The organism is Pedobacter yulinensis (assembly GCF_003029735.1).
Classification (GTDB): Bacteria; Bacteroidota; Bacteroidia; order Sphingobacteriales; family Sphingobacteriaceae; genus Pedobacter; species Pedobacter yulinensis.
The window spans coordinates 343997-401667 of sequence record NZ_KZ686270.1 but is presented as its reverse complement, the minus strand read 5'-3'; the positions used below and the strand labels follow the sequence as shown (position 1 = coordinate 401667).

The window sequence follows — 57671 nt, the reverse complement described above, 5'->3', positions numbered from 1 at the left end:
TGTGCTGAAGCAAACCGACAACGGGATACGGTTCGTTGTAGAAGACGACGGGGTGGGCATGCAGGCGTCCAAACCTGCCGCACTCGGCGATACGGTGAAGGGAAAATCAATCGGACTTTCCGCAATCCGCGAACGCGTTTCGATGTTAAACAACCTTTACCGTGATGCGCGCGCCAGCTTTAATATTGGTACGCGGGAAAAAGGGGTTCCGGGCACGATTGCCACCATAGATCTGCCTGCGCGTTACGAACTGGCCGTTCATTAGCCACAAGGCAGGTGTCAGCGCTACGCCTCGGTATGAAAGCACACGCGGCACCGGGGCTCATAACTTTCTTTTTCGCCGAGCATGACGCGCGCGCTGTTGGCTACCTTCCGGAACGAATACATAGCGGCGCTGCCACAGCAAACGCAGACAGCATGAACTTTAGTGATGTGCTCGGCAATCGCCATAAGTGCAGGAACTGGCCCGAACGGGCGTCCCTGAAAGTCCATGTCCAGGCCTGCGACGATCACGCGTACACCTTTCTGCGCAAGTTTGTTACAAACTTCGGGCAAGTCCTGATCAAAAAACTGCGCTTCATCAATACCAACAACCTGGGTGTTGGCACCTAGTAACAGAATTGCCTGAGCGTTTTGAACGGGTGTAGATTGAATGGAATTCAGATCGTGCGAAACCACTGCAATGTCATCATAACGGGTGTCTGTAACAGGCTTGAAGATCTCGACTTCGAGCCTGGCAATCTGGGCACGCTTAAGCCGCCTGAGCAACTCTTCCGTTTTTCCTGAGAACATGGATCCGCAAATCACCTCGATGCTGCCTGTAAATGCCCCTCTTCTTGATTTCTGTTCGCTGAATAACATGTGTCGTGCCTTGTTCCGGCCGGCTAATTTCGGAATTTTGTGCTATTTTTGGAGCGCAAGTTACCAACAAAAGGGCCCTTTGGGCGTTAATATAGCATGATGAACCAACAGGAAATTTTTAGAAAACTGGGAACAATTCTCGACGAACTCAACGAACAATACGCTTACCTTGCCGAAAGTCCTGAAAAACTCGGGGGTCTTGAGGTCGAATTGTTCCTGGCCAATGCAAATTTCCTGGCCGATCATGCCGCCATTATTAAAAAACTAAACGAGAAGAGCGCGCACCAGCCGGCAGCTGTTGCACCGGCTGGCGATTTCCAGCCGTCGGCAGAAACCGCCATAGGCACCGAACCGGGCGCAGCGGTCGTAGAAGCACCGGTTCAGCCGGTGGCAACGGCCGAAACAACCGAAGCGGAGACTGCCCCAGCCAGGCCCGAGTTTGACCGTGATATCTTCAAACCTGACGATTCACATCAATCGTTTGAGTTCATTATCAATGAGCGTACAGAACCGGCCAACTGGTCAGATGCCGAGATAGAGGCGCCTCTTGCAGAGAATGAAGAGCGTCTGGAGCAGATTGCAGGAGCAGAGGAAGATGAAGCCCGGGTTGATATCACGTCCGTGCGCGTACCGGAAGGATGGAATGAGGATGCCGTTGCTGCAGATGACGAAGACGAAATAGGCCCTGAACCTTTTCTCGTATCAACAAACGACGTTGCGCCGCATGCCTGGCCTGAGCAAGACGAACCTTTGAAAGGCGGGACCATTAACGAAGACCAGGCCGGGACCTGGCCGGTACAATCTGCACCTGCAAAAGGACCCGTTTCAGAGCCGGGAACGATGTCACGCCAACAGGTACCTGTAAACGAAGCACCTGACGAACCAGTTTACGCCGCGCAGAATCCGGTACATCCCGCTGCCCCCCTGCAAGTTGAACAGCTGGCGGCGGAAGAGAAGAAATTAAACATTAACGAGTTGTTCGCCAGGAATCGCGAAGCCGGCGAAAAACAACAGGAGGGTGGGCAGGCACCTATCGCAGACCTGAAACAAGCCATTAGCCTGAATGATAAACTGCTCTTTATCCGCGAACTTTTTAACGGCTACAACCTCGCTTACTCTGAAGCCATTGATTTGGTCAATAAAATGAACGGTTTTGACGCGGCCGACTCATTTCTGCAGAAAAATTATGCTGCAAAGAATAACTGGGCTGCCAAGCAGCTCACGGTAGACAAACTGTATGAATTGTTGCGCAGGCGTTTTCCGGCTTAGGCGCTTTGCCGGCGGCGGCGCCTGATCAGGGTAACAGGTGTTGCCGGCTAAACCCGATGGGCGTGGCGGCCCCTGAGGAACGAAGGCCATAACAGACAGCGGGGCTACCGGTTCTTTGCTCTTTAAGCCCTGCTTTCAGAAAAGACTGTGATCTTTCGGCACCCGGCACCTGCCGTTAAATAAAGCCCATCCGGTTTGAATCCAGTTTCAAAAAAATGAAAAGCAGGATGGTGAAACTCCACAGCGAGGAGCCGCCGTAGCTCAAAAAAGGCAGTGGAATGCCGATTACAGGCACAATGCCTATCGTCATGCCAATATTGATGAACACGTGAAAAAAGAGAATACATGCTACCGCATAACCGTATACCCTTGAAAATGCAGAACGTTGCCGTTCTGCCAGGTTTACCAGTCTGAGCAACAGTAAACAATACAGGAGAACAACGACGGTACAGCCGGCAAACCCCCATTCTTCGCCCACTGTAGAGAAAATAAAATCGGTGCTTTGTTCTGGCACATACCCGTATTTTGTCTGTGTTCCCTGCAAAAACCCACGCCCTAAAGCCTGTCCTGATCCAATCGCAATTTTAGACTGATTTACATTATACCCGGCACCTTTAGGATCCGTTTTCAGGCCGAGAATGATCTCGATACGCGAACGCTGGTGCGGTTCCAGAACCTTATCGTAAGCCAGCTTGACGAGAAAGAGGTAAGCAACAGCCACCAGCGTAACCACCAATCCGGCAAACATATTTTTAGGCCGCCGGCGGTTAAAGTAAATGAAGGCGACGCCGGCAGCGACGATGACAGGTATCAGAATTTTATAGGGAACGAGGAAGTCGGCCACGAACAGTACGATCATACCTAAAAAAACAAGCAGGAAGTACCCTGAAAGCCCCTCACGGTACAGGGGAAACATAAAGGCAAGGAACACGAGCGCAGAACCGGTATCGGGCTGTTTCAGGATCAGCAGCAGAGGAGTGGCTACGATGGCGGCTGCGATGGCGATCGATTTAAGGTCGCGAAACTTGGGGCTGAACGTGCTTACGTACCGGGAAAGCAGCAGGGCTGTGCCGAATTTTGCAAATTCTGAAGGCTGAAGCCTGAAAGAGCCGATCGGGATCCATGCCTGGTTGCCGCCTACATTCCGGCCAATAAAAAGTACGGCAATGAGCAGCAGGATGGTGATGCCATAAATAACCGGCGAAAAAATGTTGAAGAACTTCCCGTCAAAAAGCAGCAGCGAAAAGCCAAGAACCAGGCCTGAAATAATAAAAATGAGTTGGCGGCCGTAATTTGCCGAGAAGTCGAAAACATCAGCTTTTTCAGGATTGTACACTGCAGCATAGATATTGACCCAGCCAATCGCACATAATGTTATGTAGAGCATGACCGTAATCCAGTCTACATTAAAGAAGAATCTGTTTCCCTGTTGTGCTTTCATGGCTTGCGTTCGGCTTTCGTAGGCTGTGTAGTTGTCTTGCGGGAGCCTGTGTCAGGCTTTTTTCTGGCCGTATCAATCCTGTTCCTGATGGTATCAATCCGGCCCGGTTTTACTTTGGTTTTTAGCGCTGGGAGGAGGTTTTGCTGCATCATCCAGTCGGCCTGGGCGCGGCGGCCCGGCGAAATGCTGTCTGTCAGGTACTGTTCAACCATATAACTGGCTATCGGTGCAGCATAAGACCCGCCGTAGCCGGCATTTTCCACAATGACGGCAATTGCAATTTTCGGGTTAACCCGGGGTGCGAAACCAATGAATACCGCATGGTTTTTACCATGTGGATTTTGCACGGTTCCGGTTTTTCCGCAGAGCAGGATGTTGGGTACCCGCGATGCATAAGCGGTGCCGTACCCCGCGTTCACAGCATCTTCCATGCCGTCGATAACTGGTTCATAATGCCGTGCATCTACACCTGCAAAGTTTTTGCTGCGGTATTTCTCGTCAATTTCGCGGTTATCGCCAACGCTTTTGATAATGTGCGGCCGGTAGTAATAACCACGGTTGGCTATGATTGCCATGGCATTGGCCATTTGCAGCGGTGTTGCGGTGATCTCTCCCTGGCCAATGGCCAGCGAAATGACCGTTGTGTATCCCCAGCGTTTGCCCCAGCGTTTATTATATTCTTCTTCGGTGTAAAAGATTCCTTTACGTTCGTAAGGCAGGTCGATCTCCAGTTTATGGCCAAAGCCGAATTTCCTGATTTTTTCTTCCCAGTCGCCATACATGGCACGCTGGCTTTTCATGCCTTTCCGCGTCAGCAGCTTTTGAAAGATGTAACAGGCATACGTATTACAGCTGCGGGCCAGTCCCCGCCTGAGGTTGGTGTTGCCGTCGACATGTTCGCAGCGAACCCGGTGCCTGCCTGCCTGGTAAAAACCCGGGCAAAAGAATGTTGTATTCGGATCAATTACGCCCTCCTGCATGCCGATGAGTGCATCGATCGGTTTGAAAGACGACCCCGGCGGATACATGCCCTGAATGGGCCTGCTGTTAAATACCCGGTAAGGGTTTGCAAAGAGTTTCATGTAATTGTTCCCCCAGTCGCGTCCCACGGTAAGATTGGGATCGTAAGAGGGGCTGCTGACAAATGAGAGTATTTCGCCGGTGGCGGGTTCAATGGCAACGATGGCGCCCACCTTGTTCTGCATAAGTTTCTCGCCAAGCTTTTGCAGCTTGATGTCGATACCGGAAATAAGTTGGGCACCTGAAACAGCCAAGGTGTCAAATTCGCCATTCGCATAACTTCCCTGGGCTACATTGTGCACATCGTAAATCATACGAGTTATGCCGCGCTGGCCGCGGAGCACTTCTTCGTAACTCATTTCCAGACCGCTTTTGCCGATGTAATCGCCCATGCGGTAATAACCACCAGAGTTTTTAATATCCTTTTCGCTCACCTCTTTAACATAACCGAAAAGCTGTCCGCCCACGCTGTCCGGATATTGGCGCACGGTACGCTTTTGTACCCGGAAGCCGCTGTACCGGCCCAGTTTTTCCTGCAGGCGCGCATAGACCTGTACTGATAGTTGTTTTTCGAAAATACTTTCCCGGTATCCATTCTGGGAAATGGCCTTGCGCCAGTTTTTGTCAAACTTTTTTTTATCAATACCGATGGTCCGGCACAGATCGAGCGTATCAAATGGCTTGACCTCTTTGGGCGTAACCATCAGGTCGTAAACCGGCTCATTCTGTACCAGCACGTGGCCATTGCGATCAAGAATGGCGCCCCTTGCAGGGTAGGTGAAAATGTTGCGAAGCACATTGCTGTTTGCCGAGATGAAGTACTTGTCGCTGGCAATCTGGATATAAAAAAGCTTGGCAACCAGGATCAGCAGTACAACGATAAAAACACCCTGAACTACGTATTTCCTGTTGAAAAGATTATTCATTTACCGCGACTTCCTTTTATAAAAGATGAACTGGGCCAGCAGCACCAGGAACAAGGTAAATATACAACTTACAAGACATCTTCCCAGCGTATAACCGAGCTCGCTCAGCCTGAAAGCCTCTAAAAAAAACACAACCAGGTGGTGAAAAAATATGCAGAGCAGCGCGTAAAGGCCAAACCATTTGAATCCCATTGCGCTAAGCGAGGGCTCGGGCTCGTCAAATCCATCCCGGTTAACTGTAACAGAAATAAAGGAAATCCTGACAAAGGCCAGCACCGCGCAGGCGGTGGCATGAACACCGAGGGTATCATAAAACGCATCCATTGCAATGCCGGTGCCGAAAGCAAGCAGGTAAAGCAGCAGATTTGGCATGCCGAAAGGCAGCGCCAGCACAAACAAGACGTAAATGAATGGGGTCGAGAGGTTGTAAAAACCCAGGTTGCGCAGCAGGAAGATCTGCACAAAGAAAAGCAGCAACCAGCGCACAATATTTATGATCACGACCCGGCTATTCATCAGTTTTGCTATTTTGTTCAAGAAGTTTCTGTTCGCGGGCGTACTTGTTCTTGATCACATAAACATATTGCAGGTTGCTGAAATCGTTAAACAGAGTGACCTCGGCGGCCAGAAAGTTATCTCCTGTGCTGATGTTTGTCTTGCGAACGCGGCCCACTGGAATACCCACCGGGAACTCGCCCGCACCCGAAGTAATGATCGTATCGCCTACCACCATTTTTACGTGATTTGGAATGTCGGTTACAAACGCTTTCCGGATATCGAAGTTGCGGTCACCCCATACGAGAGAGCCGAGCGCATTGTTTTTCTTGATGGCCACACTGATGCGCGTATCCTTATGCAGCAGCGAACGTACGGTAGCCAGGTGATCGGATACGTCACGTATCAGGCCAATGACCCCCTGCCCGGGCGAAATTACAGCCATATCGGGCTGGAGACCATCCAACCGCCCTTTATTGATGGTGATGATGTTGTTGCGCAGGGTAAAGGAATTTTTGATCACCTTGGCCGGCAGGTATGTGTACTGTACCTGGAGCGTGGTGTCCTTAACCGTCACATCTTTTGCGCTGTCTACTGTTCGCAACGCAAGGAGTTCTGTTTTGAGCAGGGCGTTTTCCCGCGCCAGGCTGTCATTGACCATGCCCAGGTTCAGGTAACGTTTCACGATATTGAGCCGTTCGTAGGCGCCGCCGACAACAGCGTTTGTCGAGTTCAGCGTAATGCTGCGCTGATATGCGTTGTTTTTAACGGTTAGCACAATACCCGCTACAAGGAAAATGATCAGGAAGAAGAATGCGTTATATCTGCTTAAGAAAATCCAAAGGTTACGCATTGTTTCAAAGTATGATCATTAGGCAGAGGTTTGACAGTAAACGAAAAGCGGTGCCGGCTCCGTATGGTGCGGGCATGTGATGTTAAACTTGCCAGCGCAGGGTTAGCTGTCAGGGTGTTCCTCTTTACTGCATTAAGAATTTATAATTTCCGATATTTTTGAGAGCGATGCCAGTTCCGCGAACCACTGCGCGCAGCGGGTCTTCTGCTACGTGCACCGGTAATTTCGTTTTCGAAGCTACGCGTTTATCAAGACCCCTCAACAAAGCACCGCCGCCCGTCAGGTAAATGCCGGTCTGGTAAATATCTGCAGAAAGCTCGGGGGGCGTAATTTCCAGGGCCTTAAGAATGGCTTCTTCGATCTTTGAGATGGACTTGTCCAGGCAGTGGGCAATTTCGGTGTACGAAACCGTGATCTGTTTCGGTACACCTGTCATCAGGTCGCGTCCCTGAACGGCAAAATCTGCAGGCGGGTCCTGTAACTCGGGCAGTGAAGCACCGACCTCAATTTTGATCTTTTCGGCTGTACGGTCACCGATCATGATGTTGTGCTGCCTGCGGATGTAGTTAACGATATCAGAATCGAAATTGTCGCCTGCAACCCGGATAGACTGGTCGCAAACAATGCCTGAAAGTGCAATAACAGCAATTTCTGTCGTTCCGCCGCCGATATCGATGATCATATTGCCCATCGGCTCTTCTACATCAATGCCAATCCCGACAGCTGCAGCCATTGGCTCATGGATGAGGTAAACTTCTTTTGCGCCGGCAATTTCGGCAGAATCGCGAACGGCCCGTTTTTCCACCTCTGTAATGCCCGATGGGATACAGATCACCATACGCAAAGACGGGAACATCCAGCCTTTGCCGCCGTTCAGCATGCGGATCATTCCCTTGATCATGGCTTCTGCAGCATTGAAATCTGCAATAACCCCGTCTTTCAGCGGCCGTACCGTTTTGATGTTGTCGTGGGTTTTACCTTCCATCTGCATGGCCTGCCGGCCAATGGCAATGACTTTATTGGTTGCGCGGTCGAAGGCGACGATCGAAGGCTCGTCTACAACGACCTTGTCATTATGTATTATTAAGGTATTTGCCGTACCGAGGTCGATAGCGACTTCCTGTGTAAACCAATTGAATAGACCCATTTATATGAAGGTAATATGTGATGTTAACAAATTTATACTATTCCTAATGAAAAACTAATCTTTTTATTGTGCCCGTGTATAAAAAGAACGTTGTTTATAAGGGCACGTTGAACCAGATTTTTTTAATGTTTGAAATGTCGGATGCCGGTTGTTACCATTGCAATCCCCTTTTCATTTGCCTTGGCTACAGAGTCGGCGTCCTTGATAGAGCCGCCAGGCTGCAGCACTGCGGTAATTCCGGCATCGGCTGCAATTTCCACGCAATCAGGAAACGGAAAAAAAGCGTCAGAAGCCATTACGGCGCCTTTTACGCTAAAGTTAAACGAAGCAGCTTTTTCAATCGCCTGTCTGAGTGCGTCTACGCGCGAGGTCTGCCCAACACCGCTTGCCACCAGCACACCGTCTTTAACCAGCACGATGGTGTTGGATTTTGTGTGCTTTACAATCTTGTTTGCAAAATAGAGGTCTTCAAGTTCTGCGGCAGTTGGCGCTTTCTCGGTAACTGTCGTCATTTGCGCAGGTCCCTCGATGGTGAGGTCCTTATCTTGCTCGATAACCCCATTGAGTAAGGTCTTGAACTGCTTTTTGCTCAGCTCAACATTGTTCCGCTTCAGGATAACGCGGTTCTTTTTGGTGCTGAACAGGTCAATTGCTTCCTGCTGATAAGCCGGGGCAATCAGTACTTCGAAAAACAGCTTGTTGATTTCTTCTGCAGTAGCGAGGTCAACCTCGCGGTTGGTAATCAGTACGCCGCCAAAGGCAGATACGGGGTCACAGGCAAGCGCATCTTTCCAGGCCTGCAGGACGGTTTCACGGGAGGCAATCCCACAGGCGTTCGTGTGCTTCAATATCGCAAACGTAGGCGCATCGAACTCATCGATCAAGCTTACCGCGGCATCTACGTCGACCAGGTTGTTGTAAGACAACTCTTTACCGTTCAGTTTGGTAAACATGCTGTCCAGGTCGCCGTAAAAAATGCCCTGCTGGTGTGGGTTTTCGCCATACCGGAGCGCCCTGGCCTGTTTTACGCTTTGTTTGAAAACCGGAAGCGGCTCTTCGGCATTGAAATAATTGAAGATGGCCGTATCGTAGTGCGAAGATACATGAAAAGCTTTGCGGGCATATTCCCTGCGTTGTGCCAGCGTGGTGGCACCTTCTTGCGTTTCCAGCTGCGCCAGCAATGAAGAATAATCATCTTTGGAGGCAATGATGACCACATCGTTAAAGTTTTTCGCTGCCGCACGGATCAGCGATATACCACCAATGTCAATTTTTTCAATAATCTCTTCTGCAGAACCACCTGCTGCAACCGTTTCTTCGAACGGATAAAGGTCAACAATAACCAGGTCAATTTCAGGTATTTCATATTGGCTGATCTGCTCCTGGTCCTGGGCTAAACCCCGGCGGTTCAAAATGCCGCCAAAAACTTTAGGGTGGAGGGTCTTAACGCGACCGCCGAGTATAGATGGATAACCGGTCAAATCTTCAACGGCTGTAACAGGCAATTGCAGGTCTTTTATAAACTGTTCTGTGCCGCCTGTAGAAAACAACTGGACGCCGTTGGCTGCAAGAAGCTTAACCAGGGGCTCCAGGCCGTCTTTATAATAAACTGAAATTAAAGCGTTTTTGATTTTGATCGGTTGACTCATTTGTTACTGGAATTTGAGCCGCAAAATTAGGTTTTTTGAACGAGAATTCTGAATCAAAAACGCAGAAAGCATTTTCCCGGCGCACTTCTGCGCAGGCCATTGACTTTCAGTTTGTTTCGGCCTTTGAAGCGCTTACTTCCTGATCTTTTTCATCAGACTTTCGACCACCCGGGGATAGTGCTGGTGCTCCAGTTGCTGGCCTTTAAATTTCACCATTTCGATACTGTCGTCCTTATCAATCCTGTATCGTGCCTGGTAAATGTATTCGCCCTCATCATAGTGCTCATTTACATAATGAATCGTAATGCCGCCTTCAGTTTCGCCGGCAGCGAGCACCGCTTTGTGAACATGGTCTCCATACATGCCCTTGCCGCCATATTTTGGCAAAATGGCCGGATGAATGTTCACAATGCGCCCGGCATAGGCTGAAATGAGCCGCTGCGGAATAAGCCAGAGGAAACCAGCCAGGACAATAAAGTCGATGTCGAGATTTTTAAGCAGGTCTATGACCTGGTCGGTTTCATAAAATTCATGCCGGTCAAAAACATGAGAGGGAATTTCGAAATTATCGGCGCGCTGCAATACATATGCTTCTGGGTTGTTGGAAAGCACCAGGGCAATTTCAGCATCTGCGCTTCTTTTGAAATGCTCCATCAGTTTTTGAGCATTGGATCCTGACCCGGAGGCGAATATGGCAATTCGTTTTTTCACGTGCGGCTGTTTTAGGTCAAAAATAACATTTTACCACAGATTCTCGCGGCGGATGTGGTTTTTTTGGGCGGTGAAGGAGTTGGGTGAAGCGTGATTGTGACGCGCTGATCAAAATATTTCTTGCTGATGTATTGCAAGTTAAAAAGATAACTTCTATATTTGCAGTCCGAAAAAAAAGAAAAGACAAAAGGCTAAATTACAATGGCAAATCATAAATCAGCTTTAAAAAGAATAAGGGCTAACGCAGCGAAACGTTTACGCAACCGGTATCAGGCTAAGACCACCCGTACCTTCATCAAGAGGTTACGTGCGGCTGAAGATAAAAAAACAGCTTCAGAACTTTTGCCGAAAGTAATTTCGATGTTGGATCGTTTGGCCAAGAAAAACGTTATTCACAAAAATAAAGCTGCCAACAACAAGTCAAAACTGACAAGATTCGTTAACGGCCTGCAGTAGGTAGTAACTCATTATCATATAACGGGATATGCGCAAGTGTATCCCGTTTTTTTGTTTGCTGAAAAATTATTGTTTTCTTTTTCAGATAAAATATGTTTTTCAAAGAAAAATATATATATTTGGGTATGGGTTGCAGGGTAATAGATATGAGCGCGGCCGATCAACGAATCGGTATCAAACATTGGGCTGAAGCAGACCGCCCGAGAGAAAAATTAATGGGGCATGGCAGAAGGCATCTTACCGATGCCGAACTGATCGCTATTTTGATCGGTTCGGGAAGTAAGAACGAAACGGCTGTAGATCTGAGCAAACGAATGCTTGCAGCATACGGCAACAATCTCAGTCAGCTCGGAATGTTATCTGTCAGGGATCTTTGCCGGTTTAAGGGTATCGGCGAAGCGAAGGCGATGTCTGTGGTGGCAGCGCTGGAACTGGGACGCCGGCGTTCTGAACTTCCGGTTCCTGCTTGCAATAAACTGGAATGTTCTCGCGATGCATATCGCGCCCTGCACCCACATCTTTCAGATCTGGATCATGAAGAGTTCTGGATTCTGATGCTAAACAGGGCTAGTTTGATCAAGGGTCTAAAACTCATCAGCCACGGGGGCCAGTCTGCTACTGTTGCAGACCCGAAAATCATTTTCAGAACGGCGCTGGAGAACGGCGCAGCCTATATCATCCTGGCGCATAATCATCCTTCAGGCAGCATTACGCCAAGTGCAGAAGATATTGCACTTACCCGCCGCCTGCGCAGCGCCGGCCAGGTAATGGGCATACCGGTCATGGACCACATAATTATCGGCGCCGCCGGTTACTGCAGTTTCCGTGATGAGGGTCTTCTTGAGGCCTGAGGTTGTAAAGCGGGGACTAAACATGAGCATCAGGCGCGTAGAGAAAAGCTGCAGCAAGCCAATCTTAGTCGTATTCCATTTAAGACATGGGTTTTGCGGCGCGATGTCTCGTTTTTGATAACCAGAGGGTGTACAGGTTTGAGTCCGTTCAGATTTGCAGGTAACCAGGCATTGTATGATTGTGGTCGCCCGTTTTTCAAATAAAGCTGGCGGCAATTGGATTTAAGTCTATTTTGTTTGACGTACGCAGGCTCCTGGAAGAAAGGCTTCGATCGCAGCTTTCTTACGCCTGTTGGCAAATCTAAAACGCACAGTTGAGGCTTGCCGCTTGTTTTGTTCATAACTGCGATCTTCCCCGATATCAATTTCCCCGAGGCCTGCCACAGGCGCACCGGCAGCCCTGATTGCACTATCTGGCTGTTATCGGGTCCTCACCTGTTCTAATCTGTCAGCGCCTGGTGTTTATGTCTCCGGTCGCTGAACATCAGCATGCAGTGATGAGCAGTGTTTCCCACAAGGCCGTACTGCTGCCCCGTTGTGCAAGGCTTTGTGTTTCATTTGTCTGCTTATCGATACGAGGCTCCCATTGGCTGCTTCCCGCTGTCTGGCCGGCTTGCGGGCAGATTGTAATTCCTGCTTTGGCCGAAATGATAAAAAGCTTAATTTGGCGCCTCACACCATTTGATATGAATACTTACCTGCGTTATTTCCTGCTATCGACTATTTTGCTGGGCGGCAGCAAAGCGGCGTCCGCTCAAAAAGGAAACGTGCCCATTAATGTACTGTCTTACAACATCAGGCTGAATGTAGCCAGCGACGGGGAGAACGCGTGGCCAAACCGGAAAGACAACGTCAAAGCACTGATCCGGTTTCATGATACCGATATTCTGTGTGTTCAGGAAGCCCTGCCTGAGCAATACGACGCGCTTTTAGAGGGGACCGGCTTTGATGCGGTGGGAGCCGGCCGTGATGACGGCAAACGTAAGGGCGAATTTTCAGCCGTCTACTTTCGCAAAACCAGGTTTGATAAAAAAGACGGCGGAACTTTCTGGTTGTCTGAAACACCCGATGTCCCGTCGAAAGGCTGGGATGCTGCCCTTAACCGGGTTTGCAGCTGGGCCAAACTTTATGACCAGCTAAATAAAAAGACGTTTATCGTTTTCAATACACATTATGACCACATCGGTATACAGGCAAGGATCGAATCAGCGAAATTGCTGAAGCGCAAGATACAGGAGCTTGCACCCAACCTCCCGGTAATATTTACAGGCGACCTCAATGTTACACCAGACAGTGAAGCGATCAGTACAATTACCTCTTTTCTACAAGATACAAAGGCCATATCGGCCGAGCCGCCTTATGGCCCCGAGGGCACATTCAATGCGTTTAATTTCAACAGCCCACTTAACCAGCGGATCGATTACATCTTCGTTAATAAGGCCTTCAGGGTTCAGAAATTTGCCGTGCTGAGTGACAGCAAGGACCGGCATTATTTCTCAGATCACCTCCCGGTATTTGCCAGGCTGTATTTCTAGTGCCCGAGCCGATACCTGCTTTCATTCCCGTGCTGCAAAATAGCCGGTTGCCTGTGTCATTTGGCGCTTAAATACTATCTTTGCAGCTTATTTGCGGGCGTACAAGCCTGCTATGGATTAATGTATACATGAAAATATCCTACAAGTGGCTCAAGAGTTTTGTCGACACGACATTGAGTCCAGAAGAAATTTCGCTGGCACTGACGGGTATCGGCCTCGAGGTAGAAAGTCTTGAGAAGGTGCAGGCCATTGCCGGGGGGCTAGAGGGTTTGGTTGTCGGCGAAGTGCTGACCTGTGCGCAGCATCCCAATGCTGACCGCCTGCGCGTTACTACGGTAAACGTGGGCGAGGCCGCCGCTTTGCAGATCGTTTGCGGTGCACCCAATGTAGCTGCCGGTCAGAAAGTGATTGTTGCAACCGTTGGTACAACCGTTTATCCGCTTGAGGGTGAACCATTCAAAATCAGCAAATCGAAGATCCGCTCTGAAGTGTCTGAAGGAATGATTTGTGCCGAAGATGAAATTGGTCTGGGTAAATCTCATGACGGCATCATGGTGCTCCCTGCAGATACGGTGCCTGGCACGCCAGCTAAGCGTTATTTTAACCTGGAAGACGATTTTGTTTTTGAGATCGGCCTCACACCCAACCGGGCCGATGCCGCTTCTCATCTAGGGGTGGCCCGGGATCTTGCAGCGTTTCTCCGTACCGGTCATAAATTTCCTGATCTCGGCCGGTTCGAGCCGGGCACCGGGACGGCCATCCCGGTCGAGCTGGAAGACCCGGCGGCTTGTCCGCGTTATTCCTCGCTGCTTATCAGCGGTGTAATTGTCCGGGACTCGCCTGATTGGTTGAAGGATCAGCTTAAGGTGATTGGAATCAGACCTATCAATAACATTGTTGATGTTACCAACTATGTGCTGCATGGTCTGGGCCAGCCGCTGCATGCCTTTGACGCAGCCAGGATCAAGGGAAATAAAGTCATTGTCAGGAAAGCTGCCAAAGGTGAAAAGTTCATAACCCTTGATGGAGTGGAACGCAGCATGTCTGCAGAAGACCTGATGATCTGCAACGAAAGCGAACCGATGTGTATAGCCGGCGTTTTTGGTGGTTTAGATTCTGGAATCAGCGAAACGACGACCGAGGTATTCCTGGAAAGCGCTTATTTTAACCCGGTTAGCGTAAGAAAGACGGCTAAACGGCATACGCTCAAAACCGATGCCTCGTTCCGTTTTGAACGCGGTACCGATCCCGAAATGACTGTTCCGGCGCTGAAATATGCAGCTTTGCTGATCACGGAGCTTGCAGGAGGGAAGGTGTCATCACTTGTCGATGACCAGTATCCGCAGCCGGTGCCGCCGTTCGAATTTGCGGTTCGCTACGACCACATCAACCGCTTGATCGGAGCAGAAATTCCCGCGCAGGAGATCCGTGCCATTATAGAAGCGCTTGGAATACAGGTTCTGGCTGAAGTAAACGGACAGTTGCACCTCCGTGTGCCTGCGTACAAAGTCGACGTAACCCGGGAGGTTGACATCACTGAAGAAGTGCTGCGTATTTATGGTTATGACAATATTGCAATTCCGCAGAAGGTAAATGCCTCGCTTGCTTATTCTGCCAAACCCGATCCTGAAAATACGCAACAGCTCATCGCAGATCTGCTCGCCGCAAACGGGTTTACAGAAATTCTCTGCAATTCACTCACCAAGGGCGCATACTCCAGGAATTTTGAAGAAGCGGTTCAAATCCTGAACCCGCTAAGCAGCGACCTGAATGTACTGCGGCAGGAGCTGCTCTTTCCCGCGCTGGAGAGCGTAGCTTACAACCAGAACCGTAAGAATGCGGATCTTAAATTTTTTGAGTTTGGCAAAACATACCGCCTGGTGGAGGAAAAATATGTCGAATCTTCCAGGCTGCTCGTGTTGCTTTCCGGCAATGCCCGCACGGAACAATGGAACCGGAAGGCGCAGACAGCAAATTTTTATCAGTTGAAAGCCGTAGTAGACGGGGTGATGGGACGGCTTGGCCTGTCTGGTTTCCAGACAGCAGAAGCCCCTGGTGATACCTTTGCTTATGGCCTGAAATATTTCCGTGGTGAGAAAGTGCTGGTCAGTTTTGGCGAAGCGCTGCCGGCCGACCGCAAGGCAACCGGTGTTGAAAAAGCGGTGTTTTATGCCGATTTCGATTGGCAGGCCCTCATTGACAGCACCAGGAAAAACAAAATTTTTAACAAGGATATTCCGAAATTCCCATCTGTAAGGCGCGACCTTTCGCTGCTTATTGATCAATCAGTTGTATTTGACGATCTGAAATCGGTCGTTTACAAAACGGAGCGCAAACTGGTTCGCGACATCCAGGTCTTCGATGTGTACCAGGGCGAGAAACTCCCGGCAGGGAAGAAGTCTTACGCCATCAGCCTGACGCTGCAGGACGATGAACAGACGCTGACTGACCAGAAGATTGACGCATTGATGCAAAAGATCATCGGTAATCTGGAGAAACAAAGTGGTGCGGAGATTAGAAAATAAGGATAGTGTTGCATTTTATTAATGGTTGGAACGAAAGTTTCAACACTTTTAAATAACTTAGTCGCTTAATTAATCGTACATGGCAACGGTTGCAGATCAATTGGATTCGGTAATGGACAAGACCGCACGGCTCATCGAGTTGTGTCTGGCCTTACAGGAAGAAAATGATTTGCTCAAACTTGAAAACCAGTCGTTAAAAGTTGCGCTCGATACTTCCAAAGCGAAAATCTCGGATCTTGATGAGAAATTAAGGGTGTTGAAAGTTGCAAAAAGCATTGAAGGCACGAGTGAGAAGACTCTTGACATAAAGCAAAAAATTAACGAATTTGTGCGGGAAATAGATAGGTGTGTAGTGTTGCTTAAAAAATAGGCAATCAGGTAGAAACTAAGCTAAACAATATGGGAGAGATCTCCATTAAGATAACTATCTCCGACCGTATTTATCCCTTAAAGGTAAATATGGAAGAAGAGGAAATTGTGAGGCGGGCAGCAAAAATGATCAACGAGCGCATAAAGGAATACCAGGAAAATTATGCGGTCAGAGATAAACAGGATTTACTTTCAATGGCCGTGCTGCATTATGCAACAGGCGTTTTGAAAGCTGAAAATAAAGTCCAGGCGCAGGATACGGCTGTTGCCGATAAGGTGGGGGAGTTAGATAGTTTATTGACGGATTTTTTCTCGAAATAGGATCGTTCTTTTTATATGGTGCACAGGCATTGTCCGGACCGGGCGGCGTGCAGCCAGAAGTAGCAACAAAAATATTAGCCGCAGCTAGATTTTTGAGTTTCACTATTTTTAAACTTAACACTTCAATATGTATGGGGTTAAGAAAGTGGATTTCATCTGCCAAGAGCACCTGAAAATGACTTAAATCCCAATTATGCTTAGTTGAGGTTTGAAATACATGAGACTCGATAAATCAGTTGCGGTTTTTTTTTAAAAACAAAAAAATGGAAATAGTTGGAATAATTGGATATGTTTTAGCCGGGCTCATAGCCGGCACCCTGCTGGGGAGATTTCTCCTGCGCAACCTGCTGAAAAATCAGGAAATCGCTGCGCAAACCAAAGTAAAAAAGATCTTAAAAGACGCTGAAAACAATGCGGAGATCCTGAAAAAAAATAAACTGCTCGAGGCGAAAGAAAAATTTCTGCAGCTTAAGGCCGAACATGAACAGGAAGTCAACACCCGCAACAACGCAGTAAATCAGCGTGAAAATAACCTCAAGCAAAAGGAACAGTCCGTTAACCAGCGCCTCGAGAACCTGAACCGCAAAGAACAGGAGCTTGATAAGGTACGTGCCAACCTGGAAAAACAAACCGACATTGCCGTAAAGAAACAGGAAGAAGTTGAACAACTGAAAAACCAGCACCTTAAGCAGCTTGAAACCATTGCCGGCCTTTCTGCCGAAGAGGCCAGGAACCAGCTTGTTGAGAACCTGAAGCAGGAGGCCCGTACCCAGGCCATGATCCAGGTCAAAGACATTGTAGATGAGGCCAAACTCACGGCGACCAAAGAAGCGAAAAAAGTGGTTATCCAAACCATTCAGCGTACAGCCGTCGAAGCTGCTATTGAAAATACCGTATCGATCTTTCATATTGAAAGCGACGAGATCAAAGGCCGCGTTATTGGCCGTGAAGGGCGCAACATCCGTGCGCTCGAGGCTGCCACCGGAATTGAAATTATTGTAGACGACACGCCTGAAGCGATCATCCTGTCAGGCTTTGACCCGGTTAGGCGCGAAATTGCACGCCTTGCCCTGCACCGCCTCGTTACCGACGGCCGTATCCACCCTGCGCGTATCGAGGAGATCGTAGCCAAGACAAAGAAACAGATCGAAGACGAAATCGTGGAGATCGGTGAACGCACCGTTATTGACCTGGGTATTCACGGTCTGCATCCCGAATTGATCAGGATGGTGGGGCGCATGCGCTATCGTTCATCCTACGGGCAGAATCTGCTTCACCACTCGCGTGAGGTGGCCAATTTCTGTGCAACAATGGCCGCCGAACTGGGTCTCAATGCGAAACTGGCAAAACGTGCCGGCCTTCTGCACGACATTGGTAAAGTGCCTGACGACAATCCTGAATTGCCACACGCCATTCTCGGAATGCAGTTGGCCGAAAAATATAAGGAGCATCCCGAAGTTTGCAACGCAATCGGCGCACACCACGATGAAATCGAGATGACCTCGTTGATTTCACCGATCGTTCAGGCCTGCGACGCGATTTCAGGTGCACGCCCGGGTGCACGTCGTGAAGTCGTGGAAAGCTACATTAAACGTCTTAAAGAGCTTGAGGAACTCGCACTGTCGTATCCTGGTGTTGAAAAAACCTTCGCCATTCAGGCCGGCCGCGAATTGCGGGTCGTGGTTGAAAGTGAACGCGTAACTGATGCCCAGGCAGAACTTCTTGCTGCAGATATTTCAAACCGCATACAGACGGAGATGACTTATCCGGGGCAGATTAAGGTGACCGTTATTCGCGAAACCCGCTCGGTATCTTACGCCAAATAACATTCAATATCCAGAATAGAAAAGCGATTGTCAGAACCAATCGCTTTTTTTATTTTTAACACCTATCAGACAGCACAGTTGAAAAAAGAAGAGTTTATGAAAACGCAGGCAAGACGTCCGGTTGACCGGGATTTTGACAAGTATGCCGAGAGTCACCAGAATGGTACCAATAAGATTATACATTGGATCTGTGTGCCATTAATCTTTTTCAGCATTCTCGGACTGCTGTGGTCTATACCATTTCCGCATCTGGATTTTCTAGGCAGGTACAATGGTTACCTGAATTGGGCGTCGTTTGCCATTGCTTTTTCGGTGTACTATTATTACCGCCTATCGCCGGTACTCTCTTATTTCATGCTGATCATTATTTTTATCATGGCGATGGGTATCGTGCAGCTGGAGAAGTGGCAGTTGGCAGGGGGGCCGTCCATATGGTCAGTTTGCCTGGTCATCTTCGTCGTTTCCTGGATCGGACAGTTTGTAGGGCACAAGATAGAAGGCAAAAAACCTTCGTTTCTTGACGATCTGAAATTTTTGCTGATCGGCCCGATCTGGCTGCTTCACTTTATCTGCCGTAAACTGAATATCCGGTATTGATCCTGTCTTTGTTAACATTGTCTTAATGGTTAGCTAAACGAATCTTAATTAACACGTAACAGGCTGCTAACATTGTGGTAATAGCTTTGCTGAAAATATTCAGGAAAGTGAAATCAACAAACTCATTCTCAAAAACCATCCTCCTTTTACTTTTTATCCTATGGAATCTTGCGGTGAACGCTCAGACCGGTGGCAAGATTGCAGGCAGCGTTACTGATAAGAAAACGGGGGAGGCGCTAATCGGCGTTTCCGTGCTCGTAAAAGGCATTAACAAGGGCATCGCCACAGATGTAGATGGAAAATATCTTATTGGAGGTCTTGCTGCGGGCAGGTATACATTGTCAGTATCTTATGTAGGCTACGCTACGAAAGAAGTTTCTGATATCGAAGTGAATGGCAACTCAGCCACAACACTAAACGTTGTATTGGAAGAAGCTGGTTCTAATCAACTTAGCGATGTAGTTGTAAGGGCAAATTTCAAACAGGAATCTGTAAATGCGCTGCTAGCGCAACAAAAAAACAGTCCTATTATTTCGAGTGGCATATCAGCAGAAATTATCCAGCGATCACCTGATAAAAATACCTCAGAAGTGTTGAAGCGCGTAAGCGGGGCCAGCATCCAAAACAACAAATTCGTTGTTATTCGGGGCCTGGCAGATCGTTATAATGTGACAATGCTGAATAATGCCATTATGCCATCGACTGAGCCTGACAAAAAAGCGTTCTCATTTGATATTATTCCTTCCAACCTCGTAGACAAAATTCTCATCAACAAAACTGCATCGGCTGATCTGCCGGCTGACTTTGCAGGAGGCATTGTACAGGTAGTTACTAAAGATGTGCCGGATCAGGACTACATTGCCTTTAGCACCAGTTGGGGATACAATACCCAATCGACTTTCAAAGACTTCATATCTAATGAACGGGGCAACCTCGCTTACCTGGGCTTTGGACAAAGCGATAGAAAACTTCCGGGATCTTTTCCTCCTTCATTTCAAAAATACAACCCTCTCATGCCTGATCAGAAGGTAGCCTTGACAAAACAGCTTTCAAACCCATATGGTGAGCAGACCTATGTCGCATTGCCAACGCAGAGTCACCAACTTACCTGGGGTAATCGGACCGATTTGAAAAATGGCGGCTCTCTGGGTAGTATCGTCTCCTTGTCTTATCGCAATGGCCAGAACATCAACCCTGTCGAGAGAAATGACTATCAGAACAACTTTCAGGATATTTATTATGCCTATAATGATAAACAATTCGTGTTTAATACGAGCGTAGGCTTACTTGCTAACATCACGTATAAGAAAGACAAGACCAAATTAAGCTTTAAGAACCTGCTTAATAATGTTTACGATGAAATTTACACCGACAGAACAGGCTTCAATACAAACATTGACGGTAATCTTCGTTTTAATAACAACGAGCTTACTCAGAAATTTATTTCAAACCATCAATTGGAAGGTGAGCATGCGTTCGGCGCGCGCGATCAAAAATTGAACTGGAATCTAAGTTATTCACTCACCAAGCGCGATCAACCGGACCTTAGATCCATATATTATCGTGAGAATGGTGCAGGAACAAATGTCTTTTCTGTAGTAGACCGCAACAGCCGCCGTTTTTTCTCAGATATGCAGGAAAATAACTTCTTAGGGCAGGCAAACTACACATTACCCTTTACTCTGAAAGGCAAAAAAAGCTCCTTCAAAGCCGGGGTCCTTTCAAATTATAAAACCCGGGAATTTAATGCCCGAATTTTCAATTATCTGTTTAATTCTACCGGATCGCCAAGTTTCGATGATCAGATTTTGACGTTGCCAAAAGATCGGATCTTCGCCTCGGAACAGATCAGGGCTACGGGAGGCTTCTTTTTGACCGACTTTACCAGCAATACGGATTCTTATGATGCACAGACCTTTTTAAATGCGGGTTACGCTATGCTCGACAATCGTTTCGGTGAAAAATCGCGGCTGGTCTGGGGAGTTAGGGTTGAGCAGTATTATCAGAACGTAGACTATATTGATCTTAGCGGGACAAACAGAAGTATGGATCAACAATTTACTGATATCCTCCCTTCGGCGAATTATACTTATACAATTTCTGACAAAAGTAATTTCCGGGTTTCCGCTTCCCGTACAGTCTCCCGCCCTGAGCTTCGTGAACTGGCACCTTTTGAATTCTACGACTTTGTAGCGCAGACAGCTACGTTAGGCAATCCGCAATTGAAGCGTGCGACAATTAATAATGCGGATCTTCGCTATGAAATCTATCCTGCCAGTGGGGAATCGATCACTGTTTCGGCCTTTTATAAAGATTTCAGTAATGCTATTGAGCAGGTTCTAGATGGAAGTGCAACACCAGAGCGACGACAAGTAGGGTTCCAAAATATGTCGAAGGCCTATTCTTATGGTGCGGAACTGGAATTGAGAAAAAGGCTCAGCTTTATCAGTGAATCGAACCTTTTTAAGGATCTGACAATGTTTGCAAATCTGAGTTATATCAAGTCTGAGGTTGAGCAAGGAAGCGCTAATTTGCAGTCGCGTCCGCTACAGGGGCAGTCACCATATCTTCTGAACGGAGGTGTCCAGTATTCAAATGATAAAAGTGGGTGGAGCCTTACCGCACTTTACAACCGGGTGGGCCAACGCATTGCTTTCGTTGGGAATAACCTGATTCCAAATATTTGGGAAAATGCACGTGATGTGGTGGATTTCCAGATAAGTAAAAAACTGATCAGCAATAAGGCAGAACTCAAACTAAATGTTGGAGACCTTTTGAACCAACGAAGCATTTTTTACCTGAATATGGATGATAAAAACGTTTATAGCGGAGCTGTTGACAAGCCCTATACTTCAGCACGCTTTGGTACAAATGTCTCGCTTTCATTTACCTACAATTTTTCTTTAGGACAACGATAGTTACACATCAGATAACTTAACATACCTCTAAACTTGAGGTAACACCAAAACCGGAATTTTACAGCAAAATCATAACAACATGAAATTAGGAAATGCTTTTTTAGCGATTTTATCTTTAGGTGTAATTTTTACATCATGTAAGAAAAACGATGACCCGCAAGGTTCTGAAGAGACAGTAGTTATTGCAAACGGCGGAACGTTAACCGGGACATACAAAAGCGGACAGCGGGTAGTCGTTACTAAAGGTACTGTGACCCTCAATGGCTATACTTATTTTGAAGAGGGATCTACTTTAACGATCGAACCTGGAACAGTAATCAAATCAAGTGTTGAAAATAAAGGGGCCCTGATCATCGAACGCGGTGCTAAAATTATGGCGGACGGAACTGCTGCTGCACCGATTGTATTCACATCTGGTCGCGCTGCAGGCCAGCGTAATCCAGGTGACTGGGGCGGAATTATTATTCTCGGCAGGGCAACGACAAACCTTACCAATCCAACTATCGAAGGTGGCGTTGGCAGACAGTATGGCGGCACTATAGATACTGACAATTCGGGTGTATTGCGTTATGTCAGAATTGAATATGCGGGTATTGCAGCTCAGCCTGGGTCGGAAATTAACGGCTTGACCCTAGGCGGTGTCGGTTCGGGAACTGTTATTGACCATATCCAGGTTTCTTATGGAAATGATGATGCTTTCGAGTTTTTTGGTGGCACTGTGAATGCAAAACATCTTATTGCGTTTGCTACCGCCGATGATGATTTCGATTTTGACAACGGATACAGAGGCAAAATCCAATTTGCTGTAGCACTACGTGACCCGGCATTCGTAGACGGTGGCGATGCTGGCAACGGCATTGAATGCGATAACAATGCCAATGGAACAGATGCTACACCCCGCACACGTCCAAATATTTCTAATATGACCATCCTTGGTCCGAATGGCGCGGCAAACACAGCAGCTAATCACAATTTTGCTAACCGCTTTAGAAGAGCCACTGCCTTCATCTTGAACAACTCAGTAATGATCGGGCATCCAGATGGTGGGCTATCACTGGAGTCTAATGGAACTTATTCATCCCTTATCGACGGAACCTCGCAATTTAATAATAACGTAGTATTCGCACTTGCTGCTCCATATAAACTTGGAAGTGACGTAACAGTTGCAGGTGCAACAGCAGCTGCGATCGAGGCAAAGGCTGCGGCTAGCGGTTCTGTAAAACTGGCCTCAGCCACTGAGGCAGGAATAAATGGGGCATTTACCTTAAACGCTCCTAATTTTTTACCATCTGCTGGCTCTATCTTGCTTGCAGGTGCTGCCTTCACAGGAGATCAAAACGATACATTTTTCGAGAAAATATCATACAAAGGTGCTTTTGGTGCAACCAACTGGACATCAGGCTGGGCAAGTTTCACGCCTCAAACAAATACCTACTAGTACCTACACTTTAAAGGATGGCCGCTAGATTTGATCTAGCGGCTTTTTTTTTGCCGTTCACCTCGCGATGCAAAAGGTGAAACATTCAGATTTGATATCTTTTAACGATGCAGTCGCATCGCCGTTGCAAAGTTCGACTTAAACCTTAAAATTGATTCGCTATTTTAATTGTGATTTACTTGTCCGTACATGCATCAGAATTAATACGGTTATTTCGATTGCAGCACCTTCAGAAGGAACCTACTTTTCTCTCGGACAAACGGAGATCCTGGAAGGAAGGGTGCGGTATGCGATAAGCTGCCCGGCCTGTTTTTATGGCGGGGCCGAAGTTGTTGACGCACCGTTAAGGGCAAGAATTTGACGCCAGACAAGCCCGCACAACAAACCCAGTGGCTGATTGAAGCAAGACTTGTTTTGCAATATGGCGAACAGTCTTCTTCCAGAGAAACCATTTCGTTTAAACAGTATTTTACGTTGGGTTCGGGGGGATGACAATGACCGCCGCCTATACCGATCACCGGTATCTAGTGTTCAGATACGCTTGCCTCATTTGATAACAATTGGTTAATCCTGTCATCATATCTGGTCACGAATTTCATATTATCAATATGAACATCATCCCCATTCATTCAATTGCAAGCAGGGATCACTAACCTGCCAAAGCGCCTGGCCTTTAGGCCGGGAAAGTTTGTAAGATCGAACCTTTATTTATTTCTCAACCATTAGTAAAAACTTCATGAACAAAATCATTCCAATGAAACAGTTTGCCAGAATCCTGGTTTGCTGCCTGGCCTTGTCAGCCGCTGGCGCATGTAAAAGACAAGATGTAGAACCTCCTGAGACTGAAAAAAAAGTAGAATCTGATAACCCAACAACCGAACAACTGCTTCAATTTTTTGCAGATCTGGTAGAAGACGACCGCAAGTTTTTCTCGTACGATGAGAAGCGGGACATGGTTGTGTACAGAGGAGTAGACCAAATGGACCGCGCAGAACTTTTATTGATGTACCGAAACATTCTGAAAGAAAGGAGGCTGCAGAATGAGAAACGTTAAACGTGGAGCAATACTGCTATCAATTTTATTCGCATCGTTTGCGTCGAAGGCACAATACGCAGGCAGTATTTATGCCTTCAATTTGGTAAATACATCGCAAGTCAATGTAGTACAAGGAACAACCTCTACAACCATTAAATTCAATGTCGGCGTGCAGCGCTTTGCAGGCAAACCATTCCGAATGAATATTAAGCTGGGAATTGCCGCCAATGGCGAGAATTTTCAGCCAGTTTATACGATACAAGACAGCGACTTTGCCTCTGGTCAAATGAGCACCAGTAAGGAATTCACTGCAACGATAGCCAATACAAAGCTGGTGCACCAAAAACGCATTGCCTTGTACTACTCATTACCGAATTCCGGGCCTGAGTTCTTTAGTGAGTATCTGAGTTATAACTATTTTATTAATAATGCCCCTCCTGTAAATTCGGACCACTTAAAAATCCAATCAATGGGCTTCTCAACGGTAGGTATAAGCGATGGCGGAAATTATTATCTTGTTGAAGATGATATTATGTTGTCTAAATCCTACGTTAGTAATTATGTGCCAGGAACTCCAGCCCCGATAGTCGCGTTTGATAATATTAACATCATTATCGATCAGTCCATATGGGCCAATCCATTGTGGAATAATGCTTTATCAACCGCTGTCTCGGCCTGGAATTTGGAGCCAAACATGAACGTAAAGCTACATATAATCGCTTCGACCTCCGGCAACTCAAACATCGCGCTGCCTCCTCCAAGTGAACGACATATCACTGTGGTGCAATCTTCCACGCCACAGAGCGTACCGGTTCTTGCTCGTTTCCCCATCAACGATGGTAGGCCGGGCCAGGAAATTTACTTCAATCCAAATTTTAAATATGCTTCTACTGGTCAAGGAGTGACACAGGCACAAGCAGCTTGGAACCTCGTTCATGCGATTGGCCATAGCCTCGGTTTTTCACATGCCTCAGGTACGGGAGCCGAAACCTCGATCATGCTAAAAGGCACCTCATCAAGTGCTTTTAATGATATTGGGTTCTCTACATACGATTCGCAAACGCTTTCTGCCAAATATCCGATTTCAACCCAAAGTACAGTAGCTCCGTTTATTTCTGGAAAGATCAGCTTACTTCCATTCGAAACAACGAGTTTTGAAACAAGTTATTATGCGGTTGGATTGAGCTATGCATGGAAGGCTGTAGGTGTGAACGGGACATCCTTTAACATGGATTATGATTATGTAACAGGTGCCCGGCTGCCTGAAGTGGATTTTCCTGCTGGCAGTTATGAAATCCAATGTTTTATTACGGGAAGTAAGTTTAATGGGCAGATCGTTGCGAGACGAACAATAATAGTACAATAATACTATCTAGCTTAGCGCTGGTGCTATTGACGAATAACTTCAAATGAAGATTCTGCCAATCGTAATGGCAGAATCTTCATATTTTTGCATCACGATAGCTAACTACTGTTAGCGTTCCATCAGACGGGTCAGTGCCTTTCTGCAGCTGTAATACAGTTTGTTACCAGGCCATGGGATAACGTGCGTCTTGCACGTTGCTCTCGGCCTAATAATCAGTCGCTGTCTCACCAGGCTTGTAATGGTAAACGACCTGGTAACTGACATCCCGCAGTGCGACGGTTACCTGGCCCAGTTTCAGGTTCTCTTTTTGCGGGGTGGCTTCACAGATCGTATAGGGCTTACCTTTATACATCACCGGTTTTCCAGCCGGCTTATCCAGTCCAACGGCCAACGTAATGTGTGTAGGGTACAATAAGGCAATCATAGGCAGGTCGTAGATTTCCTTAACCAGCATAAAAAACAGCGCCGCCCGGTCGTCGCAGTCGCTGTAATCAGCAGACAAAGTCTGTTCAGGCGAGAGCCGTTTTTCCTTACCAAAGTGCTCGTCATCGCTCTGGTACAGAAAAGCATACCGCGTGAAACGCATCAGATAATCGACACCTTTAGATTGACTCATTGCGCGGGTATGCTTTCTTAACACAGGGATCAGTGACTGATATGTTTCATGGCTGAGCGGGATGTTGAAATAGGTCCCGAAATCGACACCGGGGTAGTTGGCGAAAATAGCCGGAATTTCCCTGTTGACTTTAACACGAAAATGATATGCCTTACTTCGGTACTGAAAGGCCAGCTCCCTTTCTTCGTAACTGTCGGGCGTAAAATCGGGCATTTGCGTCACCTTGTATGAAAAAGGCGCAACAGCTCCCGCAATGGCGATGTCTACCGGCTTATAGGCATCTTCCCGTTCAAACAATTTTCCATAATCGTGGTAATTCAGACAGGTGTACTTATTGCCTTTATAATTGACATAGGGGATGTCAGAAATATCCTCCTCATTGCGAACATAAAAGATGATCTGGCCGCGGCCAATGGCCAGACGGGCATCATAACCAGACTTGCAGAGCAAAAACCATTTGTATAAGGTGTAACGTGTGTAATCATCATTCTTCGGACTAAGTTGTCCCGCAGTCTTGCGAACAAGCTGGTAATAAAGCCAGTCGCTCAACTTGTGTTTTCTGCGAAAGGCCAGCAGCGAATCGACCATTGGCTTATAGTTCCCGGCATTCATCTGCCGGTAGAATCCCCTGACAGACATTGCGCTCAGGGGCACCTCAACCGGGACAATACAGGTGGAGTCTGCCGAAAAATTTATGGTGCCATTGTAATAGGCAATACTGTGATTTTGCGCATGCAGGCGGCTGATGGTAAAAGAGAATACCAGCAGCAGGCAAAGCCCTAAGCCCGCTCGCTGTAATCCGTTATCCCATCTTATCTGCATCGTAGCATTCAATATACGAAAATTCCTGCATTTAAGTGCGATGCAGTTTCATACAGGCTGAGGGGCGGTGCGTTCTGTGTTGCAGTAACCCGGCCGGTTAAACCTGATGGTAGCGGCGGCCCTGAGGCACGAAGGCCACAGCAGACAGCAGGGCAGTAGCAGCCGAAACGTGCCGGAGCTTGCTTTCCACAAAACTTTAAATCAACTTTTAAAGACCTCTACAAAAAAACACAATCGTTAAAAAATGTTAAAGTAACCGCTGCTTAACAAATTTTTAACAGGATGCTTTTAGCTTTGCTGCCGTAAATATTTGGTTTGATATTTACAGTTTAGGTTTAGTTGATAACAAAAAACCCGGGCGGATGTCCGGGTTTTTGTTTTATGATCTGTCTTTACAAGTTTTTTCCTAATTTTTCGATGATCTCCATGGGAATGTTTTGAGTGTCTACTACGAGAAACCCGTCCAGGCAGTCGGAAAACTTAGGGTCGATATTGAAACAGATAATCTTGGCATTCAGGTTCATGTATTGCCGCAGCAGTACCGGAATTTTGATGTGTGTTGTTTCGATATCACCGATCAGCGAATCGAGATCTTTCAGCGATTCACTTCCCGCTACCAGCAAATCTGTAGAAATAGGCAGGAGGTCTGCCTTAAATTTGTTTTTTGGCTTAACGTATTTAGCCATTTCATAATCAAAGTGATTTCTGGTGATGTAGTCTACAATCAGTGCCTTTGAAAACTTGGAGAAGCTGTTGCTGATGCTCACCGGTCCGAACATGTAGCGGTACTGCGGGTTGTCGATCAGGTATTTCAGGATACCCTTCCACAGCAGGAACAGCGGCAGCGGTTTGCCCTGGTACTCTTTTCTGATCCATGACCGGCCCAGTTCAATACCCTGCCGAAGCATAGGATAGATCTGGTCTTTGAGTTTGAAAAGCTCAGAGAGATAAAAGCCGCGGCGGCCCATGCTTTCCAGGATCTCATCGCCCTTGCCAATGCGGTAGGCGCCGACTATATTCTGCAGGTCGGTATCCCAGATAAACAAGTGGTGATAATAAATATCATAATTATCCAGGTCGATCTTTTTGTTCGTGCCTTCGCCAACCTCCCTGAAAGTAATCTCGCGCAACCGGCCTATTTCGCGCAGCACATTCGGAATATTCAGTGTGGGCACAATGTAAACCTCATAATTCTTTTCTTTCCAGACCTTAAAGTCTTCCAGTTCGGCCACCTCTGCTGAAATCTGTTCGCGCGGCGTCTCAGGAATAACCGCCTCGGGCGTCTTTTTTCTTTTGAACAGGTTGATCGGGTTAAACAGCTTTCTTTCCTGCTCCAGGCTTACGCCAAGCGCATAGGTACGTGCACGCAGAAAGTCGAGCAGTTTGTTTGAGTTGTTGTTGTACGAAATGTCGTTAATGTCTATCGGTTTGCCAATGCGCACACGGATGGTTTTTCCCTGTTTATTCAGGAATTCAGAAGGCAGTTTAGCTGTACGCAGGGTAGGGTGTATAAAGCTGAGGATGTTGAACAATACACCATTGTTGCCATGAAAATAAATGGGAACCACGGGCACTTTGGCTTTGGCAATCAACTTTCCCACCACAGGATGCCACATGCGGTCGGTTATCTGCTGGGCGTCAAGTTTGAAGGTTGAAACCTCTCCCGCCGGGAAAATGCCCAGGGGTGTACCATTCTTCAGCAGGTCGAATGTGGTCTTGAGACCGCTGATACTCGATGAATGCTGGACGTTCTCGAAGGGGTTCACGGCAACAAAGAACTGGTCCAGGTTCGGAATTTTCTTCAGGATGAAATTGACCATTACCTTGGCCTCCGGCCGAACCGTGCAGAGCAGCTTGACGAGCGCCAGACCCTCCACTCCGCCATAGGGGTGGTTGGCTATCGCGATGAACGGACCGGTCTTCGGAATATTTCTGAGGTCGTTTTCGTCGAAGCTGATGGATACCCCAATGGTTTCCAAGATCTTGTCTACAAACTCAATCCCTTCATAATGCTGGTTCCTGGAAAATACGTCGTTGATGTCATTCAACTTCATGATTTCCATCATCAGCGCAGCCAGCCCGGGTACGCCAAGTTTATCGATTTTGGTAGCCTTCGCAAATTCCTGCGTGGTAATGATCTTCATGGTGGAATAGTCGCTTCGTTTCTTGTGTTTTTAGCGGGAGAAAACGCCTTACGTACCGGATTGATTTAATCAGCAGGCAGGGAATAATTCCTGCGTTTTTGAAGGGGTATGTTTGGTAACGCTCTGCCGCGAAATTTCAAAAATAAGATTTATATTTAAAAAAACTGTTACAAAGCGATGATCAGAAAATGGCTTGGACTGCATTTTGGCATGAGCCGGCGCGAATACAACGGCCTTGTTGTGCTCGCTGTTCTGATTACTTTGGTTCGGCTATGTTCTGCTGCCTGGTCCTGGTGGCAGAGCGGAAAGGCAACCGGGCCAACCATCACTGAGCTTGCGGCTGTGCGTGAGCTGCAGGCATTACCTGAAGCCCGGCCATTTGCTTTAAAGCCACGTGAAAAACGGTCTTTGCGGCGCACACAGCGCTTCTTTCGGTTTGATCCCAACAAGGCGAACCAGGCAGACTGGCAGGAATTGGGTCTTTCAGAGAAGCAGGCGGCAGCCATTCTGCGCTACCGGGAAAAAGGCGGTGTTTTTCGCAGAAAGGCCGATGTAGCGCGCATGTATACCATCCGGCCGGAACTCTATCAAAAACTTGAACCTTACATTGATATCCAGGAAGTAACGGCAAATGAGCCGCGGTTTAATGCAGAAAAGGTGTCCCAGATAATCATTGTTCCTTTACACGAGGCCGACTCTGCCGGGCTAACCAGTGTCAGGGGACTGGGGCCGGCCTTTGCAAGCCGCATTGTACGCTACCGCGACCGGCTTGGTGGTTTCTACAGCCTGCATCAGCTGGCAGAGGTCTACGGCATGGACAGCCTCAGGCTGCAGCAGATCCTGCCTCAGTTGCGGCTTGACCCTTCAAAGATCCGGCGCATTCCCGTTAACCAGGTTACATTCGATCAGCTGAAGGGACACCCATACCTGCGCTACAAACAGGTCAGCGCACTGATCGCCTACAGGGACCAGCATGGGCCATATAAAAGTACCGCCGACTTAAAAAAAGTCGTTATTTTGCCACCAGAAACGATTCGTAAACTAGAACCATACCTCATCTTTGAATGATCGAAAGCAGAATAAAAGCAGCGGTACGCGATGTAGCCGATTTTCCAACACCGGGTATTATTTTTAAAGACATTACGCCGATCCTTAAAGATGCCGCATTGTGCACTGACATCACAGCTGCGCTGGCAACGCAGGTAGCCGCACTGCAGATCGATGTGGTGGCCGGCATTGAAAGCCGGGGCTTTCTGTTTGGCCTTGCACTGGCCAATTATCTGGGCGTGCCTTTTGTGCCTGTCAGAAAAGCAGGCAAACTGCCTTACAAAACAGTCAGGCAGGAGTACGCGCTTGAATATGGTACCGCGACCCTTGAGGTTCATGAAGACGCGTTTAGCAGTGGGCAAAGGGTGCTTGTTCATGACGACCTGCTCGCTACCGGTGGTACTGTGCTGGCAGCTTCTGCGCTCATCAGCCGCCTGGGTGCCAGCGTAACGGGTTATTCTTTTATTATAAGCCTTGATTTTTTGAATGGCCGGCAGCGCCTTTCGCCATTCAGCAACGCCGTGCACACGCTGGCGGGCTGGCAGCATTAAAAAAATTAAAAAAAACTTTCGGTGTTTTTTATGCTTGCATAGTATTTCTATGGCATTAATTGAACCAAATACCGTTTTATTCTGTTTCCAGGCAAATATTTGATGCATTCACCATGCATCTGAATGGTTATTATTGTACTGAAAATCAGTTATAAATGGCAAACGGAACAGATCTTACTGAAGTACCGGCCGGCTTTGATTTTTCTGAAACAGAGAGCCAGCTGCAGATCAGGCAAATGGTACGCGATTTTGCTGATAAGCACATTCGCCCGCATGTGATGGAATGGGATGAAGCGCAGATCTTTCCTGTCGCACTGTTTAAGGAGATGGGACAGCTCGGGTTGATGGGCGTACTTGTACCTGAAGCTTATGGCGGGTCGGGGCTTGGTTACCAGGAGTATGTAGATATTATTGTAGAGGTATCGCGGGTGTGCGGTTCGATCGGTTTGTCGCTTGCCGCACATAATTCGTTATGTGTCGGGCATTTGATGAATTTCGCCAATGAGGATCAAAAACAACGCTGGCTGCCCAGATTGGCTACCGCCGAGTGGATTGGTGCCTGGGGGCTTACTGAAGCAGGTACGGGATCAGACGCGCTGCGCATGCAAACGACCGCAGTTGCAGATGGTGACCATTACGTAATCAACGGTGCAAAGAACTGGATTACGCATGGCAAGTCAGGAGATCTCGCTGTGGTGATGGTGCGAACCGGCGAAAAAGGGAAAGCCTCTGGTATATCGGCCATTGTGGTTGAGCGCGGAACTCCGGGTTTCGCCGCCGGCAAAAAGGAGAACAAGCTGGGTATGCGCGCTTCTGAAACAACCGAAATGATTTTTGACAACTGCCGGGTGCCGAAAGAGAACCTGCTGGGGCAGGAGGGCGAAGGTTTCAAGCAGGCCATGAAGGTGCTTGATGGGGGCCGGATCTCGATTGCAGCATTAGGTTTAGGCATTGCAAAAGGCGCATTTGATGCTGCAGTTGGTTATGCGAAAGAACGTCACCAGTTTGGACAGCCGATCTCAAACTTTCAGGCCATCAGTTTTAAGCTGGCCGATATGGCAACCGAGATCGAGGCGGCAACCCTGTTAATCCGCCAGGCAGCTGATCTGAAGAACAGGCATTTACCTGTTACTAAATTCTCGGCGATGGCCAAGTACTATGCGTCTGAGGTCGCCGTAAGAACAGCTACAGAAGCCGTGCAGATCTTTGGCGGCTATGGATATACAAAAGATTTTCCTGTCGAAAAATATTACCGTGACAGCAAGCTCTGTACAATAGGCGAGGGGACTTCTGAAATTCAGAAGATCGTTATTGCCCGCGAGGTGCTGAACGCATAAACACGTCCATTCTAACCAAATATCATAAAAGAGCGTCCGGTGGCCTCAAAAGGCGCCGGATTTTTTTATCGATACGCATACAGCTGTCCGTGTAAAGCCGAATCAGGTTCCCGGCCTGAACGGGGCTTTATTTTGCAGGCAAGGCGGTCTGCCTGGCTTTCGATATGGTTGAGAGCCGGTAACTGCACTGGATAAAAAGACATTTTCATTTGTTAACTTATTTACAAATCGTATATTTGCAGTCCTTAAAAACGAGAGGAGGTATCAAAACGTTATGATCATTATCAACATTAAAGACGGCGAATCATTGGACAAAGCCTTGAAACGCTTCAAAAAGAAATTTGAAAAAACAGGTGTATTAAGAGAACTTCGCAGTCGTCAGGCATATGAGAAACGTTCCGTAACCCGTCGTACACAGGTTAAACACGCCATCTACAAACAAGGCTTGCAACAGGAAGCCGGTCTCTAAGACTACTGTTTTATCATATTTAGCCCTTTGCAGCAAACTGCAAAGGGTTTTTTTGTTTATAGCCAGCCAGAGGTGGCACTTTGACGGGTAGGGCTGAAAGATCGTTTTTTTATGACAAAACAATTAGTAACTTCAAGGGCAGAACAAGCGCAGAGATCCATGCATATTGAGGCCTTCCTGACTTACCTTAAATACGAAAAACGGTATGCAGCACATACGCTCACAGCTTACCGGAAAGACCTGGAAGACTATACTGCTTATCTTGACAAAACATTTAGCCTGGCGGCCGATGCTGCAGGGCATAACGACATCAGGAGTTACGTGGTGTCGCTTATGGATGCCAAACGGTCTGCGGTAACCATTAACCGTAAACTTTCTGCCCTGCGTTCCTTTTACCGCTTTATGTTGGGATCGAAGGGTATCGAGAAGAACCCGATGCTGTTGGTTAAGGCTCCGGTGGTTCCGGGCAAACTGCCCGTGGTGGTAGATCACCGGAAAATGGACGAACTGCTTGACGGCCGGGATATTTTTGATGCTTCGTTTGCATCACGCCGGGACCGCCTCGTGCTCGAGTTGCTTTTCGGAACGGGCATCAGGCTCAGTGAACTGACCGGGCTGGATGAGGGAAGCGTGGACCGGGAAAACAGGACCCTCCGGGTTATGGGCAAAAGGAGTAAGGAGCGGTTGGTTCCGCTCACGCCGGCGCTCGCCAGACAGCTCGAAGAATACCTTGTTGAAAAGTCAATGCAAAATTTCGACAACAAATCGGCCGCACTGATCGTTACCAATACAGGCGCACGTGCCTATGCCAAGCTGGTTTACCGGATCGTACACCACTATTTGTCTTATGTGTCTACACAGCAAAAGCGGAGTCCGCATGTACTGCGGCATTCTTTTGCAACCGAACTGCTGAACCGGGGAGCCGACCTGAATGCAATTAAGGAACTGCTCGGACACGCCAGCCTGGCTGCTACGCAGGTGTATACACATAATTCGGTTGAAAGACTAAAATCAATTTATAAACAAGCCCATCCGAAGGCTTAAAAAAAGGAGGAAATATGAAAATCAGAGTTCAGTCGATCCATTTCAATGCTGATCAGAAATTGTTGAGCTTTATTCAGAAAAAAGTGGACAAGCTTGACCAGTTTTTCGACCACATCATCGGTGGCGAAGTTTACCTGAAGCTGGAAAACGTCGAAGATGAGGCTAACAAGATCAGCGAAATCAAGCTGATCGTACCCGGGGGAACGCTGTTCGCAAAAGAGCAGTGCAAAACGTTTGAAGAGGCGACCGACCTGGCTATTGAATCCTTGAGGAGGCAGGTGAATAAACATAAAGATAAGACCCGTGCAAAATTAAGCGAGCACAAAGACATTCTCGCCAGCGACGAAGTTGCTGACTATTAGGACGGTACTTTGTACGGAATAAAACAGAACATTCGGCGGCTGAAAAGTCGCCGAATTTTTTTTGTAAAATTATTTGCGGGTGTATGATTTTGTTGTAGATTTGCATTCCATTTCGGAAGGGGCATAAGGCCCGAAACGGACTGGAATGTTCTCTGAATGATGAAATACAAACACTGCATTGCCTTCGGGCGGCAGTAATCCACATAAGCCTCCTTAGCTCAGCTGGTAGAGCAACTGACTTGTAATCAGTAGGTCATTGGTTCGATCCCGATAGGAGGCTCTTTTTATGTTCGCCGGATGCACATCTGGCGGGCGTAATCGGGGGGAGATACCAGAGTGGCCAAATGGGACAGACTGTAACTCTGTTGTCGCAAGACTTCGAAGGTTCGAATCCTTCTCTCCCCACCAAACCAATGGGTGAAGGTTTGAGTGAATGAATGATGAACCGGTCTGCGGCCGTTCAGTCATGAGGCATCCAATCATTCGATCATTAAAAGCGGAAGTAGCTCAATTGGTAGAGCGATAGCCTTCCAAGCTATAGGTTGCGGGTTCGAGACCCGTCTTCCGCTCCAATATATTTACGTACACGATACTGATAGAGAATCGTAGCAGGAACACAACCTGTCGTAAATTAAAAGCCGAAGTAGCTCAGCGGTAGAGCACTTCCTTGGTAAGGAAGAGGTCGTGGGTTCAAGTCCCATCTTTGGCTCATGATCAGACGGCTTTGTTAAATCATCCGGTAGGCATGGTTGAACAAGGTTTTTTGTATTGAATTTGTATAGAACAACAGTAAAAAATAAAAAAGTTAACCTACTAATTAGTTATAAAAAATGGCAAAAGAAAAATTTGACCGGAGTAAACCGCACTTGAACATCGGTACTATCGGTCACGTTGACCACGGTAAAACCACTCTGACTGCAGCTATTACAAAAGTACTGTCTGACGCAGGTTTATCTGAGGCCCGTTCATTCGATTCGATTGACTCAGCTCCTGAGGAAAAAGAAAGAGGTATCACCATCAATACTGCCCACGTTGAGTACTCAACTGCTAACCGTCACTATGCACACGTTGACTGTCCAGGTCACGCGGATTACGTAAAAAACATGGTTACAGGTGCTGCGCAGATGGACGGTGCGATCATCGTGGTTGCGTCTACAGACGGTCCGATGCCGCAAACCCGCGAGCACATCCTTTTGGCCCGCCAGGTAGGTGTACCTTCATTGGTTGTGTTCATGAACAAAGTGGACATGGTTGATGATCCTGAATTGTTAGATCTTGTTGAAATGGAAGTTCGTGAACTCCTGTCGTTCTACGAATTCCCTGGTGATGATATCCCTGTTATCCGTGGTTCTGCCCTTGGTGGTCTGAACGGCGAGCCTCAGTGGGTTGAGAAAATCATGGAGCTGATGAACGCTGTTGACAGCTACATTCCAATTCCTCCACGTCTGACCGACCTTCCTTTCCTGATGCCTGTTGAAGACGTATTCTCAATCACTGGTCGTGGTACAGTTGCTACCGGTCGTATCGAGCGTGGTCAGATCAACACTGGTGATGCAGTAGAGATCCTGGGTATGGGTGCTGAAAACCTGAAATCAACCGTTACAGGTGTGGAAATGTTCCGCAAAATCCTTGACTACGGTGAAGCTGGTGATAACGTAGGTCTGTTGCTTCGTGGTATTGAGAAAACCGATATCCGTCGCGGTATGGTAATCTGTAAACCAGGTTCAGTAACGCCTCACACCGATTTCAAAGCTGAGATCTATGTATTGTCAAAAGCAGAAGGTGGCCGTCACACTCCATTCTTCAACAAATACCGTCCTCAGTTCTATTTCCGTACTACAGACGTAACAGGAGAAATCTCCCTTGCAGAAGGTACTGAAATGGTTATGCCTGGCGATAACGTGACCATCACTGTGAAACTGATCAACGCCATTGCAATGGAAAAAGGTCTTCGTTTCGCGATCCGTGAAGGTGGCAGAACGGTAGGTGCCGGTCAGGTAACCGAAATCCTGAAATAGAAATTTTTAGTAGTTCATATAAAGTATTTGGTGTTCAGACGGAAGTCTGAATACTAAATACGAACTACTGAATACTATTCATACACGGGAATAGTTCAATGGTAGAATAGAGGTCTCCAAAACCTTTGATCAGGGTTCGAATCCTTGTTCCCGTGCAAAAAACTAAATATGGCTAAGGTAGTTGATTTTGTAAAAGAATCGTACGATGAAATGACCCAGAAGGTAACCTGGCCTTCGTGGGGAGATCTGCAGAGCTCTGCAATTCTTGTGCTGGTTGCGTCCCTGATCATCGCACTCATGATCTTCGCAATGGATAAAGGTGCTACTTTCATTCTGGAGACGTTTTATAAATCACTTTCAAATTAATACGGGCTCATGAGCGATCAGTTGAAATGGTATGTAGTACGGGCCGTGAGCGGTAAAGAGAAGAAAGTTAAACAGTATATCGACGCAGAAATTGGCCGTTTAGGATTGTCACACCTTGTTCCGCAGGTACTCATTCCCATGGAAAAGTACTACCAGATGCGCGACGGGAAAAAAATTGCAAAAGAGAGAAACTACTATCCGGGTTATGTATTGATCGAAGCTGCACTCGACGGTGAGCTTGAGCACATCATCAAGAACATTAACAGCGTGATCGGCTTCCTGGGCGATAAAGCAGGCAATGCCATCCCGATGCGCCAGGCTGAAGTCAACCGCATTCTTGGCAAGGTTGATGAAATGAGCGAGCAGGGCGAGATGATGAGTGTTCCTTACTATGTTGGCGAGAACATCAAAGTGATGGATGGTCCGTTCAACGGGTTCAGTGGCGTCATTGAAGAGGTGAATGAAGAAAAGAAAAAACTCAAGGTAATGGTCAAGATCTTTGGCCGAAAAACTCCGCTCGAGCTGAATTACATGCAGGTAGAGAAAGAGTAGTTCCTCAAAAAAGATATGTAGATCCTTTTAGTCTGCAGGTGTTCGCGCCTTTAGATTAAAAGGATTTTTTATTTGAGCGGTTTTTCGCCTGGAACGGCGGTCGCCTTCAGATTCAGGCAGTGCCTTGGTGGTGTTAAGACAAGCAGGATCACAACTGTGCGGAGACTTTATGGCGTGTCTGTCCGAAGTAAAGATTAAGTTGGCGATACGCTTCAGGCTTGCAGGTTACAAAAGTCATGTTGAGCGGAATTGCGGGAAGGTTTTGTGCGAAAGTGCCTTCCTGACTGCTTCAGGAAGGGAAGCGGAGCGGTCATGTAGAAGTGGTGCCGGGGCGGTTGGCGGGGTGATCGGCTGCGGACAGAAAAGCGTTAATATTAATTTTCGATACCTGTTGCAATTATCTAATATTACTGATATCTTTGCAGTCCCTTTATTTTTAAGGAGATAGAGGAATCTTAAATGTTACATGCTTCCAAATTTAACATTGAGTTTTAAATAAATAGAAACACAAAATGGCAAAAGAAGTCAGTGCACTGATAAAATTACAGATCAAAGGTGGAGCTGCAAACCCGTCGCCACCCGTTGGCCCAGCTTTGGGTGCCAAAGGGGTAAACATCATGGAGTTTTGCAAACAGTACAATGCTCGTACCCAAGATAAGCCAGGTAAAGTTTTACCGGTTGTAATTACTGTTTATGCTGATAAGTCATTCGATTTCATCATCAAGACCCCTCCGGTAGCGGTGCAGCTGAAAGATGCGACGAAGTTACAGAGTGGTTCTGCTGAGCCCAACCGTAAAAAAGTTGGATCGGTGACTTGGGATCAGGTTAAGGCGATTGCTGAAGACAAGATGCCAGATCTCAATGCATTCACGCTCGAATCGGCAATGAGTATGGTTGCCGGTACAGCACGCAGTATGGGTATCACTGTTACAGGTGAATCGCCCTTGAACAATTAATTCACAAAAACAGTTTACAACAGTGGCGAAATTAACAAAAAATCAAAAGAAAGCACATGCGAAGATCGAGGCTGGTAAGGCCTACACGCTTCAGGATGCGGCTGCTTTGGTGAAAGATATCACGACCACTAAATTTGATGCTTCAGTTGATATTGACATCAGTTTAGGGGTAGACCCGCGTAAAGCGAACCAAATGGTTCGTGGTATTGCTACGCTTCCGCACGGTACCGGTAAAACGGTTCGTGTTCTTGCCCTGGTTACACCAGATAAAGAAGAAGAGGCGAAAGCAGCCGGTGCAGACTTCGTTGGCTTAGACGAATATGTGTCTAAAATTGAAGGTGGCTGGACCGATGTTGACATTATCATCACTACACCTGCATGTATGGCAAAAGTAGGTAAACTGGGCCGTGTACTCGGTCCGAGGAACCTGATGCCAAATCCTAAATCAGGTACGGTAACCAATGAAGTTGGTAAAGCGGTAACTGAGGTTAAGGCAGGTAAGATCGATTTTAAAGTAGACAAAACAGGTATCATTCACGCTTCAATCGGGAAAGTATCATTCCCTGCAGAAAAGATTTATGAGAACGCACTTGAAGTCATTCAGGTCGTATCTAAGTTGAAACCCTCTGCAGCAAAAGGAACTTATTTTAAGAGCATTCACATGTCTTCTACAATGAGTCCCGGAATTGCAATTGAAACTAAATCAGTAGCGGGGATCTAATCATGAACAGAGAAGAAAAACACGAAGTAGTTTCAGACCTTCAGCAGCAAATGCAGGAGTATGGTAACTTTTATGTAACCGATACTTCAAGCCTGTCTGTTGACCAGGTGAACAACATCCGTCGCAAATGTTATGAAAGCGGCATCGTAATGAAAGTGGCCAAGAACACCCTGATCCGCAAAGCGATCGAAGGTCTTGAAAACGGAAGCGACGCAGCTGAAATTTATCCCGCACTGAAAGGTTCATCATCACTTTGGTTCTCAAAAACCGGCAATGGCCCGGCAAAGCTGATCAAAGCACTGAGGAAAACATCAGACAAGCCTGTTCTTAAGGCGGCATTTATAGATTCAACCGTATTTGTTGGTGACAACCAGCTCGATACTTTGGTAAGCCTGAAATCAAGAGAAGAGCTTATCGGAGACATTGTCGGACTGCTCCAGTCGCCTGCTAAAAACGTTATCTCTGCCCTTAAATCAGGTGGTGGCAAAATTGCAGGAATTGTTAAAACTCTCCAGGAGAGAGAAGGGTAACGGATTCCCTGTATACAGATCCGTATTAAATTAAATTATTAAACGTAAATTTTTAAAATCTTATAAAAATGGCAGATTTGAAATCGTTTGCTGAGCAATTGGTAAACTTGACAGTTAAGGAAGTTAATGAGTTAGCTCAAATTTTGAAAGACGAGTATGGCATCGAGCCTGCTGCAGCTGCGGTTGCGGTAGCGCCTGCTGCTGGTGGCGACGCTCCTGCTGCTGCTGAGGAAAAAACAGCTTTCGACGTAATTTTGAAAGAAGCTGGTGGTCAGAAATTAGCAGTTGTTAAACTTGTTAAAGACCTGACTGGCCTTGGTTTGAAAGAAGCAAAAGACCTTGTTGACGGTGCACCTAAAGAACTGAAAACCGGTGTTGCTAAAGACGAAGCTGAAGCCCTGAAAAAACAATTAGAAGAAGCAGGAGCTGTTGTTGAAATTAAGTAAGCGCTTAATTTCCGGCAAACGCTAAAAATTCTCAGACTCCGACTGAAAATGTCGGAGTCTTTACCCGTTTATAAGCAGCTCATTTTGTTTGGTTGATGAGCAGCTTTCACCAAAGCCAAACAAGTAGTTTATTCTTAAACTAAAAAAACTTTTAGTCCATTGGCAAATAAAGTCGAACAAAGAGTAAATTTTGCAACGAGCAAACACATCATCGATTATCCTGATTTTCTTGATGTGCAGTTGCAATCCTTCAGGGAATTCTTTCAGATCGAAACGACTTCAGACGACCGCCACCAGGAAGGTCTCTTTAAGGTTTTCGCAGAAAATTTTCCGATCACAGATTCAAGAAACATCTTCGTTTTAGAATTTCTTGACTATTTTATTGATCCGCCACGGTACGACATCCAGGAGTGTATTGAAAGGGGACTCACCTACAATGTTCCACTCAAGGCTAAGCTTAAGCTTTCCTGTAACGACGAGGAGCATGAGGATTTTGAGACCATCATCCAGGACGTTTACCTGGGTACCATCCCTTACATGACTCCCAAAGGTACTTTTGTGATCAATGGAGCAGAACGCGTAATCGTGTCACAGTTGCACCGCTCACCCGGTGTTTTCTTTGGCCAAAGCCGCCACACCAACGGCACCAAGCTTTATTCGGCCCGTGTAATTCCTTTCAAAGGTTCATGGATCGAGTTTGCTACCGACGTGAACAACGTCATGTATGCATACATTGACCGGAAGAAGAAATTCCCGGTTACTACCCTGTTGCGTGCAATCGGTTACGATTCTGACAAAGATATTCTCGAACTGTTTGACCTTGCCGATGAAGTAAAGGTTAGCAAATCAGGACTTAGAAAGTACATTGGCCGTAAACTTGCCGCCAGGGTACTTAGAAAATGGGTGGAAGATTTCGTTGACGAAGACACAGGCGAGGTGGTCTCTATTGACCGCAACGAAGTGATCCTCGAGCGCGAAACCATTCTTGAAGACGAACACATCGATATGGTTATCGATGCCGGTGTTAAGACCATCATCCTTTCAAAAGATGACGGAGCCAGCCAGGCAGATTATACCATTATCTATAATACATTACAGAAAGATACCTCGAACTCTGAGAAAGAGGCGGTAGAGAATATTTACCGGGCCCTGCGTAACGCAGAACCACCCGATGAGGAAACTGCCAGGGGTATCATTGACCGCTTGTTCTTCTCAGACAAACGGTATGACCTGGGCGATGTGGGCCGGTACCGCATCAACCGGAAACTGAAAATGGATACGCCCGATGATGTAAAGGTATTGACCAAAGCCGATATCATTGCCATCGTGAAGTACCTGATCAAACTGATCAACTCAAAAGAAGAAGTCGATGATATCGATCACCTGTCAAATCGCCGTGTTCGTACGGTGGGCGAGCAGTTGTATGCACAGTTCGGCGTAGGTCTTGCCCGTATGGCACGTACCATCCGCGAGCGCATGAACATTCGTGACAACGAGGTGTTCACGCCTACCGACCTGATCAATGCACGAACCCTTTCTTCAGTGATCAATTCGTTCTTTGGTACCAATCAGCTTTCGCAGTTTATGGATCAGACCAATCCGTTGGCTGAGATTACCCATAAACGCCGTTTGTCTGCGCTCGGACCAGGTGGTCTTTCGCGTGAGCGTGCCGGTTTCGAGGTTCGTGACGTTCACTATACCCACTATGGCCGCCTTTGCACCATTGAAACGCCAGAGGGACCAAACATCGGTCTGATCTCTTCACTGTGCGTTCATGCGAAGATCAACAACCTCGGCTTTATCGAAACGCCTTACAAACGCGTTGCCGATGGCAAGGTTGTCGTAGATGAGCCGGTTATTTACCTCTCTGCAGAAGACGAAGATGGCAAGACAATTGCCCAGGCGAATGCTGAGTACGATGACAACGGTGTGTTCAACACGCCACGCGTAAAAGCACGTTACGAGGGTGACTTCCCGATTATTGAGCCTGAGAAACTTGACCTGATGGACATTGCGCCAAACCAGATCACATCGATTGCTGCTTCACTGATCCCGTTCCTCGAGCATGATGACGCCAACCGTGCGCTCATGGGCTCGAACATGCAACGCCAGGCGGTTCCATTGCTGCGTCCTGAGGCGCCGATCGTTGGCACCGGTCTTGAAGGCCGTGTAGCACGCGACTCGCGTACCCTCATCAACGCTGAAGGCGACGGCGTGGTTGAATATGTAGATGCCAACGAGATCACCATTAAATATGAAAGGTCTGACGACGACCGCCTCGTTTCTTTCGAAGGCGACAGCAAGACTTACAGACTGATCAAGTTCAAAAAGACGAACCAGAACACCTGTATCAACCTGAAGCCTATCGTGAAGAAAGGCCAGAAGGTAACCAAAGGACAGGTGCTTTGCGAAGGTTATGCAACACAAGACGGCGAACTGGCCCTGGGCCGAAACCTCAAAGTGGCATTCATGCCTTGGCAAGGGTTTAACTTTGAGGATGCGATCGTAATCAACGAGCGCATTGTTCGCGATGACATTTTCACTTCCCTTCACATTGAAGAGTTTGAACTTGAAGTGCGCGACACAAAACGCGGTGAAGAGGAACTGACACCAGATATTCCAAACGTTTCTGAAGAAGCAACAAAAGACCTGGATGAAAACGGTATCATCCGTATCGGTGCAGAGGTGAAAGAAGGCGATATCCTGATCGGTAAGATCACACCAAAAGGGGAGTCTGATCCTTCACCGGAAGAAAAGCTGCTGCGGGCCATCTTTGGCGACAAAGCAGGCGACGTGAAAGACGCGTCACTGAAAACGCCTCCTTCTATCCAGGGTGTCGTGATCGATACCAAACTGTTCTCGCGTGCGAAAAAAACTTCAAAAGCCGAAGAGAAATCACAGCTGGAGAAACTGGATGTGAAATACAACAGGGCTATTGAAAAGCTGAAAGCTGAACTGGTCGACAAGCTGTTCCACATTGTAAACGGAAAGACCTCACAGGGTGTATTCAATATTTACAAGGAGCTGCTGGTTGCCAAAGGCGCTAAGTTTACCCAGAAAATCCTGGCCGACCTGGATTACAACCACATCAGTCCGAACAAATGGACAACCGACGATGATAAGAACGAACTGATCAAACAATTGCTGCACAATTACGGCATTCGTGTAAACGAAGAGCTGGGTGCATACAAACGTGACAAGTTTGCCATCAGCGTGGGCGATGAGCTTCCTTCAGGTATCGTTCAGATGGCCAAAGTATATGTAGCCAAGAAACGTAAACTGAAAGTGGGCGATAAAATGGCGGGCCGCCATGGTAACAAAGGTATTGTTGCCCGTATTGTACGGGATGAAGACATGCCTTTCCTGGCCGATGGTTCGCCGGTTGATATCGTACTGAACCCACTCGGTGTACCTTCGCGTATGAACCTTGGCCAGATCTACGAAACCGTTCTCGGCTGGGCCGGAAAAGAACTGGGTGTGAAATTCGCTACCCCGATCTTCGACGGTGCTTCGCACGATGAAGTGGAAGAATGGATTGCCAAAGCCGGTGTTCCTGCCTCGGGCAGAACGTACCTGCACAACGGTCTGACCGGTGAGCGTTTCGACCAGCCAACTACAGTAGGTATTATCTACATGCTGAAACTTGGCCACATGGTTGATGATAAAATGCACGCACGTTCTATCGGACCATACTCACTGATTACTCAACAGCCATTGGGTGGTAAAGCCCAGTTCGGTGGTCAGCGTTTCGGTGAGATGGAGGTTTGGGCACTCGAAGCATTCGGTGCAGCAAACATTCTCCAGGAGATCCTGACTGTGAAGTCGGATGACGTGATCGGAAGGGCCAAGACCTACGAAGCGATCGTTAAAGGTGAAAACCTGCCAACACCTGGCGTTCCTGAGTCGTTCAACGTCCTTGTACACGAACTGCGCGGCCTGGGTCTGGATATTACGTTAGACTAAGTAAAAGCCAAAGTTGGAAGTTCAGGCCCCGGCCGCTTTCAACTTTGACTTACCACTTTCAACATTAAGAGATATGTCTTACAAAAAGGATAATAAATTAAAAAGCAATTTCACCTCGATCACCATCAGCCTGGCTTCTCCCGAATCCATCCTGGAGCGCTCGAGCGGTGAAGTGTTGAAACCCGAAACCATTAATTACCGTACTTACAAACCTGAACGTGACGGTTTGTTCTGCGAGCGTATTTTTGGGCCGGTAAAAGATTATGAATGTCATTGCGGCAAATACAAACGTATTCGCTACAAAGGCATCGTGTGCGACCGTTGCGGTGTAGAGGTAACAGAGAAGAAGGTTCGCCGCGAACGCATGGGTCACATCAACCTGGTGGTTCCTGTGGCGCACATCTGGTATTTCCGCTCGTTGCCGAACAAAATCGGTTACCTGCTCGGATTGCCAACCAAAAAACTCGACCTGATCATTTATTACGAACGGTATGTTGTTATTCAGGCCGGTCTGATGGGCGAGGAAGGAATCCAGTACATGGACTTCCTGACGGAAGAAGAGTACCTGGATATCCTGGACAAACTGCCGAAAGAAAATCAATACCTGGACGATAAAGACCCGAACAAGTTCATCGCGAAAATGGGTGCTGAAGCACTCGAAGACCTGTTAAGGCGCATTGATCTTGATACCTTGTCTTATGACCTGCGTCACCAGGCAGCGAATGAAACTTCGCAGCAACGTAAAAACGAAGCATTGAAACGCCTTCAGGTGGTTGAGGCTTTCCGCGGAGCAAATACCCGGATCCAGAACAACCCTGAGTGGATGATCGTGAAGATCGTTCCTGTCATTCCTCCGGAACTGCGTCCACTGGTTCCGTTGGAGGGTGGCCGATTCGCGACTTCCGACCTGAATGACCTGTATCGCCGGGTAATCATCAGGAACAACCGTTTGAAGAGACTGATCGAGATCAAAGCCCCTGAGGTGATCCTGCGTAACGAAAAACGCATGCTCCAGGAAGCTGTCGACTCTTTGTTCGATAACTCACGTAAAGTAAACGCAGTTAAAACTGAAGGAAACCGCGCCCTTAAGTCACTTTCAGACATCCTGAAAGGTAAACAAGGCCGTTTCCGTCAGAACCTGCTTGGTAAACGTGTCGATTACTCGGCCCGTTCGGTAATTGTCGTTGGTCCGAACCTAAAACTCCATGAGTGTGGTTTGCCTAAAGACATGGCGGCTGAGCTGTTCAAACCGTTTATCATTCGCAAAATGATTGAGCGTGGCGTTGTAAAGACGGTTAAATCTGCCAAAAAGATCGTTGACCGCAAAGACCCGCTTGTCTGGGATATCCTGGAAAACGTGCTGAAAGGCCACCCGGTTCTCCTGAACCGTGCACCTACGCTGCACCGTCTGGGTATCCAGGCCTTCCAGCCTAAACTGGTCGAAGGAAAAGCCATTCAGCTGCACCCGTTGGTATGTACGGCATTCAACGCCGACTTTGACGGTGACCAGATGGCCGTGCACCTGCCACTTGGCAACGCGGCAATCCTGGAAGCCCAGGTACTGATGCTGGCGGCCCACAACATCCTGAACCCTGCCAACGGTACGCCTATTACCGTTCCGTCGCAAGACATGGTTCTCGGTCTTTATTACATCACCAAAGGCCGCCGTACAGACGAGACCCGCGTGGTAAAAGGCCAGGATGCGGTGTTCTATTCGCCTGAAGAGGTGATCATTGCCTATAATGAGAAACAAGTGGATCTGCATGCTTTCATCCGCGTTAAAGTAAACGTAAAAGAAGCAGACGGAACCATTGTCAATAAATTGCTTGAAACCACTGTTGGCCGGGTACTCTTTAACCAGATGGTTCCCGAAGAAGTTGGTTATATCAACGAACTGCTTACCAAAAAATCGCTTCGCGACATCATTGGCGAAGTGGTTAAAATGACCGGTATGGCGCGCGCGTCAAAGTTCCTTGATGATATCAAGGAGCTTGGATTCCAGATGGCATTCCGCGGCGGACTTTCCTTCAACCTGCAGGATGTGAACATCCCGGTTGAAAAACATACCTTGCTTGAGCAGGCTGCTGCAGAAGTTGAAGAGGTACGGAACAACTATAACATGGGTTTCATTACCAACAACGAGCGTTACAACCAGATCATTGACATCTGGACCCGTATCAACAACAGGCTGACCTCGTATGTTATGACCCAGCTGTCAAACGACAACCAGGGCTTCAACTCTGTGTACATGATGCTTGATTCAGGTGCGCGTGGTTCCAAAGAACAGATTCGTCAGCTTTGCGGCATGCGTGGTCTGATGGCCAAGCCACAAAAATCAGGTTCAGGCGGTGAAATTATCGAAAACCCGATCCTTTCAAACTTTAAAGAAGGCCTGTCGGTACTTGAGTACTTCATCTCTACGCACGGTGCCCGTAAAGGTCTTGCCGATACGGCCCTGAAAACGGCTGATGCCGGTTACCTGACCCGTCGTTTGCATGACGTTGCGCAAGACATGATCGTGAACGATGAGGATTGCGGAACGCTGCGCGGTATCTATACCACAGCGCTGAAAGACAACGAAGACATCGTGGAGCCACTTTACGAACGTATCCTCGGCCGTACTTCCCTGCACGACGTATACAACCCGCTTAGCGGCGAGCTGATGGTAGGCGCCGGTGAAGATATCAACGAAGAGGTTGCAAAAGCAATCGAAGATTCACCTGTAGAAGGAGTAGAGATCCGCTCGGTACTTACCTGCGAAAGCAAACGCGGCGTCTGCGCACTTTGTTATGGCCGAAACCTGGCAACAGGCAAGCGCGTACAGCGTGGCGAGGCAGTTGGTGTAATCGCAGCACAGTCGATCGGTGAGCCTGGTACCCAGCTTACACTCCGTACCTTCCACGTGGGTGGTACCGCTTCTAACATTGCTGCAGAATCGCAGATCAATGCGAAGTTTGACGGTGTCATTGAATTTGAAAACATCCGTACGGTCGATACCGAAACCGAAGAAGGAAAGATCCAGGTTGTACTGGGCCGTTCCGGTGAATTCCGGATCGTGGAGCCTTCAAGCGGCCGGGTTATTATGACCAATAACATTCCTTATGGTGCATACCTGTATGTAAAAGAAGGAGACAAGCTTTCCAAAGGCGATAAGATCTGTTCATGGGACCCTTACAATGCGGTTATCATCTCAGAATTCGCGGGCAAAGCAGAGTTCGACGCCATCATCGAAGGTGTTACCTTCCGTGAGGAGTCTGACGAGCAGACCGGTCACCGTGAGAAAGTAATTATCGATACCCGCGATAAAACCAAGAACCCTTCTATTCGCATCGTCGACAAAAAAGGCGATATGGTAAAAGGCTACAACATTCCGGTTGGTGCACACATCGCTATTGACGAAGGCGAACCCATTAAAACCGGTAAAGTTATCGCGAAAATTCCACGTGCAACAGGTAAAACCCGGGATATTACCGGTGGTCTTCCACGTGTAACTGAGCTTTTCGAAGCCCGTAACCCATCAAACCCTGCCGTAGTAACAGAAATTGACGGTGTTGTTACCCTTGGGGGTATCAAACGTGGTAACCGCGAAATTACCATCGAGTCGAAAGATGGGGAAGTTAAAAAATACCTCGTTCCATTGTCGAAACACATCCTGGTTCAGGACAATGACTTTGTGAAGGCAGGGATGCCACTGTCTGACGGATCGATTTCGCCGGCAGATATCCTGGCCATCAAGGGACCGGCAGCGGTTCAGGAATACCTTGTTAATGGTATCCAGGAAGTTTACCGCCTGCAGGGTGTGAAAATCAATGACAAGCACTTCGAAGTGATCGTTCACCAGATGATGCAGAAAGTGCATATCGAAGATCCGGGAGATACCCGTTTCCTTGAGAACGAATCTGTTGACCGGTGGGACTTTACAGAAGAGAACGACTCAATCTATGACCAGAAAGTGGTTGTAGACGCGGGAGATTCAACAACCGTAAAGCCAGGCCAGATCCTTTCCCTGCGTAAGCTGCGCGACGAAAACTCGCAGTTGAAACGGAAGGACCTCAAACAGATCGAGGTGCGCGATGCACGCCCGGCTACAGCGAGCTCCATGCTGCAGGGTATTACCCGTGCGTCGTTGGGTACCAAATCGTTTATCTCAGCGGCATCCTTCCAGGAAACCACCAAAGTACTGAACGAAGCGGCTATCGCGGGTAAACGCGACAACATGCTGGGTCTGAAGGAAAATGTGATCGTTGGTCACCTCATCCCTTCCGGTACCGGTGTACGCGGCTACGAACGCATCATTGTCGGTTCGCAGGAAGAATACGACAAACTGCTGGCTTCTAAACAGGAAGAAGTAGAAGCATAAGCTTTTCCAGTTACGAATACAATCCCGGCCTGAACAAGGCCGGGATTTTTTTGTTAAGCAAGGTGTATACAAGCACCTGTCTACTTAACTTTTGCAATAAATAATCTACAACTTAACAACCATGCAAGAAGAACAAACACAAGATAACCAACTCAATATTGAACTTTCAGAAGAGGTGGCCGAGGGCATATTTTCCAACCTGGCCATCATTACGCATTCAAATACCGAATTTGTACTCGATTTTATCCGGGTTATGCCGGGTGTACCAAAGGCAAAAGTGAAGTCGAGAATTATTTTAACGCCTGAACATGCGAAACGGCTGATGCAGGCCATGGAGGATAACATTGAGAAATATGAAGCAATTAACGGCCGCATCAAAACGCAGGATGAGCCGCCTTTCCCGATGAATTTTGGCGGCCCGGCAGCACAGGCCTGACGTTATCGGGGCAGACTGTTCAGCTGCCCGGTTACCAGCTTTTCAATCTGCGCATACATAGCGGGCTCGAACCAATGCATGGCGCTGTCTTTTCTGAACCAGGTTAGCTGGCGTTTGGCAAATCGCCGTGTATTTTGCTTGATGCGTTCTACAGCCTCCCTAAGGTTACTTTTGCCATCCAGGTAATCAAACAGTTCGGTATAACCTACGGTCTGCAGCGCATTTAAGCCGCGATAGGGCAGCAGCGTCTGTACTTCGTCAAGCAATCCCGCAGCCATCATCTGGTCTACACGGTTGTTGATGCGTTCGTAAAGCGCTGCTCGATCCATGTTGAGGCCAATGCGCAATATATGAAACGGACGTTCCTTTTGTGTTCGCGTTCGCATGCCTGAAAGTTTGAGTCCTGTAGAAAAAAACACTTCCAGCCCGCGAATCATGCGCTGCGGATTGTGTTGGTCAACGATGGCAGCATACTCCGGATCAACTTCCCATAATTTCTGGCGGATGACCTCAACGCCTTGTTCCCGGTGCAGCCGGTTCATCTTTTCACGAACCTCCAGATCAATCTCAGGCATATCATCAAGCCCGTTGCAGAGCGCATTGATATACAAACCCGAACCGCCAACAGCAACAATTACCTGGTGTTTCTTAAACAACCCGTTTAAAGTGGCGAGTGCGGCATTTTCAAAATCGCCGGTGCTGAATAAAGTGGTAATGCTATGGGAATCAATGAAATGGTGCGGAACAGCAGCGCGTTCTTCCGCGTCTGGCTTGGCGGTGCCAATGCTCATTTCACGAAAAAACTGCCTGGAGTCTGCAGAGATAATTTCTGTATTAAAATGCCTGGCCAGCTTGATGGCAAGCGCCGTTTTTCCCACGGCTGTCGGACCGGCCACCACGACCAGTAATTTAGCTTGTGTGTCCGCTGTCGCCATGTGTTCTGCTGGAGAAACGTGTGCAGGTGCCGTTAGTAATCGTTCTTATGGCCGTCTTCGTCGTAGTTTTCGTTGTCAGAAAATTCGTCAGAAAACTCGTCTCCTTCACCCTCTTCTTCTGTGTCCTCTCCTTCCCGTTCCTGCTCGTTGATGCCCATCTCGCCCATGGCTTCCAGTTCGTCTGTATCTTCAGGCACAAAGTCCATGTCATTCAGGAAATCGAATTCGTCAGACTTAGCCGTTTCGGCAGCGGCGGCAGGCAGGTTTTTGTCAAATATTTTTGGCGCCTCGCCCACACTTTTTGCCAGGAAAGGGTACTCGATGTTCGGATCGGCATCCAGAATAATTCGGATCAGCTCGACATGAAAGTCATACGGCCGTTCAAAATTGTAAGTGTAGTAAAATTTCTGGTGCGGATCTTCTATAAAGGCACTCAGCTTGGATTTACCCATCAGCGCCACGCCCTGATCTTCCTTTCTTTTGTTCGGCAGATACGCAATTTCGTCACCTTTGATCCAGTTATCGGTACTCACGTAGAACGACGACGATTTTTCAGGCGAATAACCGGTTGAACGGTGAATTGCCCGGTGCAGATCCTCAAACGTCTGGTTTGATTTAATCTCGATCTCGCGCGAGATCTCGTCGTAGTCTTCGAATGTGATTTTGAATTTATAGATAGCCATATACCAATCCGCCTGTCAGCGCAGTGTTTTTTTTCCGCGTTATGCCTTAACAGTAGAAATAACGCAAAGTTTATAATAAGTGTAAAATTAAAAATAAATATCGAATCCTGTACCGGTGTGCCGCATTGTATGTTGTGAATGGTTATTTCGGCTGCAGACCCATGCCCGCTGCTGTAGACAGCATAAAGTTGAAAGCCTCTGTACGGTCGTTCCTGATTTCGCCCTCGAGGATGGCTTCGCGAATTGCATTTTTAATGATACCGACCTCTTTTCCAGGGCCAAGGCCGAACGTTTCCATGATGTCTGTTCCGGTTACGGGCGGCTGCCAGTTGCGAATCTGGTCACGCTCCTCCACATCTTTCAGTTTCTGCTTTACCAGTTCGAAATTGCTCCGGTATTTTTTAATCTTGTATTCGTTCTTGGTCGTGACGTCGGCATTGCACAACAGCATCAAGGCCTCAATGTCTTCTCCTGCATCGAACAGAAGCCGGCGAACGGCAGAGTCTGTAACCACCTCCTGCGCCAGCACGATGGGGCGAAGGTGCAGTTGCACCAGTTTCTGAACAAATTTCATGTGCTCATTCAGCGGCAGCTTCAACTGGGCAAAGATCTTGGGCACCATGCGTGCACCCTTGTCTTCATGCCCATGAAATGTCCAGCCATGGCCGTCTTCAAAACGTTTGGTAGCGGGCTTGGCAATGTCATGCAGAATGGCGGCCCATCGAAGCCACAGGTCGTCTGAATAAAGACTGAGATTGTCCAGCACCTGTAGGGTGTGGTAAAAATTGTCCTTGTGTCCCTTGCCTTTTACGATGTCTACACCGTACAGGTCGGCCATTTGCGGAAAGATCAGCCGCAGTAAACCGGTGTCAAAAAGGTAATTAAAACCGACCGATGGTTCAGGTGAGAGAATAATTTTGTTCAGTTCGTCTGTAATACGCTCTTTAGACACAATGCTGATGCGTGCCTTTTGGCTTTCGATGGCCTTAAGCGCAGCTTCATCGATGCGAAAGGCCAGCTGAGCGGCAAAACGGATGGCCCGCATCATGCGCAGGGGGTCATCTGAAAAAGTGATTTCCGGGTCGAGCGGTGTGCGGATGAGCCGGTTGTCCAGGTCTTCAACACCGCCAAAGGGATCGACAAGCTGCCCGTATGTGCCGTGATTCAGCGATATGGCCAGGGCGTTGATCGTGAAATCACGCCGCAACTGGTCGTCTTCCAGGCTGCCGTCTTCTACAATGGGTTTTCGCGAATCGCTCCGGTACGATTCTTTCCGGGCACCAACAAATTCAATCTCAAGGTCCTGGTGCCGCAGCATGGCCGTGCCGAAATTTTTAAATACCGAAACCCTGGCCTGCAGTTTTCTGCCAACCTTCTCAGCAAATGAGATCCCGTTTCCCAGCACAACGATGTCGAGATCTTTCGAGGGGCGGTGCAGGAAAATGTCACGTACATAACCGCCGATCACAAAAACCCGGATCTGCTCTTCTGCGGCAACGCTGGCCAGGGTCTCAAACACGGGGTGTGACAGGTATTGTTCCAAATTTTCTTGAGTTAGCTGGGCCAAAATGGCCGGGGGTCACAAAAATAAGAATTCTTATTTCCTGATAAAGGAAAATTGCCCGCCGGCACCAAGTTTCATGATCGTAGACGGCGTTTTCGGTGTTCGCAGTTCCTGTTCAAAGTCAATAACCAGGTCTGCTGCTGCCTTGATTGTTGCGTCAATATCGTCGAAGGTTGCGGGCGAGGGCGCGCCGCTTGGGTTGGCCGATGTAGAGACAATGGGTTTGCGAAAGCGCTGCAGGAGTTGCGTGCAGAAATCATGTTTTACAATGCGGATGCCGACCGAGCCGTCGCTGTTGATGACTTCCGGCGCCAGGTTTTTTGCGCCGTCAAAGATCAGCGTCAGCGGCTTCTCTGCATATTCGATCAGGTCGTATGCCACTTCCGGAATTTCCTGCACATAACCTGCCAGTTTGGTGTCGGTATCCAGCAGCACGATGAGGCTCTTCTCGGCGGGACGCTGTTTAATGGCCAGCAATTTTTTTACGGCTTCGCTGTTCGTCGCATCGCAGCCCAGGCCCCAGATCGTATCGGTCGGGTACAAAATAACGCCTCCGTTTTTTAATACGTCGAGGGCTTTTTCAATTTCCTGTTTCAACATGGTTCAGTAATTTGAGGTAACATTTCATGAGCTGTCCGGCCAGCAGGGCATCATCGAACTGCTGCAGGTGCCCTGTGCCTGAGCGGATCATCTCCGCCCGCAGCGCATGATCGGTCAGTATGCGGTTAATGGCACCGGCAAGCGCAGGAGCGTCGTCAGGCGAGACGTACAAACCCCCGGGACCGCCGGCCTCTTCCAGGCAGGATCCGGTGGCCGCCACCACGGGCACGCCGCTGTGCAGAGCCTCAAGCAAGGGAATGCCGAAACCTTCGTACCGCGAGGGATATACAAAAATCTTAGCGCACTGATAAATTCCCGGCAGATCGGCAAAAGGAACGTTTTCCAGGAAAATAACCCGATTCTCGAGCTGCAGCCGATCTATTGCCGCCTGTACGCGGGCAAAGTATGGTGTTTTTTTTCCGACCACAACCAGTTTCAGTGCCGGCTCGGACAGGTGCGGCAGTGCTTCGATCAGCAGGAGCAGGTTCTTACGTACTTCTATCGTACCCACGTTCAGCAGGTAGCCGGCAGGCAGGGCATAGCGGCTTCTGATGTCTTGCAGTGTGTTTTCTGGCAATTTGTTTCTAAAGGCTGGATCACAGCTTTGATATACCACTTCGATCCGCGAAGGGTCAATGCCGTAATGCTGCACAATGTCCTGCTTTGTACGCTCGCTGATGGCAATGATCTGGTCTGCCTGCCGGCAGGCATACTGGCTTTTTAGCTTATAAATCAGTCGGTCTGCGGGTTTGTACCACTGCGGAAACTTTAAAAAAATAAGGTCATGGATTGTAACCACAGAACGGATGCGTGTTTTGCTGATGGCAAACGGTATTTCATGGCTCAGACCGTGAAACAGCTGAACGCGGTCGCGCAGCAGGTCCCTGATCACACCAAAGCTTCGCCAGAACAGGCTTTTTTTTGCCGGGGTCTTCAGGGCGACACCCGGTATGCTTAAAAAGCGGTCTATGGCTGGCCCGGAAGATCTTTTTGGCGTGTAGACCAGGTAGTTCTGGCCCGGAAAGGTGCGTGCCAGGGTGCCGATCAGCCAGCGGCTGTAATTGCCCAGTCCTGTGCTGTTGTTGGCAGCGCGCTTGCCGTCAAAACCGATCGTGACGGGGCTGAAAGAAGAAAGTTCAGCCCCGGTTACCGAAGCTGAACTTTCTTTTATCTGGATTGCCCCTTTTGCGTTTTCCACGTCGCGGTAGTTAAACTGCTACGTTATGATCGCGCAGCGCGTTATTGAGCGATGTCTTTTTATCTGTAGATTCCTTGCGCTGGCCAATGATGAGCGCACAGGGAACCTGGAAGTCGCCGGCAGGGAATTTTTTGGTGTAGCTGCCCGGAATCACGACAGATCTTGCAGGAACAATGCCTTTGTATTCCACAGGCTCGTTTCCAGTTACATCAATGATCTTTGTCGATGCCGTCAATACAACGTTCGCACCCAGAACGGCCTCTTTTTCTACACGCACACCTTCAACAACTATGGCACGTGAGCCGATGAAACAATCGTCTTCAATGATGACCGGTGCAGCCTGAACAGGCTCGAGCACACCACCAATGCCCACACCACCCGAAAGGTGAACCCGCTTGCCGATCTGTGCGCAGGAACCGACCGTAGCCCAGGTATCGACCATTGTGCCTTCGTCTACATATGCGCCGATATTGACGTATGAAGGCATCATGATCACGCCCTTGGCCAGATAAGCGCCATAACGGGCCAGACCGTGCGGAACAACGCGTACGCCTTTTTCCCGGTAGTCGGTCTTGAGTTCCATTTTGTCATGAAATACAAAGGGACCCACTTTTATCTCTTTCATTTCCCGAATCGGAAAATAAAGGATTACTGCCTTTTTGATCCACTCATTGACTCCCCAGGAATTGAGTACCGGCTCGGCGACACGGATTTCCCCTTTGTCGAGTTGCATGATGACGGTCTCTATCGCTTCGCAGTATTCGCTGTATTCGAGTAAGGAACGGTCTTCCCAGGCGGCTTCAATAAGTTTCTTTAAATCTGATAACATTTGAATTTTTTGCACAAAATAAATCAAAAATCTCTATTGACCCGCTATTTTGTTCCGTAATTTTGAATTTCATGGCAGAACAGGAAAAACTCAGGATCGATAAATACCTTTGGGCGATACGGATTTTTAAGACCCGCAGCCTGGCAACCGAAGCCTGTAAGGCGGGAAGGGTCAAACTGAACGGGCAGAATATCAAACCCTCGGCCATTGTCAAGGTGGGCGAGGTGTACCAGGTTTCGAAAGGGATTGAAAAAAAGATCATTGAGGTGGTCGAGCTGTCTTACAACCGAACCGATTCGCCAACCGCCCTGACCAAATACAAGGACCTGACCCCGCCGGAAGAAACGCAGGGCTTTAAATCGATGTTTCATGCACCTGTACTGAAGCGCGACCGCGGCAGCGGGCGCCCCACAAAAAAAGACCGTCGGGAAACAGACGGCCTGATCGAAGGTTTCTTCGGCGACGAGGAATAGTCTTTTCCGGAAAGCGAGCGTACTGCTTCTCGCAGCCGGCAGCCCTTTCTTCCGCTGTGTCCCGTCGTACCTCCGGGTACGCCGCTGCAGCAAGGTTTAATGAACGGGCGGCGGTGCAGCAAACAGCGGCAGCTTTCCCTGCCAGAGCAGACGAAACCGGGAGCCTCAACGCGGTACATTTTCAAGCAAGCCTCTTTTTTCAAAATGGCGCATCCGGTACGCCATCATGGCTGTACGTCCAAGTTTGCTTAAGAGGCGGTAATTGACCACCGCGCCCACTGCTGCCCCTACTCCCGGAATAAGCTGGGCCATTTTGGCGAGGTCAATGTAATCGCGGTATTCCTGCTGAAACCGCTGCCAGTCGAAATGATCCGCATCGGTTGAAAGCAGCATGGGTTGCGTATCCCAGTTGCGCATGCGGCTAAAAACCTGGTGACTGCCCTGTTTGCTGGAGAATGCTAGTTGAAAAATATGGAGAATGAACAGGCGCTCTTTGAAATCTTTTACGTCATAGCCATAAACAGAAGCGATCTCAAAGACCAGTTTGATCTTGATGCCAATCAGGATGGGGAAGTCTGCCAGGCTCATCAGGAAGCCGCCGGCTCCGGTTATGCCGCCTTCGGCAGCACCGGTTTTGCGGTAACTTTCAATTTTGTGCCGAACGAGTGCTTCGCGGTGCATCAGGCTCAGGTCTGCCGGCGGGTTGCTGCTCGTGGTATAGCGAGAGCCGAACAAAACCAGCTGCACCATGGATTTCACCGCCGCCGTAATGCCTTTATGAACCTTCTCGGGAATGTAACCGTTCAGCTTTTCCTGGACTTTCCGGGTTACCTGATCATACAGGCCAGGGCGTCTCAGTAATTTGTGCTGCCATTCCATCCATTCTGCGCCGATTTTTTCTTCGTAGGTCATCATGTAAGTATAAACGCTTGCAAGTCGCTAAAGTTGAGAAATTAAGCGGCGTTGCCGCAAAGCGGCGCCCGCAGCGTGAAAAAAAAGTTTGGGAACTAAAGGTTGAATCTGTAAATTTAAGAAACGGCGGTATCTTGCCTTTAAAAGACACCTGCAGCAACGGGTTAACACCGATCACAAACAACAAACTATAGAGGTAACCGGCCGGCAGCTTGCCGGCCTTTTTTAATAGGCAATCCGGCCTTCTGTGCGGTTCCAGTCTTCAAACGCTTTGGCAGCCTCATCAGCCAGCAACTGCCGGGCCGGAAGGCTGCGCGCTGCTGCAGGTTTATCCAGCTCTTCATAAATGAACTGGTCATTAAAGCCGGCGGCGGCTGCATCCTGTTTGGTATTGCCGTAGTAAATGGCCTGAATGCGTGACCAGTATATGGCACCCAGGCACATGGGGCAAGGTTCACAACTGGTGTAAATGACACAGCCACTCAGGTCGAACGAGTCGAGTTCCTTGCAAGCCAGGCGAATGGCAGATACCTCGGCATGTGCCGTAGGGTCGTTGGTGCTGGTGACCTTATTAGCGCTTCTTGCCACAACCTCACCGTCCTTTACCACCACAGCGCCGAAAGGGCCGCCTTTCAGGCTGGATACATTCTGCTCGGCCAGCTCAATGGCCATTCTCATGAATTTTGCGTGTTCGGAATCTTGCATGGTTCTGCAGCAGCAAAAAAAATGCCCCGAATTCGGGGCATTTTTTCGTACGCTCTGAGCGTTTTATTTTTTCCTGCTTTTGTAATCCTCATTCAGGCCCTTGATTACTTCTGAAGTTACGTCAAGGCTCTCATCGGCAAACAGGATGGTCCCGTTGCCGCGGGTATAACTCATGACCATCTTATAACCTTTTTCTTTGGCGTATTTTTTAAGGTAATCTGCCACGCGGTCATACAGTTTCTCATTTTCCTGGGCTTGCTCATTCTGGAAAGCGGCACCGGCATTTTGCTGGTAAGCCTGCAGTTCCTGCTGTTTGCGCGCCAGGCGCTCTTCGGTCGCTTTGCGCTGATCGGCAGAAAGTGACTGTGCCTGCTGCTGGTACTGGGCTACTTCACGCTGAAACGCCTGGCCTTTGGCCGTCAGATCTGACTGGGCATTTTTTGATTTGCTGTCGAATTTGGTTTTCAGGTCTTTGTAAAAGTCATATTTGTTCAGCAGTGAATCTGAGTTCACGAACACGATCTTATCTGAAGCGGACACGGGTGCAGCACTTTCGGTTTTCGTGGTTGCAGCCGTGTTTTTAGATGTTTCGTTCTTGCACGCAGCGAACGAAGAGATCATTGCGGCCGCCGCAAAAATACCAAACACATTCAGGGTTTTAATTTTCATTCTCTTCAATAAATTTCAACAAATATAAAAATCAAATTCAAGTATCCGATAAAATGCACGGAATTGTACAAAAGCCCCTTCAGGGTCAAATAAATTATCCACATCGTAGGCCGTCTGGGCTATTTTTCGTATTTTTGATACTTATTGTTTATACACATTTATGAGCGAAGAAAAAGATCCGAAATCTACATATTCGGCAGATAATATCCAGGTTCTGGAAGGTTTGGAAGCGGTGCGAAAGCGCCCTTCGATGTATATAGGCGATACCGGAGTGAAGGGTTTGCACCACTTGGTTTACGAGGTGGTCGACAACTCGATCGACGAGGCGCTGGCCGGTTATTGTACAGATATCCTGGTCACCATTCATGAAGGTAATTCAATTACGGTAGAAGATAATGGTCGGGGAATCCCAACCGGGATCAACACAAAAGAGGGCAAATCTGCACTTGAAATCGTGATGACGGTCCTGCATGCCGGCGGCAAGTTCGATAAGGATACCTATAAGGTGTCTGGTGGTTTGCACGGTGTTGGTGTCAGTTGCGTCAATGCACTTTCCACCCATGTAAGAACGGTTGTACACCGCGAAGGAAAAATATTTACCCAGGAATACGAACGCGGCAAGCCGCTGTTTGATGTTAAAGAGATCGGCGTTTCAGACCGCACGGGCACCATTCAGACTTTTCAGCCCGATGCTGAGATCTTTACCCAGACCACCGAATATAAATACGACACGCTTGCCGCACGTTTGCGTGA

At 48.0% G+C, this 57671-nt stretch carries 51 protein-coding genes and 5 tRNA genes (2 of these 56 running past the window's edge); 37 read left to right on the top strand and 19 right to left on the bottom strand.

Features of this window, described 5'->3' with window-relative positions:
• Positions 1 to 265 carry the 3' portion of a tetratricopeptide repeat-containing sensor histidine kinase gene (locus C7T94_RS16280; protein ID WP_107216561.1) on the top strand. Its footprint begins 1775 nt before the window's first position, so the window shows 265 of its 2040 coding nt (coding positions 1776–2040); its start codon lies off the left edge, out of view; it ends in the stop codon at positions 263 to 265.
• Between the two features lie 20 nt (positions 266 to 285).
• On the opposite strand, the gene C7T94_RS16275 is transcribed toward C7T94_RS16280, so the two are convergent.
• Positions 286 to 861, bottom strand: coding sequence for a thymidine kinase (locus C7T94_RS16275; RefSeq protein ID WP_107216559.1), 576 nt, complete (start codon positions 859 to 861; stop codon positions 286 to 288).
• 96 nt (positions 862 to 957) lie between these two features.
• Between C7T94_RS16275 and C7T94_RS16270 the strand changes: the two genes are divergently transcribed.
• Positions 958 to 2130 carry a hypothetical protein gene (locus C7T94_RS16270; RefSeq protein ID WP_107216557.1) on the top strand — a complete coding sequence of 391 codons (1173 nt, stop codon included), beginning with the start codon at positions 958 to 960 and terminating at the stop codon, positions 2128 to 2130.
• Between the two features lie 175 nt (positions 2131 to 2305).
• Here C7T94_RS16270 and rodA read toward each other — a convergent pair whose 3' ends face one another.
• From rodA to purN, 7 genes are all read right to left on the bottom strand, one after another.
• Complete coding sequence (gene rodA, locus C7T94_RS16265; RefSeq protein WP_107216555.1) at positions 2306 to 3571, bottom strand: rod shape-determining protein RodA; 1266 nt, start codon at positions 3569 to 3571, stop codon at positions 2306 to 2308.
• Positions 3568 to 5517, bottom strand: coding sequence for a penicillin-binding protein 2 (mrdA, locus tag C7T94_RS16260; protein WP_107216553.1), 1950 nt, complete (start codon positions 5515 to 5517; stop codon positions 3568 to 3570). Before mrdA ends, rodA begins: the two co-directional genes overlap by 4 nt.
• Positions 5518 to 6033 carry a rod shape-determining protein MreD gene (locus tag C7T94_RS16255; RefSeq protein ID WP_107216552.1) on the bottom strand — a complete coding sequence of 172 codons (516 nt, stop codon included), beginning with the start codon at positions 6031 to 6033 and terminating at the stop codon, positions 5518 to 5520. It abuts the gene before it with no gap.
• Complete coding sequence (mreC, locus tag C7T94_RS16250) at positions 6026 to 6865, bottom strand: rod shape-determining protein MreC (RefSeq protein ID WP_107216550.1); 840 nt, start codon at positions 6863 to 6865, stop codon at positions 6026 to 6028. The genes C7T94_RS16255 and mreC overlap by 8 nt, the downstream gene beginning before the upstream one ends.
• A 124-nt stretch (positions 6866 to 6989) precedes the next feature.
• The gene (locus C7T94_RS16245; protein ID WP_107216548.1) at positions 6990 to 8012 is read right to left on the bottom strand and encodes a rod shape-determining protein; all 1023 of its coding nucleotides are present in this window, start codon (positions 8010 to 8012) and stop codon (positions 6990 to 6992) included.
• A gap of 122 nt (positions 8013 to 8134) precedes the next feature.
• Positions 8135 to 9661 carry a bifunctional phosphoribosylaminoimidazolecarboxamide formyltransferase/IMP cyclohydrolase gene (gene purH, locus C7T94_RS16240; RefSeq protein WP_107216546.1) on the bottom strand — a complete coding sequence of 509 codons (1527 nt, stop codon included), beginning with the start codon at positions 9659 to 9661 and terminating at the stop codon, positions 8135 to 8137.
• Between the two features lie 132 nt (positions 9662 to 9793).
• Positions 9794 to 10372: a phosphoribosylglycinamide formyltransferase gene (gene purN / locus C7T94_RS16235; RefSeq protein WP_107216544.1), complete on the bottom strand. Its 579-nt coding sequence runs from the start codon at positions 10370 to 10372 to the stop codon at positions 9794 to 9796.
• A gap of 201 nt (positions 10373 to 10573) precedes the next feature.
• On the opposite strand from purN, the gene rpsT reads away from it, so the two are divergent.
• From rpsT to C7T94_RS16175, 12 genes are all read left to right on the top strand, one after another.
• A complete protein-coding gene (gene rpsT / locus C7T94_RS16230; RefSeq protein WP_107216543.1) occupies positions 10574 to 10828 on the top strand; it encodes a 30S ribosomal protein S20 in 255 nt (84 codons plus the stop codon).
• A 146-nt stretch (positions 10829 to 10974) separates the two neighbouring features.
• Positions 10975 to 11679, top strand: a complete 705-nt coding sequence (gene radC / locus C7T94_RS16225) for a RadC family protein (RefSeq protein WP_107216803.1) — start codon at positions 10975 to 10977, stop codon at positions 11677 to 11679.
• Between the two features lie 686 nt (positions 11680 to 12365).
• On the top strand, positions 12366 to 13214 hold the full coding sequence (locus C7T94_RS16220; protein WP_107216541.1) for an endonuclease/exonuclease/phosphatase family protein: 849 nt from the start codon (positions 12366 to 12368) through the stop codon (positions 13212 to 13214).
• Between the two features lie 128 nt (positions 13215 to 13342).
• Positions 13343 to 15739, top strand: a complete 2397-nt coding sequence (gene pheT, locus C7T94_RS16215; protein WP_107216539.1) for a phenylalanine--tRNA ligase subunit beta — start codon at positions 13343 to 13345, stop codon at positions 15737 to 15739.
• 79 nt (positions 15740 to 15818) lie between these two features.
• Positions 15819 to 16109: a hypothetical protein gene (locus tag C7T94_RS16210; protein ID WP_107216537.1), complete on the top strand. Its 291-nt coding sequence runs from the start codon at positions 15819 to 15821 to the stop codon at positions 16107 to 16109.
• A 29-nt stretch (positions 16110 to 16138) separates the two neighbouring features.
• Entirely contained in the window at positions 16139 to 16429 is a 291-nt protein-coding gene (locus C7T94_RS16205) for a cell division protein ZapA (protein WP_107216535.1), read from the top strand.
• Positions 16430 to 16692: 263 nt separating this feature from the next.
• A complete protein-coding gene (gene rny, locus C7T94_RS16200; protein ID WP_107216801.1) occupies positions 16693 to 18255 on the top strand; it encodes a ribonuclease Y in 1563 nt (520 codons plus the stop codon).
• Positions 18256 to 18351: 96 nt separating this feature from the next.
• Positions 18352 to 18852 (top strand): Mpo1 family 2-hydroxy fatty acid dioxygenase, encoded by a 501-nt coding sequence (locus C7T94_RS16195; protein WP_107216799.1) that lies wholly within the window; start codon positions 18352 to 18354, stop codon positions 18850 to 18852.
• A gap of 107 nt (positions 18853 to 18959) precedes the next feature.
• The gene (locus C7T94_RS16190; RefSeq protein WP_162618734.1) at positions 18960 to 21770 is read left to right on the top strand and encodes a TonB-dependent receptor; all 2811 of its coding nucleotides are present in this window, start codon (positions 18960 to 18962) and stop codon (positions 21768 to 21770) included.
• Between the two features lie 79 nt (positions 21771 to 21849).
• Positions 21850 to 23208, top strand: a complete 1359-nt coding sequence (locus C7T94_RS16185; protein ID WP_107216531.1) for a hypothetical protein — start codon at positions 21850 to 21852, stop codon at positions 23206 to 23208.
• Positions 23209 to 23944: 736 nt separating this feature from the next.
• Positions 23945 to 24262 carry a hypothetical protein gene (locus C7T94_RS16180; protein ID WP_107216529.1) on the top strand — a complete coding sequence of 106 codons (318 nt, stop codon included), beginning with the start codon at positions 23945 to 23947 and terminating at the stop codon, positions 24260 to 24262.
• The gene (locus C7T94_RS16175; protein ID WP_162618733.1) at positions 24249 to 25610 is read left to right on the top strand and encodes a hypothetical protein; all 1362 of its coding nucleotides are present in this window, start codon (positions 24249 to 24251) and stop codon (positions 25608 to 25610) included. Before C7T94_RS16180 ends, C7T94_RS16175 begins: the two co-directional genes overlap by 14 nt.
• Before the next feature lie 205 nt (positions 25611 to 25815).
• On the opposite strand, the gene C7T94_RS16170 is transcribed toward C7T94_RS16175, so the two are convergent.
• Positions 25816 to 27048: a hypothetical protein gene (locus C7T94_RS16170; protein WP_239495049.1), complete on the bottom strand. Its 1233-nt coding sequence runs from the start codon at positions 27046 to 27048 to the stop codon at positions 25816 to 25818.
• 392 nt (positions 27049 to 27440) lie between these two features.
• A complete protein-coding gene (locus C7T94_RS16165) occupies positions 27441 to 29192 on the bottom strand; it encodes a lysophospholipid acyltransferase family protein (protein ID WP_107216525.1) in 1752 nt (583 codons plus the stop codon).
• Between the two features lie 177 nt (positions 29193 to 29369).
• On the opposite strand from C7T94_RS16165, the gene C7T94_RS16160 reads away from it, so the two are divergent.
• The 21 genes from C7T94_RS16160 to C7T94_RS16060 all read left to right on the top strand — a co-directional run bounded on the left by C7T94_RS16160 (position 29370) and on the right by C7T94_RS16060 (position 48350).
• Positions 29370 to 30260, top strand: coding sequence for a ComEA family DNA-binding protein (locus C7T94_RS16160; RefSeq protein ID WP_107216523.1), 891 nt, complete (start codon positions 29370 to 29372; stop codon positions 30258 to 30260).
• Positions 30257 to 30790 carry an adenine phosphoribosyltransferase gene (locus C7T94_RS16155; protein ID WP_107216521.1) on the top strand — a complete coding sequence of 178 codons (534 nt, stop codon included), beginning with the start codon at positions 30257 to 30259 and terminating at the stop codon, positions 30788 to 30790. Before C7T94_RS16160 ends, C7T94_RS16155 begins: the two co-directional genes overlap by 4 nt.
• A gap of 155 nt (positions 30791 to 30945) precedes the next feature.
• Positions 30946 to 32127, top strand: coding sequence for an acyl-CoA dehydrogenase family protein (locus C7T94_RS16150; RefSeq protein WP_107216519.1), 1182 nt, complete (start codon positions 30946 to 30948; stop codon positions 32125 to 32127).
• Positions 32128 to 32401: 274 nt separating this feature from the next.
• Positions 32402 to 32596, top strand: coding sequence for a 30S ribosomal protein S21 (rpsU, locus tag C7T94_RS16145; protein ID WP_107216518.1), 195 nt, complete (start codon positions 32402 to 32404; stop codon positions 32594 to 32596).
• 111 nt (positions 32597 to 32707) lie between these two features.
• Complete coding sequence (locus C7T94_RS16140) at positions 32708 to 33640, top strand: tyrosine-type recombinase/integrase (RefSeq protein WP_239495048.1); 933 nt, start codon at positions 32708 to 32710, stop codon at positions 33638 to 33640.
• Between the two features lie 14 nt (positions 33641 to 33654).
• On the top strand, positions 33655 to 34002 hold the full coding sequence (gene hpf / locus C7T94_RS16135; protein WP_107216516.1) for a ribosome hibernation-promoting factor, HPF/YfiA family: 348 nt from the start codon (positions 33655 to 33657) through the stop codon (positions 34000 to 34002).
• Between the two features lie 207 nt (positions 34003 to 34209).
• Positions 34210 to 34282, top strand: a tRNA-Thr gene (locus C7T94_RS16130).
• A gap of 42 nt (positions 34283 to 34324) precedes the next feature.
• Positions 34325 to 34410: transfer RNA gene (locus tag C7T94_RS16125), tRNA-Tyr, on the top strand.
• Between the two features lie 88 nt (positions 34411 to 34498).
• A tRNA-Gly gene (locus C7T94_RS16120) sits at positions 34499 to 34574 on the top strand.
• Positions 34575 to 34639: 65 nt separating this feature from the next.
• Positions 34640 to 34711: transfer RNA gene (locus C7T94_RS16115), tRNA-Thr, on the top strand.
• Between the two features lie 121 nt (positions 34712 to 34832).
• Positions 34833 to 36020 carry an elongation factor Tu gene (gene tuf / locus C7T94_RS16110; RefSeq protein ID WP_107216515.1) on the top strand — a complete coding sequence of 396 codons (1188 nt, stop codon included), beginning with the start codon at positions 34833 to 34835 and terminating at the stop codon, positions 36018 to 36020.
• A gap of 84 nt (positions 36021 to 36104) precedes the next feature.
• Positions 36105 to 36175, top strand: a tRNA-Trp gene (locus C7T94_RS16105).
• A 13-nt stretch (positions 36176 to 36188) separates the two neighbouring features.
• Positions 36189 to 36386 (top strand): preprotein translocase subunit SecE, encoded by a 198-nt coding sequence (gene secE / locus C7T94_RS16100; RefSeq protein WP_107216513.1) that lies wholly within the window; start codon positions 36189 to 36191, stop codon positions 36384 to 36386.
• Between the two features lie 9 nt (positions 36387 to 36395).
• The gene (gene nusG / locus C7T94_RS16095; RefSeq protein WP_107216510.1) at positions 36396 to 36938 is read left to right on the top strand and encodes a transcription termination/antitermination protein NusG; all 543 of its coding nucleotides are present in this window, start codon (positions 36396 to 36398) and stop codon (positions 36936 to 36938) included.
• Positions 36939 to 37450: 512 nt separating this feature from the next.
• Entirely contained in the window at positions 37451 to 37894 is a 444-nt protein-coding gene (rplK, locus tag C7T94_RS16090) for a 50S ribosomal protein L11 (RefSeq protein WP_107216508.1), read from the top strand.
• Between the two features lie 22 nt (positions 37895 to 37916).
• On the top strand, positions 37917 to 38615 hold the full coding sequence (gene rplA / locus C7T94_RS16085) for a 50S ribosomal protein L1 (protein ID WP_107216506.1): 699 nt from the start codon (positions 37917 to 37919) through the stop codon (positions 38613 to 38615).
• Positions 38616 to 38617: 2 nt separating this feature from the next.
• The gene (rplJ, locus tag C7T94_RS16080; RefSeq protein WP_107216504.1) at positions 38618 to 39145 is read left to right on the top strand and encodes a 50S ribosomal protein L10; all 528 of its coding nucleotides are present in this window, start codon (positions 38618 to 38620) and stop codon (positions 39143 to 39145) included.
• A 68-nt stretch (positions 39146 to 39213) separates the two neighbouring features.
• A complete protein-coding gene (gene rplL / locus C7T94_RS16075; RefSeq protein WP_107216502.1) occupies positions 39214 to 39591 on the top strand; it encodes a 50S ribosomal protein L7/L12 in 378 nt (125 codons plus the stop codon).
• Between the two features lie 159 nt (positions 39592 to 39750).
• Positions 39751 to 43554 carry a DNA-directed RNA polymerase subunit beta gene (rpoB, locus tag C7T94_RS16070; RefSeq protein ID WP_107216500.1) on the top strand — a complete coding sequence of 1268 codons (3804 nt, stop codon included), beginning with the start codon at positions 39751 to 39753 and terminating at the stop codon, positions 43552 to 43554.
• A gap of 73 nt (positions 43555 to 43627) precedes the next feature.
• The gene (gene rpoC / locus C7T94_RS16065) at positions 43628 to 47914 is read left to right on the top strand and encodes a DNA-directed RNA polymerase subunit beta' (protein WP_107216498.1); all 4287 of its coding nucleotides are present in this window, start codon (positions 43628 to 43630) and stop codon (positions 47912 to 47914) included.
• Positions 47915 to 48035: 121 nt separating this feature from the next.
• Entirely contained in the window at positions 48036 to 48350 is a 315-nt protein-coding gene (locus tag C7T94_RS16060) for a DUF3467 domain-containing protein (RefSeq protein ID WP_107216496.1), read from the top strand.
• 2 nt (positions 48351 to 48352) lie between these two features.
• Here C7T94_RS16060 and miaA read toward each other — a convergent pair whose 3' ends face one another.
• The 6 genes from miaA to C7T94_RS16030 all read right to left on the bottom strand — a co-directional run bounded on the left by miaA (position 48353) and on the right by C7T94_RS16030 (position 54159).
• On the bottom strand, positions 48353 to 49285 hold the full coding sequence (gene miaA / locus C7T94_RS16055; RefSeq protein WP_107216494.1) for a tRNA (adenosine(37)-N6)-dimethylallyltransferase MiaA: 933 nt from the start codon (positions 49283 to 49285) through the stop codon (positions 48353 to 48355).
• 32 nt (positions 49286 to 49317) lie between these two features.
• Positions 49318 to 49968 carry an IS1096 element passenger TnpR family protein gene (locus tag C7T94_RS16050; protein WP_107216492.1) on the bottom strand — a complete coding sequence of 217 codons (651 nt, stop codon included), beginning with the start codon at positions 49966 to 49968 and terminating at the stop codon, positions 49318 to 49320.
• A gap of 142 nt (positions 49969 to 50110) precedes the next feature.
• Positions 50111 to 51511, bottom strand: a complete 1401-nt coding sequence (locus C7T94_RS16045; protein WP_107216490.1) for a CCA tRNA nucleotidyltransferase — start codon at positions 51509 to 51511, stop codon at positions 50111 to 50113.
• Positions 51512 to 51565: 54 nt separating this feature from the next.
• Positions 51566 to 52132, bottom strand: a complete 567-nt coding sequence (locus C7T94_RS16040; RefSeq protein WP_107216488.1) for an L-threonylcarbamoyladenylate synthase — start codon at positions 52130 to 52132, stop codon at positions 51566 to 51568.
• Entirely contained in the window at positions 52113 to 53330 is a 1218-nt protein-coding gene (locus C7T94_RS16035) for a glycosyltransferase family 4 protein (RefSeq protein WP_239495047.1), read from the bottom strand. The genes C7T94_RS16040 and C7T94_RS16035 overlap by 20 nt, the downstream gene beginning before the upstream one ends.
• A 10-nt stretch (positions 53331 to 53340) precedes the next feature.
• Positions 53341 to 54159, bottom strand: a complete 819-nt coding sequence (locus C7T94_RS16030; protein WP_107216486.1) for a 2,3,4,5-tetrahydropyridine-2,6-dicarboxylate N-succinyltransferase — start codon at positions 54157 to 54159, stop codon at positions 53341 to 53343.
• A 71-nt stretch (positions 54160 to 54230) separates the two neighbouring features.
• Here C7T94_RS16030 and C7T94_RS16025 point away from each other — a divergent pair, with 71 nt between their 5' ends.
• The gene (locus tag C7T94_RS16025; RefSeq protein WP_107216484.1) at positions 54231 to 54632 is read left to right on the top strand and encodes an RNA-binding S4 domain-containing protein; all 402 of its coding nucleotides are present in this window, start codon (positions 54231 to 54233) and stop codon (positions 54630 to 54632) included.
• A gap of 165 nt (positions 54633 to 54797) precedes the next feature.
• Here the strand turns inward: C7T94_RS16025 and C7T94_RS16020 are convergent, their stop codons facing one another.
• The 3 genes from C7T94_RS16020 to C7T94_RS16010 form a co-directional block, all read right to left on the bottom strand.
• On the bottom strand, positions 54798 to 55547 hold the full coding sequence (locus tag C7T94_RS16020; RefSeq protein WP_107216482.1) for an EcsC family protein: 750 nt from the start codon (positions 55545 to 55547) through the stop codon (positions 54798 to 54800).
• Positions 55548 to 55769: 222 nt separating this feature from the next.
• Positions 55770 to 56249, bottom strand: a complete 480-nt coding sequence (locus tag C7T94_RS16015) for a nucleoside deaminase (protein WP_107216480.1) — start codon at positions 56247 to 56249, stop codon at positions 55770 to 55772.
• A gap of 63 nt (positions 56250 to 56312) precedes the next feature.
• Positions 56313 to 56918, bottom strand: coding sequence for an OmpH/Skp family outer membrane protein (locus tag C7T94_RS16010; RefSeq protein WP_107216478.1), 606 nt, complete (start codon positions 56916 to 56918; stop codon positions 56313 to 56315).
• 160 nt (positions 56919 to 57078) lie between these two features.
• On the opposite strand from C7T94_RS16010, the gene gyrB reads away from it, so the two are divergent.
• Positions 57079 to 57671: the 5' end (the start) of a DNA topoisomerase (ATP-hydrolyzing) subunit B gene (gyrB, locus tag C7T94_RS16005; RefSeq protein WP_107216476.1), read on the top strand. 1366 nt of this gene lie beyond the right edge of the window; the window shows 593 of its 1959 coding nt (coding positions 1–593); its start codon is at positions 57079 to 57081; the stop codon falls past the right edge of the window.

What these genes read in the sequence shown, in the direction of transcription:
- rplK (WP_107216508.1), top strand. Translation starts at nt 37,451, where the DNA reads ATGGCAAAAGAAGTCAGTGCACTGATAAAATTACAGATCAAAGGTGGA.
- rodA (WP_107216555.1), bottom strand. Translation starts at nt 3,571, where the DNA reads ATGAAAGCACAACAGGGAAACAGATTCTTCTTTAATGTAGACTGGATT.
- C7T94_RS16205 (WP_107216535.1), top strand. Translation starts at nt 16,139, where the DNA reads ATGGGAGAGATCTCCATTAAGATAACTATCTCCGACCGTATTTATCCC.
- mrdA (WP_107216553.1), bottom strand. Translation starts at nt 5,517, where the DNA reads ATGAATAATCTTTTCAACAGGAAATACGTAGTTCAGGGTGTTTTTATC.
- C7T94_RS16175 (WP_162618733.1), top strand. Translation starts at nt 24,249, where the DNA reads ATGAGAAACGTTAAACGTGGAGCAATACTGCTATCAATTTTATTCGCA.
- C7T94_RS16150 (WP_107216519.1), top strand. Translation starts at nt 30,946, where the DNA reads ATGGCAAACGGAACAGATCTTACTGAAGTACCGGCCGGCTTTGATTTT.
- rplJ (WP_107216504.1), top strand. Translation starts at nt 38,618, where the DNA reads ATGAACAGAGAAGAAAAACACGAAGTAGTTTCAGACCTTCAGCAGCAA.
- nusG (WP_107216510.1), top strand. Translation starts at nt 36,396, where the DNA reads ATGAGCGATCAGTTGAAATGGTATGTAGTACGGGCCGTGAGCGGTAAA.
- C7T94_RS16010 (WP_107216478.1), bottom strand. Translation starts at nt 56,918, where the DNA reads ATGAAAATTAAAACCCTGAATGTGTTTGGTATTTTTGCGGCGGCCGCA.
- C7T94_RS16195 (WP_107216799.1), top strand. Translation starts at nt 18,352, where the DNA reads ATGAAAACGCAGGCAAGACGTCCGGTTGACCGGGATTTTGACAAGTAT.
- C7T94_RS16155 (WP_107216521.1), top strand. Translation starts at nt 30,257, where the DNA reads ATGATCGAAAGCAGAATAAAAGCAGCGGTACGCGATGTAGCCGATTTT.
- C7T94_RS16040 (WP_107216488.1), bottom strand. Translation starts at nt 52,132, where the DNA reads ATGTTGAAACAGGAAATTGAAAAAGCCCTCGACGTATTAAAAAACGGA.
- C7T94_RS16160 (WP_107216523.1), top strand. Translation starts at nt 29,370, where the DNA reads ATGATCAGAAAATGGCTTGGACTGCATTTTGGCATGAGCCGGCGCGAA.
- C7T94_RS16165 (WP_107216525.1), bottom strand. Translation starts at nt 29,192, where the DNA reads ATGAAGATCATTACCACGCAGGAATTTGCGAAGGCTACCAAAATCGAT.
- C7T94_RS16220 (WP_107216541.1), top strand. Translation starts at nt 12,366, where the DNA reads ATGAATACTTACCTGCGTTATTTCCTGCTATCGACTATTTTGCTGGGC.
- pheT (WP_107216539.1), top strand. Translation starts at nt 13,343, where the DNA reads ATGAAAATATCCTACAAGTGGCTCAAGAGTTTTGTCGACACGACATTG.
- miaA (WP_107216494.1), bottom strand. Translation starts at nt 49,285, where the DNA reads ATGGCGACAGCGGACACACAAGCTAAATTACTGGTCGTGGTGGCCGGT.
- C7T94_RS16060 (WP_107216496.1), top strand. Translation starts at nt 48,036, where the DNA reads ATGCAAGAAGAACAAACACAAGATAACCAACTCAATATTGAACTTTCA.
- C7T94_RS16025 (WP_107216484.1), top strand. Translation starts at nt 54,231, where the DNA reads ATGGCAGAACAGGAAAAACTCAGGATCGATAAATACCTTTGGGCGATA.
- C7T94_RS16210 (WP_107216537.1), top strand. Translation starts at nt 15,819, where the DNA reads ATGGCAACGGTTGCAGATCAATTGGATTCGGTAATGGACAAGACCGCA.
- C7T94_RS16170 (WP_239495049.1), bottom strand. Translation starts at nt 27,048, where the DNA reads ATGCAGATAAGATGGGATAACGGATTACAGCGAGCGGGCTTAGGGCTT.
- C7T94_RS16020 (WP_107216482.1), bottom strand. Translation starts at nt 55,547, where the DNA reads ATGATGACCTACGAAGAAAAAATCGGCGCAGAATGGATGGAATGGCAG.
- rpsU (WP_107216518.1), top strand. Translation starts at nt 32,402, where the DNA reads ATGATCATTATCAACATTAAAGACGGCGAATCATTGGACAAAGCCTTG.
- secE (WP_107216513.1), top strand. Translation starts at nt 36,189, where the DNA reads ATGGCTAAGGTAGTTGATTTTGTAAAAGAATCGTACGATGAAATGACC.
- C7T94_RS16270 (WP_107216557.1), top strand. Translation starts at nt 958, where the DNA reads ATGATGAACCAACAGGAAATTTTTAGAAAACTGGGAACAATTCTCGAC.
- C7T94_RS16030 (WP_107216486.1), bottom strand. Translation starts at nt 54,159, where the DNA reads ATGTTATCAGATTTAAAGAAACTTATTGAAGCCGCCTGGGAAGACCGT.
- purH (WP_107216546.1), bottom strand. Translation starts at nt 9,661, where the DNA reads ATGAGTCAACCGATCAAAATCAAAAACGCTTTAATTTCAGTTTATTAT.
- mreC (WP_107216550.1), bottom strand. Translation starts at nt 6,865, where the DNA reads ATGCGTAACCTTTGGATTTTCTTAAGCAGATATAACGCATTCTTCTTC.
- C7T94_RS16050 (WP_107216492.1), bottom strand. Translation starts at nt 49,968, where the DNA reads ATGGCTATCTATAAATTCAAAATCACATTCGAAGACTACGACGAGATC.
- rpsT (WP_107216543.1), top strand. Translation starts at nt 10,574, where the DNA reads ATGGCAAATCATAAATCAGCTTTAAAAAGAATAAGGGCTAACGCAGCG.
- C7T94_RS16245 (WP_107216548.1), bottom strand. Translation starts at nt 8,012, where the DNA reads ATGGGTCTATTCAATTGGTTTACACAGGAAGTCGCTATCGACCTCGGT.
- rny (WP_107216801.1), top strand. Translation starts at nt 16,693, where the DNA reads ATGGAAATAGTTGGAATAATTGGATATGTTTTAGCCGGGCTCATAGCC.
- C7T94_RS16185 (WP_107216531.1), top strand. Translation starts at nt 21,850, where the DNA reads ATGAAATTAGGAAATGCTTTTTTAGCGATTTTATCTTTAGGTGTAATT.
- radC (WP_107216803.1), top strand. Translation starts at nt 10,975, where the DNA reads ATGAGCGCGGCCGATCAACGAATCGGTATCAAACATTGGGCTGAAGCA.
- C7T94_RS16140 (WP_239495048.1), top strand. Translation starts at nt 32,708, where the DNA reads ATGACAAAACAATTAGTAACTTCAAGGGCAGAACAAGCGCAGAGATCC.
- tuf (WP_107216515.1), top strand. Translation starts at nt 34,833, where the DNA reads ATGGCAAAAGAAAAATTTGACCGGAGTAAACCGCACTTGAACATCGGT.
- C7T94_RS16180 (WP_107216529.1), top strand. Translation starts at nt 23,945, where the DNA reads ATGAACAAAATCATTCCAATGAAACAGTTTGCCAGAATCCTGGTTTGC.
- rplL (WP_107216502.1), top strand. Translation starts at nt 39,214, where the DNA reads ATGGCAGATTTGAAATCGTTTGCTGAGCAATTGGTAAACTTGACAGTT.
- C7T94_RS16275 (WP_107216559.1), bottom strand. Translation starts at nt 861, where the DNA reads ATGTTATTCAGCGAACAGAAATCAAGAAGAGGGGCATTTACAGGCAGC.
- rpoC (WP_107216498.1), top strand. Translation starts at nt 43,628, where the DNA reads ATGTCTTACAAAAAGGATAATAAATTAAAAAGCAATTTCACCTCGATC.
- C7T94_RS16015 (WP_107216480.1), bottom strand. Translation starts at nt 56,249, where the DNA reads ATGCAAGATTCCGAACACGCAAAATTCATGAGAATGGCCATTGAGCTG.
- hpf (WP_107216516.1), top strand. Translation starts at nt 33,655, where the DNA reads ATGAAAATCAGAGTTCAGTCGATCCATTTCAATGCTGATCAGAAATTG.
- C7T94_RS16255 (WP_107216552.1), bottom strand. Translation starts at nt 6,033, where the DNA reads ATGAATAGCCGGGTCGTGATCATAAATATTGTGCGCTGGTTGCTGCTT.